The 57671-nt window shown below is 68.8% G+C and carries 42 protein-coding genes and 3 pseudogenes (1 of these 45 running past the window's edge); 23 read left to right on the top strand and 22 right to left on the bottom strand.

Going from position 1 to position 57671, the window contains the following annotated elements; genetic code table 11:
- Positions 1–1637 precede the first annotated feature (1637 nt).
- The 6 genes from mycP to ACWFR4_RS04490 all read left to right on the top strand — a co-directional run bounded on the left by mycP (position 1638) and on the right by ACWFR4_RS04490 (position 5913).
- Positions 1638–2975 (top strand): type VII secretion-associated serine protease mycosin, encoded by a 1338-nt coding sequence (mycP, locus tag ACWFR4_RS04515; RefSeq protein ID WP_453650778.1) that lies wholly within the window; start codon positions 1638–1640, stop codon positions 2973–2975.
- A 30-nt stretch (positions 2976–3005) separates the two neighbouring features.
- Entirely contained in the window at positions 3006–3434 is a 429-nt protein-coding gene (locus ACWFR4_RS04510; protein ID WP_453650776.1) for a hypothetical protein, read from the top strand.
- Positions 3435–3604: 170 nt separating this feature from the next.
- Positions 3605–4798 carry a hypothetical protein gene (locus ACWFR4_RS04505; RefSeq protein WP_453650774.1) on the top strand — a complete coding sequence of 398 codons (1194 nt, stop codon included), beginning with the start codon at positions 3605–3607 and terminating at the stop codon, positions 4796–4798.
- A 28-nt stretch (positions 4799–4826) separates the two neighbouring features.
- Complete coding sequence (locus tag ACWFR4_RS04500) at positions 4827–5324, top strand: hypothetical protein (protein WP_453650772.1); 498 nt, start codon at positions 4827–4829, stop codon at positions 5322–5324.
- 2 nt (positions 5325–5326) lie between these two features.
- On the top strand, positions 5327–5788 hold the full coding sequence (locus ACWFR4_RS04495; RefSeq protein ID WP_453650770.1) for a hypothetical protein: 462 nt from the start codon (positions 5327–5329) through the stop codon (positions 5786–5788).
- Positions 5789–5790: 2 nt separating this feature from the next.
- Complete coding sequence (locus ACWFR4_RS04490) at positions 5791–5913, top strand: hypothetical protein (RefSeq protein WP_453650768.1); 123 nt, start codon at positions 5791–5793, stop codon at positions 5911–5913.
- Between the two features lie 391 nt (positions 5914–6304).
- Here the strand turns inward: ACWFR4_RS04490 and ACWFR4_RS04485 are convergent, their stop codons facing one another.
- Positions 6305–7372, bottom strand: a complete 1068-nt coding sequence (locus ACWFR4_RS04485) for a transposase (protein WP_453650766.1) — start codon at positions 7370–7372, stop codon at positions 6305–6307.
- A gap of 194 nt (positions 7373–7566) precedes the next feature.
- Complete coding sequence (locus ACWFR4_RS04480) at positions 7567–10152, bottom strand: GmrSD restriction endonuclease domain-containing protein (RefSeq protein WP_453650764.1); 2586 nt, start codon at positions 10150–10152, stop codon at positions 7567–7569.
- Positions 10153–10300: 148 nt separating this feature from the next.
- Here ACWFR4_RS04480 and ACWFR4_RS04475 point away from each other — a divergent pair.
- Positions 10301–12451 (top strand): annotated as a pseudogene (locus ACWFR4_RS04475) (UvrD-helicase domain-containing protein).
- A 32-nt stretch (positions 12452–12483) separates the two neighbouring features.
- Here ACWFR4_RS04475 and ACWFR4_RS04470 read toward each other — a convergent pair.
- Positions 12484–13242, bottom strand: coding sequence for a sigma factor-like helix-turn-helix DNA-binding protein (locus tag ACWFR4_RS04470; RefSeq protein ID WP_453650762.1), 759 nt, complete (start codon positions 13240–13242; stop codon positions 12484–12486).
- A gap of 174 nt (positions 13243–13416) precedes the next feature.
- Here ACWFR4_RS04470 and ACWFR4_RS04465 point away from each other — a divergent pair, with 174 nt between their 5' ends.
- Positions 13417–14493: an integrase core domain-containing protein gene (locus ACWFR4_RS04465; RefSeq protein ID WP_453650760.1), complete on the top strand. Its 1077-nt coding sequence runs from the start codon at positions 13417–13419 to the stop codon at positions 14491–14493.
- 762 nt (positions 14494–15255) lie between these two features.
- Here ACWFR4_RS04465 and ACWFR4_RS04460 read toward each other — a convergent pair.
- The 5 genes from ACWFR4_RS04460 to ACWFR4_RS04440 form a co-directional block, all read right to left on the bottom strand.
- Complete coding sequence (locus ACWFR4_RS04460) at positions 15256–16062, bottom strand: pentapeptide repeat-containing protein (protein ID WP_453650758.1); 807 nt, start codon at positions 16060–16062, stop codon at positions 15256–15258.
- Positions 16063–16240: 178 nt separating this feature from the next.
- Entirely contained in the window at positions 16241–16705 is a 465-nt protein-coding gene (locus ACWFR4_RS04455) for an integrase core domain-containing protein (RefSeq protein ID WP_453650756.1), read from the bottom strand.
- 677 nt (positions 16706–17382) lie between these two features.
- Positions 17383–18018 carry an MFS transporter gene (locus tag ACWFR4_RS04450; RefSeq protein ID WP_453650754.1) on the bottom strand — a complete coding sequence of 212 codons (636 nt, stop codon included), beginning with the start codon at positions 18016–18018 and terminating at the stop codon, positions 17383–17385.
- The gene (locus ACWFR4_RS04445; RefSeq protein WP_453650752.1) at positions 17936–18187 is read right to left on the bottom strand and encodes a hypothetical protein; all 252 of its coding nucleotides are present in this window, start codon (positions 18185–18187) and stop codon (positions 17936–17938) included. The genes ACWFR4_RS04450 and ACWFR4_RS04445 overlap by 83 nt, the downstream gene beginning before the upstream one ends.
- Before the next feature lie 32 nt (positions 18188–18219).
- A complete protein-coding gene (locus ACWFR4_RS04440; RefSeq protein ID WP_453650750.1) occupies positions 18220–18486 on the bottom strand; it encodes a hypothetical protein in 267 nt (88 codons plus the stop codon).
- A gap of 145 nt (positions 18487–18631) precedes the next feature.
- On the opposite strand from ACWFR4_RS04440, the gene frc (ACWFR4_RS04435) reads away from it, so the two are divergent.
- The 4 genes from frc (ACWFR4_RS04435) (at position 18632) to ACWFR4_RS04420 (ending at position 24111) form a co-directional block, all read left to right on the top strand.
- Positions 18632–19861 carry a formyl-CoA transferase gene (gene frc, locus ACWFR4_RS04435; RefSeq protein ID WP_453650748.1) on the top strand — a complete coding sequence of 410 codons (1230 nt, stop codon included), beginning with the start codon at positions 18632–18634 and terminating at the stop codon, positions 19859–19861.
- Between the two features lie 1106 nt (positions 19862–20967).
- Positions 20968–22362 (top strand): OFA family MFS transporter, encoded by a 1395-nt coding sequence (locus tag ACWFR4_RS04430; protein ID WP_453650746.1) that lies wholly within the window; start codon positions 20968–20970, stop codon positions 22360–22362.
- Positions 22363–22565: 203 nt separating this feature from the next.
- The gene (locus ACWFR4_RS04425; protein ID WP_266557390.1) at positions 22566–23117 is read left to right on the top strand and encodes a beta-class carbonic anhydrase; all 552 of its coding nucleotides are present in this window, start codon (positions 22566–22568) and stop codon (positions 23115–23117) included.
- Positions 23118–23319: 202 nt separating this feature from the next.
- Complete coding sequence (locus tag ACWFR4_RS04420; protein WP_453650744.1) at positions 23320–24111, top strand: acyl-CoA dehydrogenase family protein; 792 nt, start codon at positions 23320–23322, stop codon at positions 24109–24111.
- Here ACWFR4_RS04420 and ACWFR4_RS04415 read toward each other — a convergent pair.
- The gene (locus ACWFR4_RS04415; protein WP_326710007.1) at positions 24072–24758 is read right to left on the bottom strand and encodes a GntR family transcriptional regulator; all 687 of its coding nucleotides are present in this window, start codon (positions 24756–24758) and stop codon (positions 24072–24074) included. The genes ACWFR4_RS04420 and ACWFR4_RS04415 overlap by 40 nt on opposite strands.
- Before the next feature lie 431 nt (positions 24759–25189).
- Between ACWFR4_RS04415 and ACWFR4_RS04410 the strand changes: the two genes are divergently transcribed.
- The 5 genes from ACWFR4_RS04410 (at position 25190) to ACWFR4_RS04390 (ending at position 32308) form a co-directional block, all read left to right on the top strand.
- Positions 25190–25714 (top strand): formate dehydrogenase subunit gamma, encoded by a 525-nt coding sequence (locus ACWFR4_RS04410; protein ID WP_382473079.1) that lies wholly within the window; start codon positions 25190–25192, stop codon positions 25712–25714.
- Entirely contained in the window at positions 25711–27345 is a 1635-nt protein-coding gene (locus tag ACWFR4_RS04405) for a formate dehydrogenase beta subunit (protein ID WP_453650741.1), read from the top strand. The genes ACWFR4_RS04410 and ACWFR4_RS04405 overlap by 4 nt, the downstream gene beginning before the upstream one ends.
- Positions 27342–30164, top strand: coding sequence for a formate dehydrogenase subunit alpha (gene fdhF / locus ACWFR4_RS04400; RefSeq protein ID WP_453650739.1), 2823 nt, complete (start codon positions 27342–27344; stop codon positions 30162–30164). Before ACWFR4_RS04405 ends, fdhF begins: the two co-directional genes overlap by 4 nt.
- A 4-nt stretch (positions 30165–30168) precedes the next feature.
- Entirely contained in the window at positions 30169–30381 is a 213-nt protein-coding gene (locus ACWFR4_RS04395; RefSeq protein ID WP_382473074.1) for a formate dehydrogenase subunit delta, read from the top strand.
- 508 nt (positions 30382–30889) lie between these two features.
- Positions 30890–32308, top strand: coding sequence for an OFA family MFS transporter (locus tag ACWFR4_RS04390; protein ID WP_326710002.1), 1419 nt, complete (start codon positions 30890–30892; stop codon positions 32306–32308).
- 208 nt (positions 32309–32516) lie between these two features.
- Here ACWFR4_RS04390 and ACWFR4_RS04385 read toward each other — a convergent pair whose 3' ends face one another.
- The 3 genes from ACWFR4_RS04385 to ACWFR4_RS04375 all read right to left on the bottom strand — a co-directional run bounded on the left by ACWFR4_RS04385 (position 32517) and on the right by ACWFR4_RS04375 (position 36427).
- Positions 32517–33215, bottom strand: coding sequence for a GntR family transcriptional regulator (locus tag ACWFR4_RS04385; protein WP_453650736.1), 699 nt, complete (start codon positions 33213–33215; stop codon positions 32517–32519).
- Positions 33216–33403: 188 nt separating this feature from the next.
- The gene (gene pntB, locus ACWFR4_RS04380) at positions 33404–34876 is read right to left on the bottom strand and encodes a Re/Si-specific NAD(P)(+) transhydrogenase subunit beta (RefSeq protein ID WP_453650735.1); all 1473 of its coding nucleotides are present in this window, start codon (positions 34874–34876) and stop codon (positions 33404–33406) included.
- Between the two features lie 6 nt (positions 34877–34882).
- Positions 34883–36427, bottom strand: coding sequence for a Re/Si-specific NAD(P)(+) transhydrogenase subunit alpha (locus ACWFR4_RS04375; RefSeq protein WP_453650733.1), 1545 nt, complete (start codon positions 36425–36427; stop codon positions 34883–34885).
- A gap of 257 nt (positions 36428–36684) precedes the next feature.
- Here ACWFR4_RS04375 and ACWFR4_RS04370 point away from each other — a divergent pair, with 257 nt between their 5' ends.
- Together ACWFR4_RS04370 and ACWFR4_RS04365 are read left to right on the top strand one after the other, a co-directional pair.
- A complete protein-coding gene (locus ACWFR4_RS04370; protein ID WP_266557367.1) occupies positions 36685–37659 on the top strand; it encodes a 2-dehydropantoate 2-reductase in 975 nt (324 codons plus the stop codon).
- A gap of 167 nt (positions 37660–37826) precedes the next feature.
- Entirely contained in the window at positions 37827–38762 is a 936-nt protein-coding gene (locus ACWFR4_RS04365) for a LysR family transcriptional regulator (RefSeq protein WP_266557365.1), read from the top strand.
- Between the two features lie 37 nt (positions 38763–38799).
- Here the strand turns inward: ACWFR4_RS04365 and ACWFR4_RS04360 are convergent, their stop codons facing one another.
- Positions 38800–40371: a FadD7 family fatty acid--CoA ligase gene (locus ACWFR4_RS04360; RefSeq protein ID WP_453650731.1), complete on the bottom strand. Its 1572-nt coding sequence runs from the start codon at positions 40369–40371 to the stop codon at positions 38800–38802.
- Positions 40372–40664: 293 nt separating this feature from the next.
- On the opposite strand from ACWFR4_RS04360, the gene oxc reads away from it, so the two are divergent.
- Both oxc and frc (ACWFR4_RS04350) read left to right on the top strand, forming a co-directional pair.
- Positions 40665–42416, top strand: a complete 1752-nt coding sequence (oxc, locus tag ACWFR4_RS04355) for an oxalyl-CoA decarboxylase (RefSeq protein ID WP_453650729.1) — start codon at positions 40665–40667, stop codon at positions 42414–42416.
- An 88-nt stretch (positions 42417–42504) separates the two neighbouring features.
- On the top strand, positions 42505–43761 hold the full coding sequence (gene frc, locus ACWFR4_RS04350; protein WP_266557359.1) for a formyl-CoA transferase: 1257 nt from the start codon (positions 42505–42507) through the stop codon (positions 43759–43761).
- Positions 43762–43973: 212 nt separating this feature from the next.
- On the opposite strand, the gene ACWFR4_RS04345 is transcribed toward frc (ACWFR4_RS04350), so the two are convergent.
- The 9 genes and pseudogenes from ACWFR4_RS04345 to ACWFR4_RS04305 all read right to left on the bottom strand — a co-directional run bounded on the left by ACWFR4_RS04345 (position 43974) and on the right by ACWFR4_RS04305 (position 54842).
- On the bottom strand, positions 43974–44417 hold the full coding sequence (locus ACWFR4_RS04345; protein ID WP_326709995.1) for a PAS domain-containing protein: 444 nt from the start codon (positions 44415–44417) through the stop codon (positions 43974–43976).
- Positions 44418–44642: 225 nt separating this feature from the next.
- Complete coding sequence (locus ACWFR4_RS04340) at positions 44643–45734, bottom strand: integrase core domain-containing protein (RefSeq protein ID WP_453650727.1); 1092 nt, start codon at positions 45732–45734, stop codon at positions 44643–44645.
- Between the two features lie 127 nt (positions 45735–45861).
- Positions 45862–46285 (bottom strand): annotated as a pseudogene (locus ACWFR4_RS04335) (integrase core domain-containing protein); the annotation flags it as partial.
- A gap of 150 nt (positions 46286–46435) precedes the next feature.
- On the bottom strand, positions 46436–48121 hold the full coding sequence (locus ACWFR4_RS04330; RefSeq protein WP_453650725.1) for a ribonuclease J: 1686 nt from the start codon (positions 48119–48121) through the stop codon (positions 46436–46438).
- Between the two features lie 99 nt (positions 48122–48220).
- Positions 48221–48442, bottom strand: coding sequence for a transposase domain-containing protein (locus ACWFR4_RS04325; protein ID WP_382999207.1), 222 nt, complete (start codon positions 48440–48442; stop codon positions 48221–48223).
- 9 nt (positions 48443–48451) lie between these two features.
- Positions 48452–49546: an integrase core domain-containing protein gene (locus ACWFR4_RS04320; protein WP_453650723.1), complete on the bottom strand. Its 1095-nt coding sequence runs from the start codon at positions 49544–49546 to the stop codon at positions 48452–48454.
- A 68-nt stretch (positions 49547–49614) separates the two neighbouring features.
- Positions 49615–50018: pseudogene (locus ACWFR4_RS04315) on the bottom strand (integrase core domain-containing protein); the annotation flags it as partial.
- 148 nt (positions 50019–50166) lie between these two features.
- A complete protein-coding gene (locus tag ACWFR4_RS04310; RefSeq protein ID WP_453650721.1) occupies positions 50167–53196 on the bottom strand; it encodes an alpha-mannosidase in 3030 nt (1009 codons plus the stop codon).
- A 47-nt stretch (positions 53197–53243) separates the two neighbouring features.
- Positions 53244–54842, bottom strand: coding sequence for a peptide ABC transporter substrate-binding protein (locus ACWFR4_RS04305; RefSeq protein ID WP_389490433.1), 1599 nt, complete (start codon positions 54840–54842; stop codon positions 53244–53246).
- Positions 54843–55134: 292 nt separating this feature from the next.
- On the opposite strand from ACWFR4_RS04305, the gene ACWFR4_RS04300 reads away from it, so the two are divergent.
- Both ACWFR4_RS04300 and ACWFR4_RS04295 read left to right on the top strand, forming a co-directional pair.
- Entirely contained in the window at positions 55135–56733 is a 1599-nt protein-coding gene (locus ACWFR4_RS04300) for a peptide ABC transporter substrate-binding protein (protein WP_453650719.1), read from the top strand.
- 56 nt (positions 56734–56789) lie between these two features.
- Positions 56790–57671, top strand: the 5' portion of a protein-coding gene (locus ACWFR4_RS04295) for an ABC transporter permease (protein ID WP_100597836.1). 45 nt of this gene lie beyond the right edge of the window; 882 of the gene's 927 nt are visible here — the first part of the coding sequence; the start codon lies at positions 56790–56792; its stop codon lies beyond the right edge, outside the window.

Raw genomic sequence — 57671 nt, 5'->3', positions numbered from 1 at the left:
ATGGTCGAGCCGGCGGACGGCTCGAAGCCTGCGGATCTCGGCGTGCTGCTGACGGCGGCGGCCAAGACGATCAAGAGTATCGGCGACGACCTCAAGACGCACAGCACGGCGGTCGAGTGGGACGGAGAGGGCGGCGAGGCGTTCCGCAAGTGGGTCCATCAGGCCGCGCTAGCGACCTTGGGCCTGGGCGACTACAGCGAGTCCGCCGGCAAGTGGATGGCGCATGCGGCGGACACGCTGCACGAGGTCAAGCCGCAGCTGGAGATTCTCAAGAACTCCAGTGCCTCGGCACGCTCGATCCTGGACGCGCACGCGGCCAAGGCGACGGATGTCGGCAACCACGACGGCGGTCCGTCGGAGTCCTCCGTGAAGTCGGCCAAGTCGCAGTACGACAACGACCGTACTGCAGCAGCCCAGTTGATGATCAAGCTGGCACAGTCGTACACGGCGTCGACGGAGCAGATCGATGCGCTGAAGGCCCCGAAGTTCCCGGAACTTCCCAAACAGTTCGTGCCAGAGAGCCGCGACGATCTCACCCACCGCCCCGGCGCGTCTTCCGATGATGTATCGAGCACTGGGACGGCGGCTGTGGCGAGCGGAGTAGGCGTTGCTGCAGTAGGGGCTGCAGCAGTTGGCGAAGCGGCGCGTGGTGCCGCGCTGGCCGCAGGAGACCGCCACGCAAGCACAACTGCCGTTCCGTCGAGAACAGTTCCGGATCTGTCCCCGGGCGGGGCGAACACCGCCCTCGACAGGGTCGGCACGCTCCCGTCTCCCACAGCTCCGACTGCGACACCCTCCGCGTCGCCGCCGTCCGCGTTGCCGGGCGGCACCTCAGGCATCGGGCCCCCGGTCCCGGGTACGTCACCGCCGGCGTTCGGAGGCACAGGCCGATCCGGTGCTCCGCAGCGTGGAGTGAGCGGCGGCCGTGTCTCTGCTGCCAACGGTCTCCGCGGACCGTTGGGCACACCGACGGTCCCACGTGTCCCTGGTACCCCCGGCGCGTCGCGGGCGGTTTCGCCGGGGCGTGGAGTTCCCGGGGTGACGGGGACGCCGAGCGGCTCCGCGTCGCCGGTGCGAGGGCCAGGTGGTGCGAGCCCGGGGCGTCCGTCCAACGGGATTGCAGGTGGTCGTCCGGCTGCACCGCAGACAGGCCGTGCGGCGGGTGCGATTCCGCGGGGCACGGTGGTCGGCGGTTCCCCGACGCAGCAAGCACCAGGAGTCCGCGGTGGTACCCCCGCGGGGGCACGTGCCGGAGCAACACCGAGCCGCGGCGCCGTGCCTGGCTCGGGACGTGAGAGCGGCGTGGCAGGTGCACGGATGCCCGCGCACGCCGATGGTGTCGTCGGTGGACAGCCGCAGCCCTCGAAGACGCGCCGGAACCCGCGGACCACAACCAGGGCAACAGGTCCCGTACGCGGAACGGAGAGCCGTACAGCCCAGGTGCAGAGTGGTGGACCCACTGGAGGCTCCTCGCAGGCGGCACGTAAGGATGGTGCTCGGCCGGCCCTGGAGGAGCGCTTGCGCGACGAGCGGCATGTGGGTGAGGAAGCAGAGGCGGATCAGACCGAGCTACCACAGCCTCCGCTGCGGCTGCCGGGCCTGCCACCGACGACGCGGCGAGACAACGAAGGATGACCATGGGTTCCCGTACCAAGCAGGTACGCAGGCTCCGGCTGGCGTCGGCCCTGTCCGGCGTCGTGCTCGCGGGCGTTGCCGTGACACCCGCACACGCCGAGTCCGTCCGGGACCAGCAGTGGTATCTCGACGCCATGCGAGCCGAGCAGATGTGGAAGACCAGCACCGGCAAGGGCGTCACGGTGGCGGTCATCGACTCGGGCGTCGATCCCGATCTCGCCGACCTGCGAGGCCAGGTACTGCCGGGCAAGGACTACTCCCGGCACCCTGGCGACGAGCACTCGGACTACGACGGGCACGGCACCCGCATGGCCGTCCTGATCGCGGCCACCGGAGCGAAAAGCGGCACGCAGGGCTCGTATGGGCTGGCTCCCGGGGTCAAGATCCTTCCGATCCGGGTACCGGACTTCATCGAGAAGAGCCGCAAGGACGGTAACCCGGACGACTACCCCACCTATATGTCCAAGGCCATCCGGTACGCCGCGGACTCCGAGGCCCAGATCATCAATATCTCGCTGGGCAGTGAGGACCACGCAAAGAAGCTGGACGACGCGGTCGCCTACGCGCTGTCGAAGAACAAGCTGGTCTTCGCGTCCGTGGGCAACACCGGTGCCGGAACGAATCGGGTGGAGTACCCGGCAGGGACACCTGGAGTGGTCGGCGTCGGTGCGATCGACAAGAACGTCAAGGCGACCAGGGAGTCCCAGCACGGCCCGCAGGTCGACCTGGTCGCACCCGGTGCGGACATGGTCGCCGCCTGCAAGGGCGGCAGCGAGCTGTGCGATTCTCACGGTACGAGTGACGCCACCGCGCTCGCTTCCGCCTCCGCGGCGTTGATCTGGTCGAAGCATTCGGACTGGACGAACAACCAGGTCCTGCGGGTCCTGCTGAACACTGCGAGCGGAGCCGTGAGCGGCAAGGAGCGCACCGACTCCATCGGCTACGGCGCCGCGCGCCCCCGGATCGCTCTCACCGACCCCGGGAACCCGGGTCGGGCCGATGAGTACCCGCTGCCGGACTATAAGTCCGGAGGCTCAGCAGCGGCGCAGGGAGGTGCCAGCGCCAAGCCGTCCACGGGCGCGTCGACTTCCCCCGCGGCGGCTTCCGGTGACGAGTCGAGCGCCCCGCCGTGGATCTTGGCGGGCGTGGGTGCGCTCGTACTGATGGGCGCGGGCGGTGGGGCGCTCGCCGTGCGTGGCTACAGGCGCCGCGCGGCCCTAACCGCAGCTGTGCCGCCGACGCCGCAGCACGGATGGGCGCAGCCGCCTCACCCAGGCCCGCAGCCGGGACAGGGGCAGCCGTGGCCGTATCAGGACACCAACCACACGGGTAGGCCGTGACATGACGTGGATCGAGTGGGGGCGGGATTCGTGACGGACTCGAACGGGGAACAGCACACGCCGGACGGTGCGGTCGGGATGCGGCTGAACCAGACTCCCGCCGGTGAAGGGCCCGCCCGCGGCGGACAGCCGGATCTCGCGTCGAGTCCGGCGCAGAAGAAGGCGGCCGCACGGGCTATCGAGGACCACATCCAGCCCGATACCAAGCAGGCGGGCGATGCGGCCGACGAAGAGACGCAAGGCGTCGTGAAGGCCTTCGGGCCGAAGGACGGGCATGGGTGGCTCACGTCCAACGCGATGAGCAAGGCCCACAAGGCGTGGGGGGACCAGGTGCAGCACCTCATGAGCCGGCTGTCCTCCGAGAAGACGGCATTGCGCGGCAGCAACACCACGTTGACCGGAACGGATGTCGGGGTCGGGTCCGGGGTGCGCTCCTCGTCTTCTCTCGACACGTTCTGATCCCAGCCGTTCCGGCGGACAACGCCGCTGCATCATCCAACGGGGAACCCATGCCGACGTACCACGAGATCATGACGACCGACCTGTCCACGCTCACCACGGCCGCCGACCAGTGGGAGCGCATGGCGACCAAGAGGTTCCATGACCTGGAGAGCGCGTACCGCCGTGACGTGCACGGCATTTCCATGGGCAGCACTTGGACGGGGCTCAGCGCGCAGGCAGCCAACGGGCGCTTCGACGTCACTCTCAAGGAGTTCCAGAAAGCTCAGACGGAGGCGAAGGCCGTCGCCTCTCTGCTCCGCGACGCACACACAGGGTTCACGAGCCTGCGCAAGCAACTCGAATCGGTCCGCGACGACGCCATCAAGGCAGGGATGAAGGTCTCCGACCAAGGGGTGGTGTCCTTCGACACGACGGACCTGACCGACGCTGAGCGCAGCGCGATGGTCCACGACCCTGACTACCAGAGCAGCATCCACAAAGCTGTCAGCGCCTGGCAGTTGGTCATTGACCAGTGCGTGAAGGACGCGGACGTGGCCGACAAGGACGTCCAGACCGCCCTGCAGTCGGTGGTGGTGGACGGCGACCCCCTTGACGGCACCGCCAACGGCTTCAACGGCCAGGCCCACGGCGACATCGACCAGTACCTCGGCAAGAAGAAGGATCCCCACACCAAGACTGACGGGTGGCCGCACATGGGGTTCACGGTCACCGGCCCCAAGTACGGCAAGGAAGGCTCACTCAAGGCGTACATCGACGCCTTCCACGAGACCGCCAAGGGCACGCTGGCACAGGGAGACCTGACGCTCTCAGGGGTCGCTGACATCTACGGCGGTGGTCGGGCCACCGCGAACTACGGATTCAACGACAAGGGCGTCGTCGGTAAAGCCGAGGTATCCGCGGGAGTACGCGGATTGACCGAAGGCCGCGCCGAGTACGGCCCCTGGGTCGGCGGGTATGCACGGGGCGAGGGCTTCGTGGGTGCTGAAGCGGGCGTCAACGCCAAGGCCACCAAAGACGAGCTCACTGTTGGAGCGAAGGCATTCGCAGGGGGCAAGGTAACCGGAGCCGGGGGCTTCGAGGTCGCCGGTATCGGCATCGGCGGGACGGCTGAGGGCTGGGCCGGTCCCGGTGCCGAAGCGTGGTGGGGTTACAAGAAGGACGACGACGGCGAGTTCCATCTTGGGGGCAAGGCCGGCGCTTCCCCCATACTCGGCGGGGCGGTCGGGCTTGAGATCACGGTCGATCCGCACAAGTTCAGTGAAACCGCTGGCGATCTTGCCGATGCGGTGGGCGACGGAGCAGAGGCCATCGGCGACGGGGCCAGTTCCCTCAAGGACACCGTCACCGGCTGGATTGACTGATCCATCCCTTTAGGAAGGAGGGCAGGAGATGCCCACACCCTTGCCGATCCCCATCGAATTCCGATTGCCGGAGGGCTGGCTTCCCGCCCGTCCCGAGGCAGCCGCGGCCGAGGAAGCGGCCTTCGCGGCAGTGCATCCGCAGCCGGATGCCGGATTCGCCGCGAACATCACCATCGCCGGCGAGGTGCTCCCAGAGACATCGACGCTGGCGGACATCGCGGACGAGTCGGTCGAGCGCCTGCGCGAGGTCGCTGAGCCGGTGATTGTGGAACACCGCCGCGAGGTGGGACCTGCCGGTGCACCTGCCCTGACTCAGCGGCTGGCCTTCTCCACCACCGTCAACGGCACACATCACGACCTTGTCCAGACACAGGCGTACCTGTCTCTGCCCGACATCGAGAACCCAGCCAACCGCGTAGTGATTCGGCTGGTACTGACCGCCACCGCGGCTCAGCACGACGATGTTGTGGGGGAATTCCAGGACTTCATCCGCACAGTTCACTCCGACACAGGGACGCGAGCATAGCCATGGGCCTTTTGAGTAAATGGACCGGCACAAGGATCCCCGATGGCCTTGTCACCCCGAAGCCTGAGGCAGACCTGCGCGACGCGCTGCTTGCACTGAACAGCCCGGACGTGCCCTACAACGTGCGTGAAGGGCAGCAGGGAGAAAAGGCGGACCTGGTGGCGGAGTGCCACATTAAGAGGGTTGGTGTGAGGCTGAAGACCAGCATGCGCCTGGTCCCGGAGAAGCATGAGGTGCGTGTCATCCACGAACGATGGGAGAACCGCTCCGCTGGCAACGCCAATCAGCAGTACGGACGTGGCCACGCGCCCGCGGTATTCACACAGAAGGAAACGGTGACGGGACCCGACGGCCGTAAACAACGGGTAGAGGCGTTCCGTTTCGACACCCGGGAGGTGACAAACCCCCTGGAGGTCACGGTGCTGCGCGCCGGGTGGACCTGGCGGGGGGTGTTCAGGCTCTGACGTTGGGGGAACCGCCCAAGGAGACACTGGCGCTGACATCCACCACAGAACAGCACCGCGAAGTCCTCGAAGACTTCGAGAACTTCCTGCGCACCGTGCACCCGAGTGCGCAGGAGGAGAACTAGCAGTGGGCCGCGGACGGGAACCAGATACCCGGACGAGGATGTCGAGCCGTTGGCGCGCTCCCACGTAGAGGCAGCCCTGTTCGCGCTCAACGGCCCGAACAAGCCCTACCGCGTGCGCACCGCGCTCGCGGAGGAGAAGGCCGACGTGGTGGCGGAGTGGCACATGCTCGAGCCGGCCTGGGGCAGCGGGATGGGACGCCGACAGGTCGAGCGGACGTTCAAGTTCCGCATGCGGACGGGGCGACCCACGAGGTACAGGTCTGCGCCGACGTGCGGGAAGAGACCCGGGCCGGCGACCCGCCCAAGCGTGTCGTAGCACGCATGAAAGGCAAAGGACCCGTAGCGCTTCAAAATGGCTTCACCAGCTGTGAGCTGGGATTTCGTTGAATAGTCAGCTGGCTCGGTGGTACTGGTTGATGAGGCCCGCGACGGCTTTTCGGTGTTCGATCCGGGCTGCGGGCAGGGGGATGATGTCCGGGTCGTCGTTGGGCGCGAGCTGGTCTCGGCCTTGGTGGGGTCGGTGGCTGTTGAAGTGGTCGGCGTAGTCGTGGAGGATCTTCTCGGCGTGGCCGCGGTCGAACAGCAGGATCCGGTTGGTGCACTCCTCCCGTGCTGAGCGTATGAATCGTTCAGCGTGAGGGTTGCAGTTGGGGCTACGTGGAGGGATCTTGACCACGGTGATGCCTTCGCTGGCGAACAGGGAGTCGAAGGCGGCGGTGAACTTGGCGTCCCGGTCGCGGATGAGGTGGGTGAACTCTCCGGCGCAGTCGCCGAGTTGCCATAGGAATTGCCGGGCCTGCTGGGTGACCCAGGTGGCGGTGGGGTGGGCTGTGACGCCCAGGATGTGCACGGTGCGGGTGCGCACCTCCATGACGAACAGTGCGTAGAGCCGCTGCAGTGCCACGGTGTCGATGTGGAACAGATCTGTGGCGAGCAGGCCGCTGGCCTGGGCCTTGAGGAAGGCGGCCCACTCACCACGCGCCGGCTGGCGGCGTGGAGCCGGGCCGAGGCCGGCAGCGCGCAGCGCCCGTCGGACTGTGGCGGGGCTGACCTGGTGTCCGAGTCGGCGCAGTTCGCCGTGCACGCGCCGGAAGCCCCATTGATGGTTCTCGGCGCCGAGCCGAATGATCAGGTCGCGAATCTCTTCCGGCAGGGGCGGGCGTCCCGGGGAGGGCGGTTGTGTCCACTTCTTCCTCACCAGTCGCTGGTGCCAGGCCAGCAGAGTCCGCGGTGAGACGATCCGGTGCCTGCGCAGGGCTCGGGGGAGCAGTCGGGCCAGGGCGGCGAGTAGCGCCCGGTCTGGCCAGCCGGGCTTGGGCGCGGTGACCTGTCGGCGGAGAACCGCGAGCTCGTGGCGCAGTATCAGTATCTCGGCGTTCTTGGCCGCAGAGGATCGGGACAGCAGGACCAGCCACGCGAAGATCCGCATGGTGATCAGGTAGGCAAGTCGTACCAGCACGAGCACTGATCATGCCGGAGAGATGGTGTGCCACGCGCATTCCCCGAGGTCAGGGCCCGTGAACCCATTCTGGAGCGCTACGGGGACTCTCTCGCCGGCAACGGTCGAGGACATGGTCGAGAGCAGCATGCGCAGTGTGGCCGATCATCTGGGATCCAAGTGTGGGGGCCGAGTTGGACACAGCCGAGAACACCCTATGAGGCGTCGCGGCTCTCCCAGCAACCCCGAAACCACTCCAGCGTCTCGGCGAGCAGCCCCCGGTTGTAGTCTTTCTCCAGGACTGAGAGGTGGAACGAGGGACGTAGTTCCAGTTTGCCCTCGGGGAGGTCGACGCCCTCCAACTGATTGAGACGGGTGAGGAGCTCGGCCCGCAGGGCGCGGTCGGTGAACGGTTCGCGGGCCGCGAGATGCTGGAAGACCACCTCTGCCGTTCCGCCGCGTCCGGTGCCCGGGTAGAGGGTCAGTGGCCAGATGCCGCGGCCCGGCGCGCCCGCCTCGCCGAGCATCAGGAACGCGCTGGTGGTGACGGTGCCGCCGCCGTGCCCGATCCAGCCGCCGAGTTCTTTCCAGCGGGCCAGGACCGCGTGGACCGCCGCCACCGTTTCGGGCGAGTCATCAGCTGTCAGCTGTCGGAAGAAGCGTTCGGCGCCCGTCTCCATGGAGCCCGTCCCGCCGTCGGCCGCGCCGCCTTCGCTGTCCTCGTCGCCCTCTGCGGTGACGAGCGCCGCCAAGTCGTCCGGCGTGAGGCGCTGCGCCGGGTCGGCGGCGCCGGTGACGGTGAACAGCACGCCGTCGGCGGCCAGTCGGGTTCGCACGTCAGGACCCGTATACCCGGCCGGCCACCGGAACCCCTCGGCGATCCGGCCCTCGGAGGTGAGGACCCGATAGGCGTGGATGATGCCGGTGGGCCGGGACAGATGCTGACCGACCGCCTGGGCCGACGAGCCGAGCAGCGCGGCTACGTCACCGTACGAGGTCCAGGTGCCGTGCGGGAGCGCGGCGAGGACCTGGTGGGCCAGGCCCCAGTCGCGGCCCCGCTCGGCCCGGCCGACTCCGCGCAGCGGTGCGGGCCACAACCGGGCGGCGCGGTCGGCGAGTTCGTCGGCGCGGGCCAGGATCTCGCGGGCGCCCCAGCGGTCGGTGGCGGCGATGCGCCGGTTCAGCTCCAGGTGGCTGGCGTCGAGCAGGTCCTGCTTGCGGGTGAACGGGTGGTTCGACAGCTCGGCGTTGTGCGCGGTGAGCGTCAGATTCCCCAGGGTGTGGCGCAAGCGGGCGTGCAGGTTCTCGGCGCTCTCGCCGTCACCGGCCTCCTCGGCCTCCTCGGCGAGGACCCGCAGCCACTCATCACCTGGCGTCTGCGGCAGTACGTGCTCGATGGTGAGCTGCGCTGCCGCGAAGTCGACCGGCTCGCGATGTCCGTAGCTCTCCTCCAGACGCCGGAGCACCAACGCCCGCTGGTTCCACCGCCCGTACTGATAGAACGGCGCCGTGCGGACGCGCTCGCGCAGCTCCTCGTCGTCGGGCCAGAAGCGGTTCTCCGCGGAGAGGACCCGGTGCAGGCCCTCGGTGACGGGCAGGTCCAGGGGGAGTTGGCCGGGCAGGGCCTGGAAGATCCGGTTCAGGTTGTTCGTCGGGATGCGGCAGATCATGCGGCGTACCAGGAAACTCTCCACGTACGAGAGCGCCCGCGCCAGGTCGGCGGAGTCCAGCTCGCCGCGCTCGCGCCGGTCGAGCAGCAGCATCAGGACCGGGTGGGTGACCGCCGCCTGCCACTCGTCGAGGTGGTGCAGTGCCGCGCGGACGGCCGGGTCCGGCTCCTCGTCGGGGTGCAGGATGCGGCGCAGATGGGCGCCGCGGCGGTGCAGTTCCCGTACGTACGCCTCGATCTCGGCCTCACCCGAGGTGCCCTCGCTGTCGAATCGCCGCTGCTGAGCTGCGTACAGGTCCTGGCGGCGCACCCGGTCGTCGCCGTCGAGGAGCAGCTGCAGCCACATCAGCTGCTCCAGCTCGTCGTTTGCCAGGCTGCCTTGGAGGGGTAGCCAGTATGTCTCGTAGACGTGCTCGCCGCGTGTCGGCAGCCGCATGAACAGGTGGTTGCGCAGCAGGTCGGCCTGGCTCAGCTTGAGGCCGGTGTTGTTCAGGGACTCGAAGATCCGGTGCACGTTGTCGCCGCGCTCGGCAGTTACTGACACCAGCGTCAGCCGCGAGGTGATCGCCTGCTCGATGCGGAACACGTCCTGCCCTGTCGCCGGGGCGTCCGCCTCGACGAGCTTGCGGCGGAAGAAGGCGTAGGCCGCGGCCACGCCGCCGACCGCGCCGTCCTGTGTGAGCGGGCCACGGATGTGCGCGGCGAACGCAGGCCGGTCCGCCTGCGTCGGCAGCAGCCGGAAGTGATCGGTCCCGGTCTTGCGCTTGTTGATCAGATACTCCTCGGCGATGCGCTCGGCCTCGTCGGGGTGGCTGTCCGCCACATGGTCGCGTATCGCCGCGAGCGCGAGGGTGAGCGTGGTCAGCCGCTGCTGGCCGTCGACCACCAGATGGCACGGGAACGTCACCTCGTACCGCGGGGACGGCGCGAGCACCACCGAACCGAGGAAGTGCGTGCTCGCGGACTGCGCGGACCCCTCGGGCTCCACGAGCTCGGCCTGTTCGAGGATGTCGCTCCACAACTGCCGCAGCTGCTTCTCCGTCCAGGAGTACGTGCGCTGGTAGAGCGGCACCTGGAACTGCTGTGCCCGCCCCTGCACCAGATCCGCGAACAATGTCTCCTTGGCCTGCATGGCCGTCCCCTCGGGTCGAGCGATGGTCGCTGTGCCAAGGTACTCATGGCTGGCGCTTGGGGACGCCGAGTTTCCTGCGAAGGGCATGGGCTCACGCGCAAACCGAGTCAACAGATCCTTCTGGTAGTGCTGTTGGCGAAGGTGGAGCATGCCGCAGATCGCGATCACCAACACGTTCTGGGAAGGTGTCGACCGGCTCGACAAGCCGGCCCGCGCCCGCGTGCACAAGGCGATGGCGAAGTTCCAGGCGATGACGGTCCCTCAACTCCAAGCGGACAAAGGACTGCATCTTGAGTCTGTCGTCAGCTCCCGTAATCCTCGGATGCGCACGATCAGGGTGGACAACGGTCTGCGGATCGTCCTGCTCGCTCCCGACGACGGCAGCGACCTCTTCGTGTTCGTGCACGTCGTGCCGCACGACAAGGCGTACGCGTGGGCACGGAGGCGCCTGTACACGGTGAACTCCGTGACCCGTTGCCAGGAGGTGCACGATCTGACCGTCATGGAGCAGATCACGCCGATGTTCGAGAAGGAGGCCGCCGCCGCGCCCGCACTCCTGTTCGCCCCGTGGTCCGACACCGTGCTGCGCCACCTCGGCCTCGACGACGTGACGCTGCGCGCGGCCCGCACCGTCACCGGCAAGGGGCAACTGGAGGCGTTCGGCTCGCTGATGCCCGAGGATCAGTTCGAGGCGCTGTGGCTGCTGGCGGAGGGCTACGAACCAGCAGATATTTACCGGGACTTGGTGGCTCCGGGCCAGAAGGGCGCTGTGGACGCCGCGAGCGCCCCGGACGACGACCTCGCCGCGGTCGTCACCCGCACCCGCAGCCGGATCGCCCTCGTCACCGGCCCGGACGAACTCGACGACATCCTCACGAAGCCCTTCGACGCCTGGCGCATCTTCCTGCACCCATCCACCCAGCCCCGCATCGCCTACCGCCCCGGCTACGCGGGCCCCGCCCAGATCACCGGCGGCCCGGGCACCGGCAAGACCGTCGTCGCACTGCACCGGGTCAAGCACCTGCTCGGCCGTGCCCCGGCGACCCGCATCCTGCTCACCACCTACACCGGCGCCCTTTCCCGCTCACTGCGCGCCAGCCTCGCGCTGCTACTCGACCACGACGAGGGCCTGCTCGCCTGCGTCGACGTCACCACCGTGGACGCCGTCGCCCACCGCACCGTGCGCGAGCCGCGCGGTAACCCGGGGCGCGCCCTGACCGGCAAGGACGAGCGCATGCGCTGGGACCGCCTCGCGCGGCGTCGGCAACTCCTCTGGAACGGCACCTTCCTGGCGCAGGAGTACCGGCACGTGATCCTCGCCCAGTACCTGCGCGACGAGGACGCCCACCTGGCGTGCGAGCGACATGGGCGCGGCAACGCGCTGCGCCGCTCCCAGCGTGCCCAGGTGTGGTAGGCCGTGACCGCGTTCGAGGACGAACTGACCGGTGAAAGCGCCCACGCCTGGCTGCAGTTGTGCGCCCAGGCGACCCGGCTGCTGACCGAGAAGGGGGCCCCGGCCGGACACTCGTACGACCATGTCGTCGTCGACGAGCCCCAGGACCTGCACCCCGCCCAATGGCGGCTGCTCCGCGCCCTCGTCCCCGCCGGGCCCGACGACCTGTTCATCACCGGTGACCCGCACCAGCGGATCTACGATGCCCGGGTCAGCCTGCGCTCCCTGGGTATCCCCGTCACCGGCCGCACTGGCCGGCTGCGCATCAACTACCGCTCCACGGAGGAGATTCTGCGCTGGTCGCGCGCCCTGCTCGACGGCGCCCCGGTCACCGACCTGGCCGACGAGCGTGACGACACCCTCGCCGGATACCGGTCGCTGCTGCACGAGGGGCAGCCCGCCTGTACCAGACACGGCAACGAAGCGGCAGAGGCCGATGCCGTCGTCGAGCGGGTACGGGGCTGGCTGGACGCGGGCGTCGCGGCGTCCGACATCGCGGTGTGCGCCCGGTTCAACAACCTTATGGACAAGCTCGCCGAGCGCCTGACCCGCGCCGAGATCCCCGGGGTGCGGGTGCGCGACGGCGAGCAGCAGAGCGCGGCCGGGGTGCGCCTGTCGACACAGCACAGCATGAAGGGCCTGGAGCACCGTTGCGTCGCCGTGGCCGGAGTCACCGCCAACGCCTTTCCCTTCGCGCCCGCCGTCACCGCCGCCGCCGTGGATCACCTCCAGCACACCACAAACCTGGCTGCCGAACGCTGCCTGTTGTACGTGGCCTGCACCCGGGCGCGCGAGGCGCTGTCGGTGACGTATCACGGCGCGCCAAGCGTGTTCCTGGGCCGGTGATGTGGCGCCGGAACCGGAAGTGGTGCCAGACCTCACGCGAGTGTCCCCGCTCCGTAGACCCTTCTTCCCGCCAGGGAGGGGTGACGCCGTGCCGTGGTGACCTGGCGGCCGTCGAGGATGACGCGGTACAGCTCGTCGTCGACAACGACGGAGACGATCTTTCCCCGGAAGGCGGGCCCCAGATCAATCGACTGCGACTCCACCATGATCTGACCTGTGCCGTGGACCGTGCGCCGCACGGTGACGGGCCGGGGGCTTCCCGGCGTCGTCCCGGGCACGGGCCCGTCGACAGGCGGGAGGGTCGGCTGGTGTGCCGCGGACGGTCGCGGACGCGGCGGCGCGGCGGGACGTAGGGGCCGGGGCGCCGGAGTCGGTGCGGTCTGCGGGGGTCTTCGGTGTGCCGGCCGCCGGGTGGCGCGCGCAGCGGCAGCCCCGGCAGGCAGATCCAGGGCGCCACGAGCGACGAGCAAGTCCCGCACCCGCTCCGTCGCCTTCTTCTCGATCTGCCGCACTCGCTCCCTGGTGACGCCGAGACGGCGGCCCACCGCGTCCAAGGTCAGCGGCTCGTCGCCGTCGAGGCCGTGCCGAAGGGTGAACACCAGCATCTCGCGTGGCGTCAGGTCGTCGATGGCTGCGCCGACCTCCTCGGCTACCGCCTCCCGGTAACGATCCGGGTCCGCCGCCCCGTGCGCCGACGTGAGCGCGCAGTCCGCCACCTCCTGCAGCCCCTCGTCCCCGATGGCGTCCAGCAGCGACTGCAGCGACAGTGTCTCCCGAACCCGGCCGAGCATGCTCCGGGCCCGGTCGGTGGTCGTCCCCGCGCGAGACGCGACATCCGCGAGCGCGTCGTGCGGTGCGTCGAGGCCGAGTTCACGTGCCTGTCCCGCGTGAAAACTACGGTTCGACTGGCTGACCTGGACCGTTTCCCTGCGGGGGTGGGGTTGGCGCGAGGATGATCGGAGTCCATGCGGTGGTCGTGGATCTATCTCCTGGCGCGGAGCTCGTTGAAACTCGCGAGTCTGCGGTTGCTGAGCAGCGCGGCGAAGGACGTCGAGTTGCTGGTGTTGCGGCACCAAGTTGCCGTGCTGCAGCGCCAAGTCGGCCGGCCGAAGCTGGAGCCGAGCGACCGGATACTGCTGGCGGCCCTCTCACGGCTGCTGCCCAGACAGCGTTGGAGGAACTTCTTTGTCACCCCTGCCACGTTGCTGCGCTGGCATCGCGAGCTGATCGCCGACAAGTGGACCTACCCCCAGAAGAAGCCCGGCCGGCCACGCATACCGCCAGAGACGCGGGAGTTGATCCTGCGTCTCGCCAGAGACAACCCGCTCTGGGGGCACCGGCGGATACAGGGCGAGCTTGCCCGGTTGGGCATCACCGTAGCGGCGGCCACCGTGCGGGCAGTCCTGCGGCAGAGCAACGTTCCGCCCGCACCCCAACGTGCACGCGATACCTGGGCCTCTTTCTTACGCGCCCAAGCCTCCGGGGTTCTTGCCTGTGACTTCTTCCATGTGGACACCACCTTCTGCCAGCGCCTGTACGTGCTGTTCGTCATGGAAGTCGAGACGCGCCGCGTTCACATCCTCGGCATCACCACCCACCCCAACCGGGACTGGGTGACCCAGCAGGCCCGCAATTTGATGGTGACGCTGGAGGACCGAGTGGACCGCTTCCGGTTCTTCCTACGCGACCGGGACGGCAAGTTCTCCGACAACTTCGACGCCGTCCTCGCCGGCGCGGGTGTGGAAGTCCTGCTCTCCCCACCAAGATCGCCGAAGGCGAATGCCTTCGCGGAACGATGGGTGGGTACCGTCCGACGCGAGTGCACCGACCGCCTGCTCATGTTCAACGAGCGGCACCTGCGCACCGTCCTGGACACGTATACCGACCACTACAACTGGCACAGGCCCCACCAGTCCCTCCAGCAGCGTGCTCCCCAGGCCGTAGAGGCCGGCGAGCAAACTCCGGCGATCGCGCCCGACAGCCGCATCCGCCGCACCCAGCTACTCGGTGGGCTGGTCAACGAGTACAAGCAAGCGGCCTAACGCCGCCCGGGTAAATGGCTTGGCCAAGGGCCCAAATCGGGGTTTTCGCGCCGGACAGGCCTGTGGGTGCGTGCGCGGGCAGGGGTGACGGTGAAGGCCTGGCGTCAGCTCTCGCGCGGGACGAACCGCGAGGGCGGGGCGAGCCAGATCCGGTCTGCGGGCTCGTAGCGGACCCGGGCGATTTCCGGACCAGCGTGGTGACGAGCGATAGCAGCATCGAAGGATAATCCAAGGCGCCGCGGAGGCCGTTGCCGCGCGCGGAGAAGTTGCAAGCCAGACCCGGAATCGTATCTCCGAGCGGGACAGAGGCTGGCTGTCCAAAACCGCCTTACTCGTGACCTCCTCTCCAAACCATCCGGCACGGCCTCCGCACGATCCAGTACCGCGCCCATCTCATCGACGGATGCCTCGCCGGAACTGGGCTATCACTCAAATCCGCGACAATCCGAGTTCAAGCTCAGTAGCCTTTGTTGGTCATTTCACTCGCAGGTGCGAAGAAGGAAACCTGTAGTTTGGACACTTACGGGTGCTCTCTATGCAGCCCCAGCCATGGCTCAGGTTCCTTCATGAACACTCGATGGTCGTCGCATTCTTGAATTCGCTCCAGGATTTGCGGGTCCTCCATAGCCGGAACCGGTAGCGTAGTAGTGGAGCTCAGAAGGGCTTGAAGGAGGGTATCTTTTGAAAAACTGGCAATCCCTCCGAGGGAAGCCCAAGACAACTCTGTTTCGACCATTTGGGCGCTTAGGAGCATCACCCCCTCTAGTCTAGATCCGCGCGGACCAAGTCCGCTCCATTAAGTATCGTGCGACACAGGTTCGCTTGACTCAGGCTGGCCCATTTGAGGTCCGCACGATCGAGCCTGGACCCGGACAGGTCTGCCCCGTCAAGGTAGGCATGCCTCAGATCCAGATCACGAAGATCACAGTCACTTAGGTTCAATTTAGACCGTTCTCGACGTCTTGGCCTATGAATCAACGCCGTCACAGCAGCATGCACGTCGTCGGCCGGGACTGTCCTCCCTTCATCGATTTCCATCAGGTCCGCGGGAGGGGCTACATCCTTTGTGGGGTGCTCCAGTGGAGCGCGCTGACGGATAAATGATGCGAGCACCGAGACCACCGTCTCGTGGGCCTTCTCGGAATCCCGCATGATTCTCTCAAAGGAATGAATACCGCAGAGCCTCTCAGTTGGGTTGTCCGATGCTAGTAGTTTGCTCGCTTCGACGTATCTATCAGTTACCTGGCCCTCGCGTGTGAGCTCAGCTTGCTCGCGGTCTTTCGAGCGCGTGTGTTCGAAGAGTTTCTCGGTGTGCTGGTGGCTGCGGTGGGTGAACCAGAGTCCGGCTGCGGTGAAGACGCCGGCGGCGATGGCGACGAGCATGGTTCGGAACCCGGTGACGATGATCCCTGCGCTGGACACCAGCTCGCAGTTTCTGTCCTTGAGGTGGTGGCCTTCGATCCACCAGGGGCCCCAGATCAGGAGCACGATGAAGGCGGCCGTGCCGGTGATGCCTGCGGGCCAGATCCACCAGGGGCGCCGTCGGGCGGTGGGTTGCTCGTCACTCATGACGGCATCATGCCTGGGCCGCTCGGTCCGCGCGTGCTCAACGGCGTTGCCCAGGGGGGAATTTGAGGATGCGGGTCCTGTGCGTGCGGAAAAATAAATCCGTGCACTTCAGCAGGCGTGCCGGTTGTCCCGCGTGAAAACCCTGGTTCGGACCGATGACCAGGCCGTTTGTCTGCTGTCAGGCTGCTTGCTGGTACTCGTTGATGAGGCCGCTGAGTAGCTGGGTGCGGCGGACGCGGTTGGCGAACGGGATCACCGGGGCTGGTCGCCCGGCCTCTACGGACTGGGGAGGTCGTTGGCCGAGGGATTGGTGGGGGCGGTGCCGGTTGTAGTGGCCGGTGTAGGTGTCCAGGACTGCTCGTAGGTGCCGCTCGTTCATGATGAGCAGGCGGTCGGTGCATTCACGGCGGACGGTGCCGACCCAGCGTTCCGCGAAGGCGTTCGCCTTCGGCGATCTCGGCGATCTCGGCGGTGTGAGGAGGACCTGTACGCCCGCGCCGGCGAGGACAGCGTCGAAGGCGTCGGAGAACTTCCCGTCCCGATCGCGCAGGAAGAACCGGAACCGGTCGACCTGGTCATCGAGGTCCATCATCAGGTTGCGGACCTGCTGGGTCACCCAGCCCCGCTTCGGGTGCTCGGTCACGCCGAGGATGTGCACCCGGCGCGTTGAAACTTCCCATTATGAACAGCACGTACAACCGCCGACAGAACGCGGTGTCGACGTGAAAGAAGTCGCACGCGAGTAGTCCGGAGGCTTGGGCGCGCAGGAAGGTGGACCAGGCGTCGCTTGCCCGTTGGGGCGCGGGCGGGATGTTTCCCTTCCGCAGTACTGACCGGACGGTAGCGGCGGAGACGGTGATGCCCAACCGCGCCAGTTCGCCGCCCTGCACGCGCCGGTGACCCCACAGAGGGTTCTCCCTCGCGAGGCGCAGGATCAACTCCCACGTCTCCTCTGATATCGGTGGCCGACCCGGTTTCTTGTGAGGGTAGGTCCACTTGTCGGCGATCAGCTCCCGGTGCCAACGGAGCAGTGTCGCCGGGGTGACGAAGAAGCTGCTCCAGCACTCTCTGGGCAACAGTCTCGACAGGGCCGCCAGCAGAACCCGATCTCCTGGTTCTAACTTTGGTCGGCCGACTTGACGTTGGAGCACGGCAAGCTGATGCCGCAGCACGAGCAGTTCGACGTCCTTGGCCGCGCTGCCCATCAGCCGTAAGCCTGCCAGCTTCAGTGCCCTTCGTGTCAGCAGGTAGATCCATGACCACCGCGTGGACTCCGATCATCCTCGGTCTGACACCGCTCCCGCAGAAGAATGCTCCAGCTCAGTGGCCCGAACCCGAGTTTTCACGCGGCACACCCTCGCGTCCGATCAGGAGCCAGGCCGCAGACCACGCAAGACCGGCGATCGCCAGGGACCAGAAGGCGGACTTCCAGCCGTGGTGCTCGATCAGGAAGGTGAGCGCCGGCGCGGAGACGGCGATACCGATCGAGGCGCCCACGAAGACCACCGCGCCGGGCAGGGCCCGGCGGGACTCCGGGAACCACTTGTGGATCGCGTGGGTGGCGACCGGCGCCGTGGGTCCCTCGGCGGTGCCGAGCACCAGTCTGCTGAGCAGCAGGGTGGCGAAGGTGGGGAAGAGCAGCAGTGGGCCCAGGGACACCGACCAGGCGATGGCGATGGCCAGGAGCAGCCGGCTGCTGGCGACCCGGCGAGAAAGCCCACGACCACACCCGCGACACCGAACAGCAGGAAGAAGATACTGCCGGCGAGGCCGAACTGACCTGCTGTCAGGCCGAGTTCCCTGGTGAGTGGCTCCGCGGCCAGGCCCAGGGCGCCCTTGTCGGCGAAGTTGAGGACCATGAGCAGGCAGAGCATCACGGCCGCGGCCGGTCGGTGTCGGTGAACGCGGGCCTGCCGACGTGGCGCTGCAGGACCAGCAACTGGTGCCGCAGCACAAGGATCTCGATGTCTTTGTCCCGTTCGCTCATCGTCAGCAGTCGAAGGAGCGTGAAGGTGTTGGTCACGGCGAGGTAGGCCAGGCGCAGCAGCACGACCGATCGTGATGCCGCCCGACCGCCGTTCACGGGGAAGAGCACGGACTGGTGCGGTGGCAGCGGGCCTGTCACCGACGATCAAGTTCCTGACCTGGCCGGATGATTCACCGGCACGCGCAGTGTGACGGGCGAGCCTGGATCGCCAGGGCCAGGGCCAGGGCCGGAAGGCCGACCTGCACCGCGTGCTGTTCCCGCTCGGACAGCTCCTCGATGAGGTGCCGCAGGGACTCGGCGCGCTCGGCGCGCCGCTGCCGGAAGACCTCCAGACCGGCGCCGGTGGCTTCCACAAGGGCGAACCGGCCGTCACTGCGATCGACGTACGGACTCTGGACAACCACTCCCTCTATGGCCATGATGACGAACAACTCCATACGGTATGCAATCTACAGTCTGGAGTTGGCCAGGCGTGATGACTGCCGTCGTCGCGCAGGGTGCGCGTGTTGGGCCTGGTCTCCGTGCCAGCGCGTTTTCAGCCCGAACCCGACGTCACGACGTATCAGTGAGGTGAGGACGGTCATGGCAAAGGCACTAGAAGGCATCCGAGTTCTGGACATGACGCACGTGCAGTCCGGGCCCTCCGCCACCCAGCTCCTCGCCTGGCTCGGCGCGGACGTCATCAAGGTGGAGGCGCCTACCGGCGACATCACGCGTAAGCAGCTGCGCGACCTGCCCGACGTCGACTCGCTCTACTTCACGATGCTCAACTGCAACAAGCGGAGCATCACCCTCAACACCAAGACCGAGCGTGGCAAGGAGCTCCTCACCGAGCTGATCCGGCGCTCCGACGTCATGGTCGAGAACTTCGGGCCGGGCGCCGTCGATCGGATGGGGTTCACCTGGGAACGTATTCGGGAGATCAACCCGAAAATCGTCTATGCGTCCATCAAGGGCTTCGGTGAAGGGCCGTACACCAACTTCAAGGCGTACGAGGTGGTCGCGCAGGCCATGGGTGGGTCGATGGCGACCACCGGGTTCGAGGACGGTCCGCCGCTGGCCACCGGCGCGCAGATCGGCGACTCGGGAACGGGCATCCATGCCGTCGCCGGCATCCTGGCTGCCCTCTTCCAGCGCGAGAATACCGGGCAGGGGCAGCGCGTGAACGTGGCCATGCAGCACGCCGTGCTCAACCTGTGCCGGGTGAAGCTTCGGGATCAACAGCGGCTCGCGCACGGCCCGTTGGCCGAGTACCCGAACGAGGACTTCGGAAACGAGGTGCCGCGCTCCGGGAACGCCTCCGGCGGCGGGCAGCCCGGCTGGGCCGTGAGGTGCGCTCCGGGTGGGCCCAACGACTACGTGTACGTGATCGTGCAGCCGGTCGGCTGGCAGCCGCTGAGCGAGCTGATCGGGCGGCCCGAACTGGCCGACGACCCCGAGTGGGCGACCCCCGAGGCGCGGCTCCCCAAGCTCGGCAAGATGTTCCAGCTCATCGAGGAGTGGACCTCGACGCTCCCCAAGTGGAACGTTCTGGAGAAGCTCAACGCCCACAACATCCCGTGCGGCCCGATCCTGTCCACCAAGGAGATCATCGAGGACGCCTCGCTCGTCGCCAACGACATGGTCGTCGAGGTGCCGCACCCCCAGCGCGGCTCGTTCACCACCGTCGGATCCCCGCTCAAGCTCTCCGACTCTCCGGTCCACATCACCAGCTCGCCGTTGCTCGGTGAGCACAACGAAGAGGTCTTTGTCGGTGAACTGGGCCTGGACAGTGAAGAGTTGGCCGTGCTGCGGACCGGTGGGGTGATCTGATGCCGCTCGGACCGGACGGCAGCGTTTTCGTGCGGACGTGCTGTCGCCACGGTCACCGCCCCAGCCGCGCCGGCGCGCCTCGGTCACGTGCCGTGCACCGCGTTGTCTCCCGGATCCACGGGTATCCGCACTGCGCCGCCCATACCACCCGTACCGCCCGTACGACCTCACACTGAGCGTCGGCCCTCATCGTGCCCGCGGTGGCTGACCCCGTCCGCCGCCGCGGCGCGGGTGCGAGGCCGGATGGTGTTCTCAGGCGCCCCCTGGCACCGTCCGGCCCGCCCACCCCTGCCTCGTTCCATCGCGCAACGGCACGATGGAACGGCCGCGCAAAGCCATGAGCGCCACCGTGAGCGCCGTCGGCGACCCGTCGCGCCCGACCGCATCCGCTGGCAGGCCCACCCTCCGTGAAGCCGTCAACTCGCCTACGCTGCACGGAAATGCCACATTCGTAGGCCTGGAGTCGGGGTGCGCCCCGTGGGCGTCCACAGCGACCGCATGACGGCGTGCCGCGGCTCCTCTCGACGCGCTCGGCGCGGAATTCGGCTTCACGCCCGCGGTGCCTGCACGCTCTCGACTCCGTGGATGCGATCCCGTCCCTGCGCTACGGGGAGGCCAAGGTTCTCCCTCGGGGCGATGTGCCGCAGGTCGGCAGCGCAGGACACGGCCCCCGCGGACATCTTCGTCAGAGACTTGCGCGGCACTCCAACACCTGTACGCCCCAAGGGGATCGTGGTCCGACGGGCACCCGCCGAGGTCCGACGCGGCGTACGTGGACGTCCGTATGACCCGCATGACATTCGCGCGAGAAGGACGGAGTGCAGCCCCTAGACAGAGAGGCGACCCCTCTACAGAATACGGGCTACTCCATATCGTATGCAAAGTTGCGGCGTGTGGAGTGGATCACTGTTCCCGTCGTCGCGGAAGGGGTCGCACATGTGGTGACGCGAGGTCAGGACTCGTGAGCGCACGCGCGCTCCGGGCCGCGTCGGGGCGCAGGGAGCTCCGGCCGGCCGTGGGGGCGATCGCGGGGCGGAGGGTCCTGACGGCACGTGAGAACCGGACAGGGGGCGCTGGCCAGGGTTCTGCGACGTAGGGGTAATGGCATGACGACAACTGACATACCGTCACACGTTCCGTACAGGGAGGTGACGGACGGAAACGGACGCACCTACCGGATCGGCGAGTCCGACCGGGACATCATGGGACGCCCGCGATGGACCATGGTGCTCTTTCCCTGGATGGGCATGCTGGGCATCAGCTCCTCGGAGTACGCGTTCACATCCGCCGAGGACACGCTGCACGAAGCTCATCTGTGGAACAGCGGGCACATCTTCTGGCTCATGGGCGTCTGGGTGTTCTTCCAGGCGGCTGTGGCCCTTCCGGCCGGACAGCTGCGCGAAAGCGGCAGGCTGCCGGCGCGCAACGCCATGATGCTCGGTGCCCTCGGCACCGTCCTCGGCTATCTGTCGCTCGCGTACGCGCCGAATGTGTTCGTGGCCTATCTCGGTTTCGGCATGTGCAGCGGCATCGGCGCGGGTCTCGTCTACGCGACCTGCGTCAACATGGTCGGCAAGTGGTACCCGGAGCGCAAGGGCGGCAAGACCGGCCTGGTCAACGGCGGTTTCGCCTATGGCTCGGTGCCCTTCGTGTTCCTGTTCACGTCCTACATGGACCTCAGCAACTACGAGACCGTCCTCGTCATGGTCGGCCTGATCTGCTGCACCGTGGTCGCGGTCGCGGGCTGGTTCTTCAAGGACCCGCCCAAGAGCTGGTGGCCCGAGCACGTCGACCCACTGAAGGTCTCCGACGATCCGCGAATCGTGCGCGCGCTGGAGAAGAACCCGCCGGCCGTGAAGCAGTACACGACGAAGGAAGCCGCGCGGACCCCTGTGCTTTGGATGATGTGGTTCTGCCTGCTGTGCACAGCGGGGATCAATATCTTCGGCATCGCCTTTCAGGTCCCGTTCGGCAAGGACATGGGATTCGCCGGCGGCATCGTGGCGACCGCCATGTCGCTGAAGGCGATCGTGAACGGTACGGGCCGCGGGGTCATCGGTTGGATCTCCGACAAGTACGGCCGTCGCAACACGCTCATCCTGGTCTGTCTGGTCCTGGGATCGGCGCAGTTCGGGGTGCTGGTGTCCGGATCGATGGGCAGCATGCCGTTCTTCCTCTTCTGCTCCATGGTCTCCGGTTTCGGCGGCGGCGCGATCTTCCCCCTGTTCGCCGCGATGACCGCGGACTACTTCGGTGAGAACAACAACGCCTCCAACTACGGTCTGGTCTACAGCTCCAAGCTCATCTCCGGGCTTGTCGGCTCCGGCATGGGCGCCGTCGTGGTCGGCGCGTGGGACTACGAGGGGGCGTTCGTCCTCGCCGGTTCCATCGGCCTTTGCTCTGCGGTGCTCGCGGTGTTCCTGCGGGCGCCGGGCCGGCCGAAGAAGGACGGTGTCCGCACCGCCTCGGCCACGGGCGCGGTCGCAGGGGAGGCGCTCTGAGCGGGAGGTGAGGGTTCGGCCCCGCCCAGTGCGGGGCCGAACCGGCCTGTCCCCGCAATGCGGCCCGCCGCACCGGGCCGCCTACGCTCCTGACGTCAACGACCACTCCTGGTCTCCCTTCTGTCGCCCCGGTTCGCCGGGCGACAGCGTTCTGCCCGGCTCCGTTCTGGCCGGGCATCGATCCGTCTGAGAGGTGACCGAGCATGCTGACATCGACATCTTCCGGTGCGCGCCCGTCCACCGGTTCCCCCGGCCAGGAATCGGTCATCGAGTCTCTGGTGCAAGCCAACCGCGCCTACGCCGACGTGTTTCGCGACCCCGGAATGGATGCCCGTCCCGTCCTCGGAGTGGCGGTCGTGGCCTGCATGGATGCCCGGCTCGACCTGCACGCTGCGCTCGGCCTGGAGCTGGGGGACTGCCACACCATCCGCAATGCCGGTGGCGTGGTCACCGACGACACCATCCGCTCCCTCACCATCAGCCAGCGCGCCCTGAACACCCGAAGCGTCGTCCTCATCCACCACACGGGGTGCGGCCTGCAGACACTGACCGAGGAGTTCCGGTACGACCTGGAGCGGGAGGTCGGGCAGCGCCCGGCATGGGCGGTGGAGTCGTTCCGGGACGCCGACCAGGACGTGCGGCAGTCGATGCGGCGGGTGCGTACGTCCCCGTTCCTGCCCCACACCGACGATGTGAGGGGCTTTGTCTTCGACGTGGCGTCGGGGCTGCTGAGGGAGATCCCGGACCTCGGCTGAGCCCCCTTGCGTCCTCGCGAATCTGCGTCGTTCGAGGGGGAGTTGGATGGTCGCAACCCTCGGATACGTAGCGCCACCGCGGGCACCAATGGCATACTGTATGCAATACAGGTCGATGCCTCGCTGATCCGCGATCCGCGGCCGAGGTCATCGGGACCGCCCGCCCGGGGCGGATCGGACATCGCACCCAAGGGGGCGCCCCGTGTCGTATCCCAGCGCACTGCACGACGTCATCGCTCTGACCGCCCAACTGGCGTGCCAGGAAGGGAAGTTCCCGCGCACGGCGGTCACGGCCCTCGGCCGGGCCGGGCTCCTCGGGCTGACTTGCCCGGCCGAACCCGCCGGTGGTGGCGCCGACTTGGCGCTGGCCGCCAAGGTGGTCGCCCGGGTCGTGCCCGTGTGCCCGGCCACGGCCGCGGTGCTCCAGTCCCACTACGCTGCGGCCGCGGTGGTCGGGGCGTACGGCGGGCGGTGGCTGCGGGGTGAGGTCGCGGCCGGCCGTCACCTGTGCAGCCTCGCGGTGGTGGAGGACGGTGCCGGGGGAACTGTGCGCTCGACCGTGCGGCGCAGGGGAGGTGTGGTGACGCTGCGGGCGCGCAAGCGCGACGTGGTCGCCGCGGGTGAGGCGGACAGTTATATCTGGTCGTCGCCGGCTGTCGCGGACTCCGGCGGCCTGACGCTCTGGGGCGTCCCGGCTCACGCACCCGGCCTGTTCGTTCCGGCGCGCGCCACCGGGGCGCCGCTCGCCAGTGCCACGTCCACGGTGGTCGCCGACCCGGTGCGCGTCCCGGCCGAGGCGATGCTGGGGGCGGACGGCGAGGGGTTCGGGATGCTGCTCGGCGCCGTGCTGCCGTGGCTGCTCGAGCTGTGCGCCGTCGTCGGGTCCGATGCGGTGCACCCCTCGCTGGGTGCGCTGGCGCGGTCCGCTTCGGGGGCCGCGCGCTCTGGAGACGGTCAGGCGCTGGCGGCCTCCGCTTCGATGGCTTTGCGGTAGGTGCGGGTGCGCTCGGTGTGCTTGCGCATGATCTCGCCGGCCCGCTCAGGGTCACCCTTGGCGATGGCCTCGATGAGGCGGGCGTGCTCGTTCCAGGAGCCCTTGGAGCGGGAGTTGGCGATCGGGGTGTAGTACCAGCGCACCTTGCGCCCCACCTGTGTGATCAGCTCGGCGAGTACGTCGTTGCCGCCCACAGAGGTGATGTAGGTGTGCAGGGCCGTGTTCGCGGCGACCAGGCGGTGGGTCGCACTCTCGGCCAGCGCGTCCACGCCCTCCTGCTGGAGCTGCCACAGGCGCTCGACGTGCTCGGGCTTGGCGTGCTGCGCCGCAAGTTGTGCGGAGTAGGTCTCCAACACCGTACGGACGCCGAGGAGTTGGGTCGCCTCTTCCTGCGTGGGGACATGTACGAATGCGCCCTGGGCGGGCCTGAGGTCGACCCAGCCGTCCGTGTGCAGGCGCTGCAGCGCCTCGCGCACGGGTTGCCTGCTGACCCCCAGCTGCTCGGCGAGATCCGCTTCCACCAGGTGCTGGCCCGGTTCCAGGGTGCCGCTGATGATCAGCTCTGCCAGGGCGTCGGACACCGCCTGGCGCAGCGGGGTAGGGCGGGCGACGCGTCGAGCGGAGGCAGCCGTCAGGCCTTGGCGCATGGTTCTCCTGTTCCGCCCCCGATCTCACCGAGTCGGCGGCTGTGCCGGCCGTTGCCCCCGGGCGGACCGCGCGGCGGCCGATTCAGGATACAGGTTTTCGTATGCAGAGTGATGTCCCCGTGACGGCCTTGCGTGATGTCCCGCCTGGACGACGGGCGGTCGGGGACCGGATCAACTCAACGCCTCCTGCAGCGGATTGACGGGACATCGCGGTGAATGCGTCGATGCAGTTCTGTTTGGGATTCTGTATGCAGGAGCTTGTATGCATGCCAGTTTGCTGCTTCGCTAGGACTGTTTCGCCCCTTGCGCCGTCCGTGCGCGCGAGGTGAGGTCGAGGTGCCTCTGTGACCGCGAACCGTGGTGCTCGGACCGGACCCCCAGGTGCCCGTGCCCGTACCTCTCCCACGGCCCTGACGAAAGGCCGCACGATCATGAAGATCCGGACCAGTGATCCGACGGTGGAGCAGGTGGTGAGGACGGTCGCCGCCGCCCATCGCGAGCAGCGTGGCGCGCTGCTGCCGATCCTCCACGCCGTGCAGGCCGAACTGGGCCATGTGCCCAAGGAGGCCGTCCCCGTCCTCGCCGACGAGCTCAACCTCTCGCGGGCCGACGTTCACGGAGTGGTGAGCTTCTACCACGACTTCCGCGCCGAACCCGCGGGCCGCCGCACCGTCCGCGTCTGCCGCGCGGAGGCCTGCCAGGCGCAGGGCGCCGGGCGGCTCGTGGAGTACGTGGAGCAGAGCGGGCTCGCCCTCGGGCAGACCGCACAGGACGGCTCGGTCACCGTCGAACAGGTCTTCTGCCTCGGCAACTGCGCCCTCGGACCCGCTGTCGAGGTGGACGGGCGCCTGTACGGCCGGGTGGACACGGAGCGGCTCGGCGCGCTGCTCCACGGAACCGACCGGACGCGGCGCGACGGCGCCACGCACGACGGAAGTGAGGTACCCCGGTCATGACCCGGCATCCCGCGCAGCCTCCTGTGCGGATCTACGTCCCCCGCGATTCGGCCGCTCGGTCAGTGGGCGCCGACGAGGTCGCCGCAGCACTCCAACAGGCCGTCGACGGCGCAGACATGGCCCTCGATCTCGTACGCACCGGATCGCGCGGCATGCTCTGGCTCGAACCGCTCGTTGAGGTCGCCACCGAGCACGGGCGCATCGGGTACGGTCCGGTGGCCCCCGACGACGTTCCCGCGCTACTCGCCGCCGGCCTGCTCGACGGCGGCGAACACCCCCTGCGCCTCGGCCTGGTGGACGAACTTCCGTGGCTGGCACGGCAGAACAGGGTCACGTTCGGACGCGTCGGCGTCATCGATCCGCTCGACGCCGACGACTATCTGCGCCACGGCGGACTCACCGGTCTGCGCACCGCGCTCAAGCTCACGTCCGCCGACGTGGTCGCCGAAGTGACCGACTCGGGCCTGCGAGGGCGCGGCGGGGCGGGCTTCCCCGCGGGCATCAAGTGGAAGACTGTCCTCGACTGCCCGGGCGAACTCAAGTTCATCTGCTGCAATGCCGACGAGGGCGACAGCGGGACCTTCGCCGACCGCATGCTCATGGAGGGCGACCCGTTCCTGCTCATTGAGGGCATGACGATCGCCGCGCACGCCGTCGGCGCCCGCGAGGGCTACCTCTACATCCGCTCCGAGTACCCGGACGCGGTGGTCACGATGCGCGCCGCCATCGAGATCGCCCGCGAGCGCGGCTGGCTCGGCACCTCGGTCCTCGGCACGCCGCTCGCCTTCGACCTGCACGTGCGGGTCGGTGCGGGCGCGTACATCTGCGGCGAGGAGACCTCCATGCTGGAGAGCCTGGAGGGCAAGCGCGGCATGGTCCGCGCCAAACCGCCGATCCCCGCCATCGAGGGCCTGTTCAGCAAGCCGACCGTCGTCAACAACGTCCTCACCCTCGCCACCGTCCCCGTCGTGCTCGCCCAGGGCGCCAAGGCGTACCAGGAGCTCGGCGTGGAGCGCTCGCGCGGCACCCAGGTGTTCCAGCTCGGCGGCAACATCGCCCGCGGCGGCATCGTCGAGACCGCCTTCGGCATCACGCTGCGTGAACTCATCGAGGAGTACGGCGGCGGCACGCGGTCGGGCCGGCCGGTGCGCACCGCCCAGGTCGGCGGGCCGCTTGGCGCCTACCTGCCGCCCTCCTCGTTCGACCTGCCCATGGACTACGAGGCGTTCGCGGCGGCCGGGGCGATGGTCGGGCACGGCGGCATCGTGGTCTTCGACGACACCGTCGACATGGCCGCCCAGGCGCGCTTCGCCATGGAGTTCTGCGCGGCCGAGTCCTGCGGCAAGTGCACCCCGTGCCGGGTCGGTTCGGTACGGGGCGTGGAGACCATCGACCGGATCGTCGCGGACGAGAACCGGGACGAGAACCTGGCGGTCCTGGACGACCTGTGCGAGCTGATGACGGACGGCTCGCTGTGTGCGATGGGCGGCCTGACCCCGCTGCCCGTGCGCAGCGCGCTCACCCACTTCCCGGACGACTTCACCGGGCCGGCCCGTTCCCTCAGCGGGGCGCGGACGGTCGACATCCCAATCCCGCGCGTTCCAGGTGCGAGGACGGAGGGCACAGCATGACGCTTCTGAAGGAACCCGACTTCGGCACCCCGGAGCGGCCCGGACCGGCCACCGTGTCGGTCGAGGTCGACGGCATACCGGTGAGCGTGCCCGAGGGCACCTCGGTGATGCGGGCGGCGGCCGAGGCCGGCGTCGACATCCCCAAGCTCTGCGCCACCGACTCCCTGGAGGCCTTCGGCTCCTGCCGCCTGTGCGTCGTCGAGATTGACGGCCGGCGCGGCACGCCCGCCTCCTGTACCACGCCGTGTGCCGACGGCATGCAGGTGCGCACCCAGACCCCCAAGGTCGAGAAGCTCCGCCAGGGCGTCATGGAGCTGTACATCTCCGACCACCCGCTGGACTGTCTCACCTGCCCTGCCAACGGAGACTGCGAACTACAGGACATGGCGGGCGTGGTGGGCCTCAGGCAGGTCCGCTTCGGTCAGGACGGGGCCAACCACCTGGACGCGCCCAAGGACACCTCCAACCCGTACTTCGACTTCGACGCCTCCAAGTGCATCGCCTGCTCCCGCTGTGTGCGCGCCTGCGGCGAGATCCAGGGCACCTTCGCCCTGACCATCGAGGGACGCGGCTTTGACTCCAAGGTGGCGGCGGGCGCGGGAGAGTCCTTCATGGACTCCGAGTGCGTCTCCTGCGGCGCCTGCGTGCAGGCCTGCCCGACGTCCACGCTCCAGGAGAAGTCGGTCGTCGACCTCGGGATGCCGACCCGTTCGGTGATCACCACCTGCGCGTACTGCGGTGTCGGCTGCTCCTTCAAGGCCGAACTGCGCGGCGACGAACTCGTGCGCATGGTGCCGTACAAGGACGGCGGCGCCAACGAGGGACACGCGTGCGTCAAGGGCCGCTTCGCCTTCGGTTACGCAACGCACCCCGACCGTGTCCTCAAGCCCATGGTGCGCGAGAAGATCACGGACCCGTGGCGCGAGGTCGAGTGGGACGAGGCCGTCACCACCGTCGCGCGCCGGATGCGGGACCTGCAGGAGATGTACGGGACGGGCGCGGTCGGCGCGATCACCTCGTCGCGGTGCACGAATGAGGAGGTGTACGTCGTCCAGAAGATGGTCCGTGCCGCCTTCGGCAACAACAACGTCGACACGTGTGCGCGCGTCTGCCACTCGCCCACCGGATACGGGCTCAAGCAGACCTTCGGTGAATCCGCGGGGACGCAGGACTTCCGCTCGGTCGCCGAGGCCGACGTCATCGTGGTGATAGGCGCCAACCCCACCGACGGACACCCGGTGTTCGCCTCCCGGATGAAGCGCCGGCTGCGCGAGGGGGCCCGGCTCATCGTGGTCGACCCGCGCCGCATCGACCTCGTACGCTCGCCGCACATCGAGGCCGACCACCATCTGCAGCTGCGGCCGAGCACCAACGTGGCCGTGATCAATGCCATGGCGCATGTCGTGGTCACCGAGAACCTCGTCGACAAGAACTTCGTGGCCGAGCGGTGCGAGGGCTATGAGGAGTGGGCCGCGTTCGTGGCCCGCCCCGAGAACAGCCCCGAGGCCGTCGAGCCGGTCACCGGGGTCCCGGCCGGCGAATTGCGCGCGGCCGCCCGGCTTTACGCGGGGGCGCCCAATGGGGCGATCTACTACGGCCTTGGCGTCACCGAGCACAGCCAGGGCTCGACCATGGTGATGGGGATGGCCAACCTCGCGATGGCGTGCGGGAACATCGGGCGCGACGGTGTGGGCGTCAATCCGCTGCGGGGCCAGAACAATGTCCAGGGCTCCTGCGATATGGGCTCCTTCCCGCACGAACTGCCTGGCTACCGGCATGTCTCCGACGACGCGGTGCGCACCGTGTTCGAGGACCTGTGGGGCGCCACCTTGCTGTCCGAGCCGGGGCTTCGCATCCCCAACATGTTCGACGCGGCCATCGACGGCTCCTTCCGCGGGCTGTTCGTCCACGGCGAGGACATCGCGCAGTCCGACCCGAACCTCAAGCACGTCACCGCGGCCCTGGAGGCGATGGAACTCGTCGTCGTCCAGGATCTGTTCCTCAACGAGACCGCCAAGTTTGCCCACGTGTTCCTGCCCGGGGCGTCGTTCCTGGAGAAGGACGGCACGTTCACCAACGCGGAGCGCCGGGTCAACCGGGTGCGCGCGGTGATGGCGCCGAAGTCGGGCAAGCACGAGTGGCAGATCGTCACTGAGATCGCCACCGCCATGGGGTACCCGATGGCGTACGAGCACCCGAGCCAGATCATGGACGAGATCGCCTCGGTCACTCCGACGTTCGGGGGTGTCTCCTTCGAGCTGCTCGACAAGGTGGGCAGCGTCCAGTGGCCGTGCAACGCCGAGGCGCCTGAGGGTACGCCCGTCATGCACATCGACGAGTTCGTACGCGGCAAGGGCAAGTTCGTCGTCACGTCCTACGTGCCGACCAGCGAGCGCTCCACCCGCCGCTTCCCGCTGGTGCTCACCACCGGGCGCATCCTCAGCCAGTACAACGTCGGGGCGCAGACGCGCCGCACCGGCAATGTCGCTTGGCATGCCGAGGACGTCCTGGAGCTGCATCCGCACGACGCGGAGGACCGCGGGATCGCCGACGGCGACCTGGTCACCCTGGCCAGCCGGGTCGGCCGCACCACGCTGCGCGCGATGGTCTCCGACCGGATGCCGACCGGCGTCGTCTACACGACCTTCCACCACCCGGTCACCGGCGCCAACGTGGTGACCACGGAGAACTCCGACTGGGCGACGAACTGCCCCGAGTACAAGGTGACGGCCGTCCAGGTCGCCCTGGCGCCGAAGGGGCAGGAAGGGGCGCCCACGGCCGCCGAGGCCCCCGTGGGCGCCCTGACGGCGGGGGACTGACACCATGGCCGCCACCGAGCCGTCTGAGCGCCGCATGGCCAACGACATCGCCGTGAACCTCGCCCATCTGCCCGCGGGACGGGCCGCCGCCGAACTGGCCGGACACATCGGCAGGTTCTGGGATCCGCGGATGCGCACCAGGCTGTGCGCGCTGGCGGACGGCGACGCGCCGGGCATGCACCCCTTGGTCATCGAGGCGGTGAAGTTGCTGCGCTGACATTGGAGTTGAAGGCACAGCCCGCTGCGGAGTGACGTAGCGGGCTGTGTGTCGTGCAGCCCCGCGGGCAGAGCCCACGGGGCCCTTCGGCCTGCCCGGAACCGGTCTCATTGCTCGCTGCGGCCTGTAACCACACGGCTCCCAAAGGTAGTTGGGTAATGCACTGGTCAAGCTTCATGCCGCCCCACTGGACACGAGAATTCCGCACTCCATACCGTATGCAATCTGCAGTCAGGCTCCCTGCGCCTGATCGGCAGGTCAGTTGTCTGCCATACCTCGCCGCGGACTTGAACCCGCCGCCCCGAGGACGAACCACCAGGTCACCGCCTGCGCGCCGGCGGATTCCGGGATGCCGCCCCGGATTCGTGACGAGCCGACGGCGTACCCCCCACCGCGCCCGGCCCCAGCCCGGGCGCGCATAGCCGGAGGGGAGTCGCTTTCACCACTGCACGAAGAGCAAGGCCCCAGGGGGCGCACGCCAGGCTCTTTTCAGCAAGGGAAGGCACACATGTCAGTAACACCGCAGGCGACTTCCACCTCGTACCGGGAAGTCACCGACGCCAACGGGCGCGTCTACCGCGTCGGCGAGACCGACCGCTCCATCCTGGGCAGGCCCCGGGCATGGATGGTCTGGCTCCCGTGGATCGCGATGATGGGTGTCAGCGTTTATGAGTACGGATACAGCTCGGCGGAGTCGACGCTCGAGCACGCCCACGGCTGGACCCTCACCGAGGCCTTCTGGATCGCCAGTATCTGGGCGGTCTTCCAGGCGGGCGTAGCCTTCCCCGCGGGCAGGCTGCGGGAGACCGGAAAGCTCTCCGCGAAGACGGGCATGCTCCTCGGAGCCGCACTGTCCGGACTCGGCTTCATCGCCATCTCACACGTCTCGAACACGATCGTCGTGATCCTCGGCTACTCGGTGCTCGGCGGCGCCGGTTCCGGACTCGTCTACGCGACCTGCATCAACATGGTCGGCAAGTGGTATCCGGACAACAAGGGCGCACGGACCGGCTTCGTCAACGGCGGATTCGCGTACGGCACCTTGCCGTTGATCTTCGTCTTCAGCTATTGGTTCCACCCCGGCAACTACCAACTGGTCCTCGACCTGATCGGCCTGGGCATGGTGCTCCTCGTGGGTGCCTGCGGTTTCTTCTTCCGCGACCCGCCCAAGAGCTGGTGGCCGCACGACGTCGACCCGCTCAATCGCGGTGGCGGCGAGGACGCCGATCGCGTGGCGCGCAGGCTGCGCAAGAACCCGCCCGCCAAAGGGCAGTTCACCCCGATGCAGGCGATCAAGACCGGGCAGCTGCCGCTGATGTGGTTCGCCCTCGTCTGCATCGGCGGCGTCTCCCTCTTCGGCATCAACTTCCAGGTCCCCTTCGCCAAGAGCCTCGGCTTCGGGCCGCTGATCGCCGCCTCGTCGGCGGGTGTGCTCGCCGTGGTCAACGGGGTGGGCCGGGCCGCCGTGGGCTGGCTGTCGGACACGCTGGGCCGCCGGCAGACTCTGACGCTCGTCCTTGTGATCGCGGGCGTCGCGCAGTTCGGCGTGCTGTGGTCGGGGCAGGCCCACAACGAGCCGATGTTCCTGATCTTCGCCTTCGTCAACGGCTTCGGCGGCGGCGCCTTCTACCCGCTGTTCGCGGCACTGGTCCCGGACTACTTCGGGGAGAACAACAACGCCACCAACTACGGCCTCGTCTACAGCGCCAAGCTGGTCGGCGGTGTCGGTGGTGGCGGCCTGGCCGCTTCGGTGATCAGCGCCTGGGGCTACTCGGGCGGCTACTACCTGGCAGGGGGCATCGCCTTCCTGTCGGCCCTGATCACCCTGCTGCTGCGCCAGCCCGGCCGCCCCGCGGACCAGGAGCTGCCCGGTGTGCAGCCCGCCTCCGGCAGCGACAGTCGAGGGCTGACCAGCGCGGCGAACTGAGCGGAGACCCGGGCGCGTCCTCGCGCCCGGGACCGCAGACCGTGCGCGGATGCGGACACAGCGCTGGACGGCGGCGGCAGTCGTCCGGCGGGCACCCGTGGCACAGGCCGGGGCCGGACGGTGGGGTGCGCTCCCTGCTCCGTCCGGCTCCGGCCAATTGGCGTGTCAGGTACGGAAGTTGGGGTGAGGCCGTCCGGTGTCGCCGCCCTTACGCCCCGGCTCGGGGCACGGCACTGAGCTGCCGGCAGTAGAAGTCGGTGGTCGTCCGGGTGTGCTGGTGCATCAGGGCCTCGGCCCGGTCGGCGTCGCCGGCCGCGATGCGGTCGATGATCTCGGCGTGCTCGTTCCACGCGTCCTTGCCGCGTGGTCGCGCGATGGGCATGTAGTACCAGCGCACGCGGCGGTCGACCTGCCGGATCAGCTCGGCGAGGATGGGGTTGCGTGCCAGCTCGGTGATGAATCCGTGCAGCACCGCGTTCGCCTCGACTATGCCGCGGGCGTCGTCCGCGGAGAGCGCGGCTATTCCGGCGGCCTGCAGTTCCCACAGGCGCGCGATGTCAGCACCGGTCGCGTACTGTGCGGCGCCGTGCGCCGCGTGGGTCTCCAGGACGGCGCGGACGCCGAGGAGCTGGGCGGCTTCCTCGACGGTCGGGCTGTGCACGAACGCGCCCTGCGCGGGGCGCAGTTCCACCCATCCATCCGACTGTAGGCGCAGGAGCGCCTCGCGCACCGGCTGGCGGCTCACGCCCAGGTCCACGGCGAGTTCGGCCTCGATCAGATGCTGGCCCGGCTGGAGTACGCCCCCCACGATCAGCTCGATCAAGACGTCGTACACGGCTTGGCGCAGAGGTGCCGGCCTGGCGACCGGTGTCGTCGCGGTGCCTGGGAAAGTGCGTGGCTCGCGCATGGGCTCCCTCGGGGTGGCGGGCTGCGGGGAGGTGCTGGTGGTGGAGGGCTCCCGTGCAGCATATAGGATTCTGTATGCAATCTGACTCTGTTGTGCAGATCCCGGAACTGGCCAAGCGCGACGCGCGGCGACCGGGAGAGCATCCCGGCCGCCGCGCGTCGTATCGGCGGTGTACGTCTACTTGACGGTCAGGCAGGTGCGGGCTGCTCCGCCGGCCTGGGGCCGGAACCCGCCGCCGGGCCCGGGTCGCTCACTGCCAGCTCGCGCAGGATCGCCTCCACGCTCTGCTTGGCGTCGCCGAACAGCATGCTGCTGTTCTCCCGGAAGAACAGCGGGTTCTGCACGCCTGCGTACCCGGAGGCCAGGGACCGCTTGAACACGACGACGTGCTCCGCCTCCCACACCCGCAGTACCGGCATCCCCGCGATGGGGCTGGCCGGATCGTCCATCGCCGCCGGATTGACCGTGTCGTTGGCGCCGATGACCAGGACCACCGAGGTGCCGGCGAAGTCGTCGTTGATCTCGTCCATCTCCAGGACGACGTCGTACGGGACGCGGGCCTCGGCCAGGAGGACGTTCATGTGCCCAGGCAGCCGCCCGGCCACGGGGTGCACGCCGAAGCGGACGGTCACGCCGCGCTCGCGCAGGCGGCGCGTCAGCTCAGCCACCGGGTGCTGGGCCTGGGCGACCGCCATGCCGTACCCCGGCGTGATGATCACTTGTGTGGCGTTGAGCAGTGCGTTCGCGGTGTCCTCGGCGCTGATCTCCCGGTGCTCGCCCTGCTCCTCCTCGCCGCTGGGTGCGGCCTCGACGCCGAAGCCGCCCGCGATGACGGAGAGGAAGGACCGGTTCATGGCCCGGCACATGATGTAGGACAGGTAAGCGCCGGAGGAGCCGACCAGGGCCCCGGTCACGATGAGCAGGTTGTTGTCCAGGAGGAAGCCGGCCGCGGCTGCGGCCCAGCCCGAGTAGCTGTTGAGCATCGACACCACGACGGGCATGTCGCCGCCGCCGATGGAGGCGACCAGATGCCAGCCGAGCGCGAGCGCGAGCACGGTGACGGCGATCATCAGCGCGAGGTTCGGGCTGACGGTGAACCAGACGGTCAGGCCCACGAAGCCGGCCAGAGCGCCGACGTTGAGGAGGTTCTTCCCGGGCAGGGTCAGCGGCCGGGACTTGATGCGCGCCGACAGCTTCAGGAACGCGATCACGGAACCCGTGAAGGTGACCGCGCCGATGAAGATGCCGATGAACACCTCGGCGTGGTGGATCCGCAGCAGCGAACCGGCCAGCTCGGTGGAGCCCGGGTGCTGCGCCTCGACCTCCAGGTAGCTGTTCCACCCGATCAGTACGGCGGCGAGCCCGACGAGGCTGTGCAGCACGGCGATCAGCTCGGGCATCTGGGTCATCTCGACGCGGCGGGCCCGCCACAGGCCGATCGCGCCACCGATCGCGCCCGCGATTGCGATCAGCGCGATCGACCCGCCGGAGACGGAGCGCCCGGCGACGACGACGGTGGCGACGAGCGCGAGGGCCATGCCCGCCACGCCGTAGGCGACCCCCGCCCGGGCGGTGTGGTGCTGGGAGAGTCCCGCCAGGCTGAGGACGAACAGCAGGGCGGCGACGATGTCGGCGGCCTGGGCCGCCGTGGTTGCGTTCATCGAACCTCAGCCTTTCGAGAACATGCCGAGCATGCGACGGGTGACGGCGAACCCACCGAAGATGTTCACGGTGGTGAGCAGGATGGCCAGGAACGCCAACACGCTGATGGCCAGGGGCGGGTGGCCGATCTGGAGCAGCGCCCCGACCACCACGATCCCCGAGATCGCGTTGGTGACCGACATCAGTGGGGTGTGCAGCGCGTGGTGGACCTTGCCGATCACGTAGTAGCCGATGACCACGGCTAGCGCGAACACCGTGAAGTTGGAGGCGAGTTGGGCGGGGGAGACGGCGACGATCGCGAACAGGGCGAGCATCCCGAGCGCGATAAGGCCGTAGCGGCCCGCCGGTGACAGGCGCCGCGGCGGCGTCGGATCGACCGGTGACGCCGGCGCGGCCGGGGCCTTCGCGGGCGCCGCCGAGACCGCGACGGGGGGCGGCGGCCACAGCGTCTCGCCGTCGTGCACCACAGTCACCGCGCGCTGTACGACGTCCTTGAGGTCGAGGGTCAGCTGCCCGTCCCGTTCCGGGGTGAGCAGCTTCAGCAGGTTCACCAGGTTCGTGCCGTACAGCTGTGAGGCTTGGGCGGGCAGGCGGCCCGCGAGGTCGGTGTAGCCGATGACGGTGACGCCGTTCTCGGTGACGATCGCCCGGCCGGTCACCGTCCCCTCGACGTTCCCGCCCTGCGCCGCCGCCATGTCGACGATGACGCTGCCCGGTTTCATCGAGGCCACCTGCACGGCCGTGATCAGCCGTGGCGCGGGGCGCCCCGGGATGAGGGCCGTCGTGATGATGATGTCGACGTCCCTGGCCTGCTCGGAGTAGATCTCGGCGGCGCGCCGGTCGTAGGCCTCGGAGGTGGCCCGCGCGTATCCGTCGCCGGCCGACTCCTGTTCGACCTCTACGGGCAGGAACTCGCCGCCGAGCGAGCGCACTTGATCGGCGACCTCGCTGCGCGGATCCGTGGCCCGCACCACCGCGCCGAGGCTCCCCGCGGCTCCGATGGCTGCCAGGCCGGCCACTCCGGCGCCGACCACCAGCACCTTCGCGGGAGGCACTTTGCCGGCCGCGGTGACCTGTCCGGTGAAGAAGCGTCCGAAGGCGTGGGCCGCCTCGATGACCGCGCGATAGCCGGCGATGTTGGCCATCGAGCTGAGCACGTCCAGGGACTGGGCCCGCGAGATGCGGGGCACGGCGTCCATCGACAATGCGGTCAGGGGTCTGTTCGCGAGCTGGGTGAGGAGTTCGGAGTGTTGGGCGGGGGCGAGCAGGCCGACGATCGTCGCCCCGTCCCGCAGCCGCCGCACCTCGTCGTGGGACGGCGCGTTGACCTTGAGGACGACATCGGCCGGCCAGGCGTCGTCGAGGCGCGCTCCCGCCTCGACGTACGACACGTCGGAGAAGCCCGATGCGGCTCCGGCCCCGGTCTCGACGACGATCTCGTAGCCGAGCTCGATCAGGCGGCGGACGGTGTCGGGGGTGGCCGCCACTCTGGTTTCCCCGGAGGTCGACTCGGCGACCACGCCGATGCGTTGTGGTGGTGAAGCGGGCATTGCTCTCCTTCTCTCAGGGGCCTTACGGGTCCGTCGGTGCGTCGGGAGCGTCGGGAGCGTAGCAAGAGGGGCACGGGGCAGGAGCAGTGCAGCATATTGTATGCAGTTTGCTGAGTGTCGGGGGTGGGCCCCGGCGGCCGGGCAGTTGGGGATATCGCGGCCGTATCGGTTCGGGCGCGACGGGTGTACAGCGGAGAGTCCGACTGCATACAGTATCCAATCACAATCGCTCACCCTTCCTCCCGAGAGGAGTTGCCGTGAAGATTGCTGTCCTCGGAGCCGGCGCGATCGGAGCCTTCGTAGGAGCGGCCCTGCACCGGGGTGGTGCCGATGTCCACCTGATCGCCCGCGGTCCGCACCTGCAGGCCATCCGCGAGCGCGGGGTCAGGGTCATCAGCCCGCGCGGAGACTTCGTCGCCCACCCGCACGCCACCGACGACCCCACCGAGATCGGACCCGTGGACTTCGTGTTCCTCGGGCTCAAAGCACACTCCTACCCGTCCAGCGGCCCGCTGATCGAACCGCTCCTCGGCGAGTACACCGCCGTCGTCGCCGGGCAGAACGGCATCCCGTGGTGGTACTTCCACCGGCTCGCGGGACCCTACGAGGGCCGCCGGATCGAGGCGGTGGACCCGGGCGGTGCGACCAGCAAGGTCCTCGCGCCGGAACGGGCCGTGGGCTGCGTGGTCTACCCCGCCACCGTCATCGACGCCCCCGGCGTGATCCGCCACCTCGAAGGCACCCGCTTCTCCATCGGTGAACCCGGTGGCGGGATTTCGGCGCGGTGCACCGCGCTGAGCGAGGCGATGGTCGCGGGCGGGCTCAAGTGCCCCGTGGAGCCGAACCTGCGCGACGATATCTGGATCAAGCTGATGGGCAACGTCGCCTTCAACCCGATCAGCGCCCTCACCCGGGCCACGATGGTGGAGATCTGCCAACATCCGCCGACACGACGCCTGGTGGCCCAGCTCATGGAGGAGACGCTGGACATTGCCGCCCGGGTCGGCAGCAACCCGGACATCTCCATCGAGAAGCGCCTGCGGGGCGCGGAGGGCGTCGGCGACCACAAGACGTCGATGCTCCAGGACCTGGAAGCGGGCAAGCAGCTGGAACTCGACGCCATCGTGACCGCGGTGGTGGAGATGGCCGACATCACGGGTGCCGAGGCACCCAGGCTCCGAGCGGTGCACGCGGCCACCGACCTGCTGGCACGCCGCACCGGCACGGGATGAAGCGCGGCCCTGCTCCCCCAATGACCTTGGGGGAGCAGGGCCTTCGGATCGGGCATGGCGCCGCCGAGACCGCCGGGTAAGCTCGGGCAGCGCGCCACCGCAGGTGTGTTCGACCTGGTCGGGGGCGGGGACGTATGGGATGCGGGGGACGAAGCAGGAGGCGGGGCATGCTCTTCCGGCAGCTGGAGTACTTCGTGGCGGTGGCCCGGGAGAGGCACTTCGCGCGCGCCGCGGAAGCCTGCTTCGTCTCGCAGCCCGCACTCTCCGTGTCGATCGCCAAACTGGAGCGCGAACTCAACGTCACACTGATCAACCGCGGCCACAACTACCAGGGCCTGACGCCCGAAGGCGAGCGCCTGGTCGTCTGGGCCAAGCGGATCCTCGCCGAGCAGGAGGCGTTCAAGGCCGAGGTGGCCGCCGTCCAGTCGGGCATCACCGGGACGCTGCGCCTCGGCGCGGAGCCCACCGCCTCGACGACGCTCGCGCTGCCGGTGATGGCGTTCTGCACCGCGCACCCGCTGGCCAAGGTCCAAGTGCGCTCCCGCCTGTCCACCACGGAACTCATCCGGCAGCTGCGCGCCTTCGAGCTCGACGCGGCCATCGCCCACTTCGGCCCCGAGGACCGGGACGGACTCCAGGTGACACCGCTGTACGAGGAGCGGTACATGCTGCTTGCCGCGGCCGATCAACTGCTGCCCCAGTCCGACACCCTCACCTGGGCCGAGGCGTCCCAGCTGCCGCTCGCGCTGCTCACCCCCGACATGCGGATCCGTCAGGTCATTGACGCCGCGTTCACCCGCAGCGGAGTCACTGTCACCCCGCAGGTGGAGACCGACTCGGTGGCGACCCTGTACGCGAACGTGGGCGCGGGCGCCTGTACCAGCATCGTGCCCCACACCTGGCTGAGGGCCCTGCCGGTCACCGGCCGGATGCGCGCGCTGCGCCTCGTCGAACCGGACGCGCGAGCGCTCATCTCGGTCGCGATCCACGACGCGACGCCGGGCTCGCTCGCGGCCCGCGCGTTCATGACGGCGGCGGCCTCACTGCGCCTGGACGACTTCTTCGACCAGCCGCTGCCCGTGGCCGAACCCCTGGTCCGCTGAAGCGGGGCGGGTCCGGCGGGCCCGCCCGGCCGCTACGTCACCGGGCGAAACGGAGCTGGACCGCCTGCCGGTCCAGCGCTCCCTTGGCCGTGTGCGGCAGCGCCTCGACGACCCGGATCCGCTCGGGCACCTCGAAAGCGGCCAGCCGGCCCCGGCAGTACCTGACGATCTCGGAGGGCTCCGCGTCCTCCCCCTCGCGCAGCACCACGGCCGCGCCCACCCGATGCCCGTGCCGCTCGTCCGGCACCCCGAACACGGCGGCCTCGGCGATAGCGGGACAACCGCACAACACGTCCTCGACGTACTCGGGACTGACCTGATCGCCCGCCAGCGTGATCAGATTCCTGATCCGGCCGGTGAGGAACAGAGCGCCGTCGGCGTCCAGATGCCCCAGGTCCCCGGTGCGCAGCCAGCCTCCGCCGAAACCGTGCGCCGTCGCCGCCGGATCGACGAGATAGCCCCTGGTCACGCTGGGGCCGCGCACCCAGACCTCGCCCTGCACACCGGGCGGGCACGCCTGCCCCGACGCGTCGACGACCTGAATCCGCGTCCCGGTCGGCCGGCCCACGGATCCGTGCTTGGACGTACCGGTCGGCGGCAGGGGTTCGCTGCTCGCCTGATGGGCGGCCTCCGTCATGCCGTACGCCGACAGCAGCGGCACCCCGAGCGTGCGCTCAAGAGCCCGCTGGGTCGCGGTGTTGAGCGGAGCGCTGGAACTGCGGGCGAAGCGCAGCGGCGGCACGAGCGGCGCGAGATGTTCGACCGCCGAGCGGTCGAGGAGGATCTCGTGGATGGCGGGCACCGCGGTGAACCAGGTGGCCCCCACCGCCCGCATGTCATCCCAGAACGTGTCCGCCGAGAAACGCCCCCCGGCCGGGAGCAGCACACACCCGCCGCCGGCGAGCGTGGCGAGCAGCGCCGCGATCAGCCCGTGCGTGTGGAACAGCGGCATGACCGCCACCGTCGCGTCCCGCGGCCCCAGTTCGTACGTCGCGCACAGCGCACGCACCGCCGCGGCCACGTTCCCGTGGGTCAGCGGCACCAGGCGGGCCCGGTCCGTGGTGCCCGCCGTCGACAGGATCAGGGCGTCGTCCGGGGCGAGGCCCGGTGCGGGTGTCCCGTACAGGCCGAGCGGCGCGCGCGTCGTATCGAGCGTGACCATGCAGGGGGCGCCGGACGCGACGCTTACCCGCACGGGCCAGGCCGGTACGCCCGCGGGCGCCTCGGGCCCGCACAGCACCACCCGCGCCCCGAACATCTTGAGCCGCCCGGCCAGTTGACCGGCAGTCAGAGCCGGATCCAGCGGGGCGACGACCGCGCCGGCCCGGGCCGCACCCAAGAGGGACACGACGTACTCGACGGTGTTCGCGGCGACCAGCCCCACCGGGTCCCCGGGCCGTACCCCGGCGGCCGTCAGCCGGCGGGCCAGGTTGTCGGCGAGCGAGGCGAGAGCGGCATACGACAGTTCGACGCGCTCCGCACCGACGACGAGGGCCCGCGCATGCGGACGCGCCCGCACGGGCCGCGACAGCAGATCGACGAGACCGGTGAGCGCGGGGGCGTGGTAGCGGTCCGGTTCACGCACGGACGCCGTGGCCACTGTGGCCATCACCGCACCTCCTTGCGCCGGTTGAGGCGAACCAGCCGACACAGCCGAAACGGTCGACAGAGCTGAAACGCTCGACTGCGAGCCTGGGGGCCGTGGCCCGTCAGCGTCCAATGCGCAACGGTGAACGGCTGATAGTGGCCGACTATCACCGCAGGTACCCGGGCCCGTTCCGGCCGTTGATAAATACTGGTTATTGGCTGGTCGTCGTCAGGTCTTGGACGGGGCGAGGGTGCAGTGCGGAAGGTGGATCCACAAGCCGCACAGCATCACTTGCCCAAGGAGGACCTCGGACCATGACCGCCCCCTCACCACAGGAGACAGCGGCGAACGCCGACGCACAGGCCGAGCTCACCGACGGGTACCACCTGGTCGTCGACGCTCTGAAGCTGAACGACGTCGAGACCATCTACGGCGTGGTCGGCATCCCGATCACGGATCTGGCCCGGCTCGCCCAGGCCGAGGGCATCCGCTACATCGGCTTCCGCCACGAGTCCAACGCGGCCCACGCCGCGGCCGCGGCCGGCTACCTCACCAAGAAGCCGGGCATCGCTCTCACGGTGTCCGCGCCGGGGTTCCTGAACGGACTCGTCGGCCTGGCCAACGCCACCACCAACTGCTTCCCGATGGTGCAGATCTCGGGGTCCAGCGAGCGCCACCTCGTCGACCTCAAGCAGGGCGACTACGAGGAGATGGACCAGCTCGCCGCCGCGCAGCCGTTCTGCAAGGCCGCGTACCGCATCAGCCGGGTCGAGGACATCGGCCGGGGCATCGCCCGCGCGCTGCGCACCGCCGTCTCCGGCCGGCCGGGCGGCGTCTACCTCGACATCCCGGCCGCCGTACTCGGCTCCATCATGGACAAGGCGGAGGGCGCCAAGACCCTCAGCCGGCTGGTCGACCCGGCTCCGCGACAGCTGCCCGCGCCCGAGGCGGTGGATCGCGCCATCGAACTCCTCGCCGGCGCCGAGCGGCCGCTGGTGGTGCTCGGCAAGGGCGCCGCCTACGCCCAGGCCGACGACAGGATCCGGGAGTTCGTCGAGTCGACCGGCATCCCGTACGTACCGATGTCGATGGCCAAGGGCCTGCTGCCCGACGACCACCCGCAGTCGGTGGCGACCGCCCGCTCCCTCGCGCTGCGCAAGGCCGACGTCGTGATGCTCGTCGGAGCCCGCCTCAACTGGCTGCTCGGGCACGGCGAGGCGCCGCAGTGGAACCCCGACGCGAAGTTCATCCAGGTCGACATCGAGCCCAGGGAGCTGGACAGCAACCAGCCGATCGCGGCCCCCCTCGTCGGTGACGTCGAGTCCGTGCTGGAGGCGCTGGCCGAGCGCGCCAAGCCGGGACAGATCTCCGCGCCCGCCGCCTGGCGCGAGGAGCTCGCGGCGCGCTCCGCGCAGAACGTCGAGAAGATGGCCGGGCGCCTGGCGGCCGACCCGCACCCGATGCAGTTCATGGGCGCGCTGCGCGCCGTACGCGACGTGCTGCGCGACAACCAGCACGCCTACCTCGTCAATGAGGGTGCCAACGCCCTCGACGTGGCGCGCAACGTCATCGACATGCACGTCCCGCGCCACCGCCTGGACGTCGGCACCTGGGGTGTGATGGGGATCGGCATGGGCTACGCGATCGCCGCCGCCGTGGAGACCGGCCAGCCGGTGATCGCCGTCGAGGGCGACAGCGCCTTCGGGTTCAGCGGCATGGAACTGGAAACGATCTGCCGCTACCAGCTCCCCGTCACCACCGTGATCATGAACAACGGCGGTGTGTATCGCGGCAACGACGTCAACCCGCGCGACGACGCCCCGTCGCCCACCACCCTGACGCTGTCCGCCCGGCACGACCTCATGATCGAGGCGTTCGGTGGCAAGGGCTACCGCGCCACCACGCCCGCCGAGGTCACCGCGGCCCTCACCGAGTCGCTCGCCGCGGGCGGACCCGCCCTGATCGACTGCGCCATCGACCCCGGCGCGGGTACGGAGAGCGGTCACATCTCGCACCTCAACCCCAAGGGCATCACCGTCGGCAACATCGTGCCGTCGAAGAAGTGACCGCCCGCACTGTTTGGCAAGCCATCTCTCAACTTGCGTACGCACAACCACTGTTCGCCGCGCAACCCATCACGAGAAGGACTCAGACATGAATGAACAGCCGCTCGCGGGCATTAAGGTGATCGACTTCACCGGGGTCCAGGCGGGCCCTGCTTGTACGCAGATGCTCGCCTGGTTCGGTGCCGACGTCATCAAGGTCGAGCGCATCAATGGCGGCGACGTGACCCGCCAGCAGCTGCGCGACATCCCGGACCTCGACGCCCTGTACTTCACCATGCTCAACTCCAACAAGCGTTCCCTGGCCATCAACACCAAGACGGCCGAGGGCAAGGAGGTCATGGAGAAGCTGATCCGCGAGGCCGACATCCTTGTCGAGAACTTCGCGCCCGGCGCCATGGACCGGATGGGCCTCGGCTGGGACCACATACACGAGCTCAACCCGCGCCTCATTTTCGGCTCGGTCAAGGGCTTCAACGAGCAGTCCAAGTGGAACGACCTGAAGACCTACGAGAACGTCGCCCAGGCCGCCGGCGGCGCTGCCTCCACCACCGGCTTCTGGGACGGCCCGCCCACCATCTCGGGCGCCGCCCTCGGCGACTCCAACACCGGGATGCACCTGATGATCGGGCTGCTCACGGCCATCATCCAGCGCAACCAGACGGGCCTCGGCCAGAAGGTCTCCGTCTCCATGCAGGACGCTTGCCTCAACCTCACCCGCGTCAAGCTCCGCGACCAGCAGCGCCTGGAGAAGATCGGCTACCTGGAGGAGTACCCGCAGTACCCGCACGGCGAGTTCGGCGATGCCGTGCCGCGCGGCGGCAACGCGGGAGGCGGCGGCCAGCCCGGCTGGATCCTCAAGTGCAAGGGCTGGGAGACCGACCCCAACGCCTACATCTACTTCACCGTCCAGGAGCAGAACTGGAAGCGCACGGCCGAGGCCATCGGCCGCCCGGAGTGGGCCGACGACCCGGAGTACAGCACTGCCCGCGCCCGCCAGCCACACATCATGGACATCTTCGGCGAGATCGAGAAGTGGCTCGCCGACAAGACCAAGTACGAGGCCGTCGACATCCTGCGCGAGTGGGAGGTGCCGTGCGCACCGGTCCTGTCGATGAAGGAGCTCGCCGAGGATCCCGACATGCGTAAGAGCGGAACCATCGTCGAGGTGGAGCAGAAGGAGCGCGGTACCTATCTGACGGTGGGCAGCCCGGTGAAGTTCTCCGCGTTCCAGCCGGACATCAAGGGCGCGCCGCTGCTCGGTGAGCACACCGACGAAGTCCTCGCGGACCTGGGCTACGACGCGGACGCCATCCGCAAGCTGCACGAGGGTTCCGTCGTCGCCTGACGCCTGTCCGCCTGGCGGCAGGGGTCAGGCGGCAGGCGGGGCAGGAGTCAGAGGACAAGGGGGTGCCCCGTGCGCGACGAGCGTGCGGGGCACCCGCGTGTGCGGACCCGGAGACGTGTGCAGTCCCAGACGTGCGCGGTCCCGGAGAACGCAGAACAGCGAGGAGGGCAGGGAACCCGGGGTTCCCTGCCCTCCTCGCCATGACCCGCGTTTCACAGGGTCGTGGCGCCGGCGTTCGCGTCGGCGAGGCGGCGGCGCAGCTCCTTCTCCTGAGCGCGGCGCGCGGTGACGTCACGGATGACCGCGCCGACATGTCCGGTGCCGCCCCGCGGATCCGGCAGGAGGCACACGCTGAACTCGATCGACAGGCTCGACCCGTCGGCCTTGAGCGCGGGCACGGTCAGCAGGTCGCTCGCACCGTAGTGGGTGGAGCCCTTGGCCATCGCCGCGTGGAAGCCCTTCCAGTGCGGGCGCCGGTGCCGCTCGGGGATGATCAGGTCGAGGCTCTGTCCGAGCACCTCGCTCTCCTTCCATCCGAAGATCCGCTCCGAGCCGCTGTTCCAGAACTCGATGAGCCCCTCGCTGTCGACGATGACGATGCCGTCGGGCGCGTGGATGGTCATGTGCGCGAGCAGTTCGGGGTGCGGGACTGCCATGGCTCCTCCGGGTGGCGCGATGCGGGTGTAAGGCCGGTTGTAAGCATACTGAATACAATCGACCAGATCGATGGGTGAGTCGAGATTGAACTCAGAGTCGATGCCTGGGAGTTGACGAGCCCGACCTGAGTCGTGAGCTGGGCCTCCCACCGCTCGCGCACGGCGAGCGGTGCCGCGAGCCCGCACCACCCGCCGCTGCGGGTGCCGATTAATTATCCGGCCTGGTCAAGCAGCATGTTGGTACTCGTGCAGGTTTCCACCGAGTCGGTCTTGTCGGTGGACCTCCAGGTGCCGGAGCTGCGCTGGCACGCTGATCGGTTCGGGTAGTGGGCGGAGTGGAGCCGCTTGCCGAAGGGCTCGGTGTGGGCGGTGCCCGTTGTAGAACGCCTCGAATTCGCGCAGTGCGTGCAGGAGGTGACTCTGGTTCCAGATCAACGTGTGGTCCAGGAGCTCGCGCCGGCAGGTCTGTATCCAGCGCTCCATGATGGAGTTCATTCGCGGCATCCGAACACCGCTGGTGACGACCTCCAGCCCGGCGTCGGCCAGCAGGGCGTCGAAGGCGGCCGTGAACTTCGAGTCGCGGTCGCGGATCAGGAATCGGGTCCGGCTGCTCGCGTCCTCCAGATCCATGAGGAGATTGCGTCCGAGCTGCACTACCCAGTCCGCGGTGGGGTGCGCGGTGGCGCCGAGGATCCGGATGCGCCTGGTGGCGTGCTCGATGACGGCGAAGACGTACAGGCGTGCCCCGGTCAGGGTGCGGGTCTCGAAGAAGTCGCACGCCACCAGCGCGTCCGCCTGGTTGCGCAGGAAGGCGGCCCAGGTGGTGCTCTCGCGTTCGGGGGCGGGCGGGATGCCGTGCTCCTTGAGGATTTCCCAGACGGTGGAGGCGGCGACCTTGATGCCCAACGCCGCCAGCTCACCGTGGATGCGCCGATACCCCCAGGAACTATTCTCGAGGGCGAGGCGCAGGACCAGGGTGCGGATCGAGCGAACGGTGGGCGGGCGTCCGCGTCGCCTCGGCACACAGGTCGCGGCATGGCGCCGTTTGAGCAGGTCGCGGTGCCACCGCAAGATCGTGTCGGGGCGTACCAGCAGCGGGAGGTGCCGCAGCTGGGCCATTGGGAGGTGGTGGAGAAGGCTCGCGAGCAGCGCGCGGTCGGTGTCGGTGAACGCGGGCTTGCCTACCTGGCGCTGCAGTACCAACAGCTGGTGTCGCAGCGTGAGGATCTCGATGTCTTTGTCCCGGTCGCTCATCGGCAGCAGCCGTAGGAGCGCGAAGGTGTTGGTCACGGCGAGGTAGGCCAGGCGCAGCAGCACGACAGATCATGATGCCGCCCGACCGCCGTCCATGTGAAACAACATCGGCGCGGCCAACTCTGCAGCTGAGGGACTTGTCATCGACGATCAAGTCCTGACCTGGCCGGATGATCTATCGGCACACGCAGTGTCCGGGCCGGACGAGTTCTTCTTGGATCCGTCGGCAGCCCCAGCGCGGTTTCTCCTTGGCGAGCTGCAGCACCGGAGTCTTCACCGCACTCGCGGCGACGGTCGGCCGGGTCTGCTCCGGCGCTTGTTGTAGTCCCACCTCAGGGCGAGCAGCCTGCGGTGCCACGCCAGCAGCGTCGTGGGTGCCACCGGGAACACCTGTGCCCACCGGCGCCGGGGGACTGGACCAGCGAGGACAGCCCTGCGAACTACAGCCGATCCGCCGGCTCGTAGCGAACCGGCTTCGTGAGCTGCCTGCGCAGCACCGCGTTCTCGTGCCGCAGCACCAGCAGTTCCGCGTCCTTGGCCACCTCTCCACGTAGCAGCACCGCCGGAACCGCGAGCAGTTTCCGCGCCACCTGGTACACCAGTGAAACGATCACCCGGCCAGGGTTCCAGCAGACAGTGATGCCGCGCCAGACCACCTCCGAGCAGTAGCGATGAGTTTCCGAACGGCACAGGATGCTGACTTCCGTGCCCGACCTCGATGCTCGCGGGGCCGCGACCGGAACCGGGGACCGTGCTGCTGGGGCTCAGGCGTCGATGATGACGGGGATGATGAGGGGCTTGCGGCGGTGGGTGCGGAACGCCCAGTTCGCCACAGCGCGGGCGAGGAGCTGTTCGAGTTGGCGCGCGTCCCCGACGCCTTCCTCAGCCGCGGTGGACAGGGTCTTCTCGATGACGGGGACGACCGGCTCGAAGGTGGTGTCGTCGTGGACGAAGCCGCGGGCCAGGAAGTCGGGGGCCTCGGCGAGGGCGCCGGTGTCTGCGTCGACGATCGCCACCACCGTGACCACGCCTTCGGCGGCGAGGGTGAGGCGGTCCTTGAGGGACGCTTCGGTGGCGCCGCCGACTTCCATGCCGTCCACGTAGACGTTGCCGGCGGGGACCTTGCCGGTGATGGACGCGCGCCCGTCGACGAGGTCGACGACGACGCCGTCCTCGGCGATGACGACCCGGTCTGGGTTGACACCGGTACGGATGGCGAGGTCGCCGTTGGCCCGCAGGTGGCGCCATTCGCCGTGCACGGGCAGGACATTGCGGGGTTTGACGATGTTGTAGCAGTAGACGAGTTCGCCGGCGCTGGCGTGCCCGGAGACGTGGACCTTGGCGTTGCCCTTGTGGACCACGTGGGCGCCCCACCGGGTAAGTCCGTTGATGACGCGGTAGATGGCGCTCTCGTTGCCGGGGATGAGGGAGCTGGCGAGCAGGACCGTGTCGCCCTTGCCAATGCGGATCTGGTGGTCGCGGTTGGCCATCCGTGACAGCGCGGCCATCGGTTCGCCCTGGGAGCCGGTGCACACCAGAGTGATCTTGTGGTCCGGGAGCTTCTCCAGCTCCTTCGTGCTCACGATCAGACCGGACGGGACCTTCAAATAGCCCAGTTCACGGGCGATGCCCATGTTGCGGACCATCGACCGGCCGACGAAGGCGACCTTGCGGCCGTGCTGGTGGGCGGCGTCCAGGACCTGTTGGATGCGGTGCACATGGCTGGCGAAGCTGGAGACGATGACCCGGCGCGGCGCGGTGCGCATCACCTGCTCGATCGCCGGGTTCAGCTCACGCTCGGAGGTGGTGAAGCCGGGTACTTCGGCGTTGGTGGAGTCGGTGAGGAACAGGTCCACGCCCTCCTCGCCGAGGCGGGCGAAGGCGCGCAGATCGGTGATGCGGTCGTCGAGAGGGAACTGGTCCATCTTGAAGTCGCCGGTGTGCAGCACCATCCCGGCGCCGGTGCGGATCGCGACCGCGAGGCTGTCCGGGATGGAGTGGTTGACCGCCACGAACTCGCAGTCGAAGGGCCCGAAGCTGCGCCGGTCGCCCTCCTGCACCCGCACCGTGCGCGGCCGGATGCCGTGTTCCTTGAGCTTGGCCTCCAGGAACGCCAGCGTCAGCTTGGAGCCGACGACGGGAATGTCGGACCGCTCGCGCAGCAGGTACGGCACGCCGCCGATGTGGTCCTCGTGGCCGTGGGTGAGTACCACGGCCACGATGTCGTCCAGCCGGTCCCGGATCGAGGTGAAGTCCGGCAGGATTACGTCCACGCCGGGCTGGGTCTCCTCGGGAAACAGCACGCCGCAGTCGACGATGAGCAGCTTGTCGGCGTGCTCGAAGACGGTCATGTTGCGGCCGATCTCACCTAGGCCGCCCAGGGCGATGACCCGCAGCCCTCCTTCGGGAAGGGGCGGGGCGGCTTTCAGCTCGGGGTGCGGATGACTCATACCTTGACGTTACCCGGGGGCGGGGTGATCCACTGCCTGTGTGATCTCTTCTTCCCGACGGAGCGGGGCACCCGCAGCGGCCGCCGCGGGTCAATCGGATTACGCCGGCGGATGGTACAGGGAGTGGTGAAGGCGCAGCTTGCCCCACACCAGCCCGGCGCCCAGATGCTCGAACAGCCCGAGCGCGAGCACGAAGTTCACCCCGACGGGAGAGGGGAGGCTCCGCAATCGTTGCTCACGTGCCCCGGTCTCCTCCAATACGGCATCTAGCAACTCTGGCGGGACGACCTGCGTTAACTCTGCGCCTGGCGAAGAGTCCATCCATGCTGTTCAGGCGGCATGTAGGTATTCGTGGAGGACTCCGCCGAGGCGGTCTCTTCGGTGCACGTCGAGGTGGGAGATCTGTGCAGGGGGGAGCGGTTCGGGGCCGGCACGCAGGGGTGTTGCCTGATGCATCGCTTGGTGAGGCCGGTGGAGGTTGTAGTGCAACACGAACTGGCGGAGCGCGTGGCGCAGGTGGTACTCGTTCCAGATGAGGGTGCGGTCCAGGAGTTCGTGGCGGCAAATCTGGACCCAGCGTTCCATGATGACGTTCATGCGTGGTATCCGGACGCCGGTGAGCACGACCCGGATGCCGACGTCGCTCAGTGTCTCGTCGAAGAGGGCTGGGTACTCCGCGTCCCGGTCCCGGATCAGGTACGTGACGGTGGCGTTAGTGTCAGTCAGGTCCGTGGCCAGGTTGCGGGCGGCCTGAGTCAACCAGGCCGCGGTGGGGTGCGCGGTGGTGTCGAGGATTCGGACGCGGCGGGTGGCGTGCTCGATGACCGCGAGGTTGTACTGGCGTCTGCCGGTTAGGGTGACGGTCTTGATGAAGTCGCAGGCCAGGAGGGCGTCGGCCTGTGAGCGAAGGAAGTCGGCCCAGGTGGTGCCGGCCCGGTCGGGTGCGGGGGCGATGCCCTCGGCCGTGAGGATCTCCCAGACGGTGGAGGCGGCGACTTGGATGCCGAGGGTGGTGGGTTCGCCGTGCACCCTGCGGTAGCCCCACGATGGGTTCTCCCGGACCAGGCGGAGGATCAGCGCGCGAATTGAGCGGACCGTGGGCGGTCGGCCCGGCCTTTTCGGCCGGCACGTGCGGGCATGGCGCCGCTTCATCAGATCGCGGTGCCAGCGCAGCACGGTGTCAGGTCGTACCAGTAGCCGTAACCGGCGTAGGACCTGACGGGGCAGCGGCACTAGCAGAGCGGCAAGCAACGCCCGGTCCCGCGGAGCGCGTCTCACCCGGTCCGTACCGAGCTGTCGCTCAAGGGCGGTGAGCTGGTGGCGCAGGGCGAGGATCTCCGCGTCCTTGTCGCGGTCGCTCATCGGCAGCAACCGCAGCGCGGCGAACAGGTTGGTGACGGTTAAATAGGCGAGAGAAAGCAGCACGAGTGCTTATCTTGCCGCACCGTCGAAGACGCGTCTGAGCTGCATGGACGACATTTTCGGCAGGCGCAGAGTTCCCCTTGGATCCGTCGGCAGCCCCAGCGCGGATTCTCCTTGGCGAGCTGCAGCACCAGAGCCTTCACCACAGGCCCGGTCGAAGGTCGACTGGGCCTGTTCCGGCGCTTGTTGTAGTCCCACCTCAGGGCGAGCAGCCTGCGGTGCCACGCCAGCAGCGTCGTGGGCGCCACCGGGAACCCTGCGCCCACTGGCGCCGGGGGATCAGCGAGGACAGCCCTGCGAACTACAGCCGATCCGCCGGCTCGTAGCGAACCGGCTTCGTGAGCTGCCTGCGCAGCACCGCGTTCTCGTGCCGCGGCACCAGCAATTTCGCGTCCTTCGCCACGTCCCGGCGTAGCAGCACCGCCGGAACCGCGGGCCGTTTCCGCGCCACCTGGTACTCCAGTGAAGCGATCACCCGGCCAGGGTTCCAGCAGACAGTGGTGCCGCGCCAGACCGCCTCCGAGCAGTAGCGATGAGTTTCCGAACGGCACACGATAGCCACCTGAGCGGTTCGCCGGTTCACGCCGACGACCAGGTGCGGGGCGCCACGGCGCCCCGCACGCTCAGGACTCCGTGAGGGCCGCCCGTGCCAGCCGCAGCGTGACCAGCTGGAAGGGACGCAGCGCGAACGACAGATCCGCGACGTCCGGCTCCGCCGGGGCCACCGGACGCTCCAGCAGATCGCAGCGGACCGCACCGGCCGCGTCGAACCCGGGAGTGAGGCGCACGGTCGCCCGGCCGCCCCGCGTCTCGTAGAAGCGGACGACGACATCGCCCGAGCCGTCGTCGGCCAGCTTGACCGCACTGAGTACGACGGACTCGTGGTCGACGTGTACCAGCGGCGCGACCTCGGCGCGGGCCGTGCCCGTCACCTCCCGCTCCGGCAGCGACAGCGCCGCGCCCTCGCGGACCGCGTCCCCGACGGCCGCGCCCGGCACCAGGGCGTGCCGGAAGCGATGGGTTCCCTGGTCCGTCTCCGGGTCGGGGAAGCGCGGTGCCCGCAGCAGCGAGGCGCGCACGGTCGTGGTCGTCCCGCGGTCCTCACGCACCGTACGGGTCACGTCGTGGCCGTACGTCGAAGCGGTCACCAGTGCGACACCCCAGCCGGGCTCCGCGAGGTGCACGAACCGGTGGTTGCAGGCCTCGAAGCGCGCCGCCTCCCAGCTCGTGTTGGTGTGCGTGGGCCGGTACACATGCCCGAACTGGGTCTCCGACGCGTACCGTTCCGCGTGCACGTCGAGCGGGAACGCCAGCTTCAGGAACTTCTCGGTCTCGTGCCACTCCACCTCCGTCGCGACGTCGAGGCGCCCGGAGCCGGGGGAGAGGGTGAAGGTCTGCGCGGCGACGGACTTGCCGAAGGAGCGGGTGACCCGCACCCCGTCGGCGGTCGCGGTCAGCGCGTCCACGTCCGTTAGGTCGGTGCCGGTGTTGCGGTAGAACTTGTCGACGTCCCACGCGTCCCACTTGTTCGGCAGATCCGGGTGGAGCTGGAGCAGGCCCGCCGCACGGCCCGGGGCCAGCGTCTCGCGGCCGCTCGCCAGGTGCACCAGCGAGACGACCAGGCCGCGGCCGTCGATCTCGGCCCGCAGGATCGTGTTGTCGAGGACGAAGCCGCCGCCGTCGCGCTCACGGACCGTCGTCGCCGCGAGGTCTGCAGGCTGGGGGCCCGCAGCGCCGAGCGCGGGTACTGAACTACGCCCGTGCGGCGCTGAGTTGAAGCGCAGGACACCCGTGCCGCGGCCGGCCAGGGCGCGCTGCGCGACGTCGACGATCTCCTCGAGTTCGGTCGTGACCCGTGCGTACGTCGCGCGGGCCTCGCGGTGCACCCAGGCGATCGACGAGCCCGGCAGGATGTCGTGGAACTGGTGCAGCAGCACCGTCTTCCAGAGTCGGTCCAACTCCTCGTACGGGTAGGGGAATTCGCACTGGACGGCTGCCGTCGCCGCCCACAGCTCCGCCTCCTGGAGGAGGTGCTCGCAGCGCCGGTTGCCCTGCTTGGTCTGCGCCTGGCTCGTCAGCGTCGCCCGGTGCAGCTCCAGATACAACTCGCCGACCCACACCGCGGGATCGGTGTACTCGGCCTCGGCCTTCTCGAAGAACGCCGCCGGGGCCTCCCACTCCACGGTGGGGGAGCCGTCGAGCGACCGCAGCCGCCTGGCCCGCGCCACCATCTCGCGCGTCGTTCCGCCCCCGCCGTCACCGAAACCGGTCGGTGCGAGCGAACGGCTCGCCCGCCCCTTGTCCTTGAAGTTCCGTTCCGCGTGCGCGAGTTCACGTCCCTCCATGGCGCAGTTGTACGTGTCCACGGGCGGGAAGTGGGTGAGGACCCGGGAGCCGTCGATGCCCTCCCAGTTGAACGTGTGATGCGGGAAGGTGTTCGTCTGCGACCAGGAGATCTTCTGCGTCAGCAGCCACTTGGAGCCGGCCTCGCGGATGATCTGCGGCAGCCCGGCCGCGAAACCGAAGGTGTCCGGCAGCCACACCTCCTCGTTCTCGATGCCGAACTCGTCGAGGAAGAACCGCTTGCCGTGCACGAACTGACGGGCCATCGCCTCCGAGCCCGGCATGTTCGTGTCCGACTCCACCCACATGCCGCCCGTCGGCACGAACCGCCCCTCGGCCACGGCCTTCTTGACCTTCGCGTACACCTCGGGCCGGTGCTCCTTGATCCAGGCCAGTTGCTGCGCCTGTGACATGGTGAAGACGAAGTCCGGTTCGGAGTCGAGGAGTTGCGTCATGTTCGATGCGGTCCGCGCCACCTTGCGCACCGTCTCGCGCAGCGGCCACAGCCACGCCGAGTCGATGTGCGCGTGCCCGACCGCGCTGATCCGGTGCGCCGACGGTCCCGCGGGGGTGTCGAGGACCGGTGCCAGCACGTCGCGGGCCGCCTGCGCGGTGCCGTTCACCTCGCCGAGGTCCACCACGTCCAGGGCCGCCCCCACCGCGTGCAGGATCTCCCAGCGGCGGGCGCGGTCCAGCGGCAGCTCGGCCATCAGCTGGCCCAGCACCTCCAGGTCGTGCAGCAGCTCCCACACCGTCTCGTCGAAGACGGCCAGCTCGACACGGCCCAGCGTGTAGAGCGGATCGTGACCCGCGGTGTCCGTGTCACCGAGCCATGTGGGCTTGAACGCACGGGAGTTGAAGAACCCGGGGTTCGACGCCGCCTCCACGCGCAGCTCCACCTGCTCCCCGCCCGCTGCCGGAGCCCCGACGCGCACCCAGTGATTGCGTGGGTGCAGGCCCTTCACCGGTGTCCCGTCCGGCTCGTAGACCAGGCCCTCGCACTGGAAGCCGGGACCGCCGTGCCCGTCGAAGCCGAGGTCGATCAGCGCCTCGGCGGTCCGCCCCGCCCACTGCTGGGGAACCGTGCCGGTCACCGTGAACCAGCTGGTGCCCCACGGTCGCCCCCACCGGGCGCCCTCCCCGATGGACAGCGCGGGCGCCGCGAGCCCCTCCGCGACCGGCACGGGCTCGTCCGGCGCGTGCCACACCCGCACGTCCAGCGGCACGGTCTCCGGGTACACGGCGGGCCTGATGCGCTCCTCGAGCACACGTCGCAGCCGGTCTTCGATGAGCGAACGGTCGTCATGCATGGGCGTTGAGTCTCCTGGAGTACGGAAGGCGGGGCGGGCGGCCCGGTTCAGCGGTCGATCGTCGAGCGCACGGGATTGATGTCCGCGTACCGGGAGTCCAGCGGGTGGACGTCGGTCGCGTGCAGATAGATCGTGCGCGTGTGGAACAGCGGCACGACCGGCATGTCCCGGGCGATCAGGTCCTCGATGCCCTGGTAGGCGCGCGTGGCCTTCGCGGGGTCGGCGATCTTGTTCGCCTGCTCCAGACGGCTGTCGACCTCGGGGTTGCGGTAGCCGTTGGAGTTGAAATCGCCGTACGAGGCGAAGATCGGCGTGAGGTAGTCCTCGAGCGACGGATAGTCGTGCCCCCAGCCCGAGGACCGCACGCCGTCCAGCGCGCCCTTGGACGCCATCGCGCTCAGGTCGCTGCCGGGCTTGCCCACGTACTGGATCTTCAGGCCGAGGTTCTGCCGCCACATGTTGCCGAGCGCCTCGGCGAAGACCTGGTCTCCCGGGTTGTCACTCGCGTAGTACATCTTGAGGCGCCCGGAGAAACCGCCGGCCTCGCGCAGCAGCTTCTTCGCCCCGGCCACGTCCAGCGTGCAGGCGGTGCAGGTGTTCTCGCGGTGCCCGTCGAGGGTCGAGGCGGTGAAGGACGTGGCGGGGAACGCGCCCGGCTTCAGCTTGACGAGGGCCTTGCGGTCCAGGGCGAGGGAGAGCGCGCGCCGCACCTTCGGATCCTTGAACCCCGGTGTGTTGACGGGGAGTTCGAGGTAGCTGAGGTTCGGTGCGGACTTGCCCTGGCTCCACTTGCCGGGAGCGTCCGTCTTGTACGCGTCGATCTTCGAGGACGGCAGCGTCGCGTAGTCGAGGTTGCCGGCCAGGAACTCGTTGTAGGCGGTCTCCGGGTTGGAGAAGAAGCGGTAGACGAGGCGGTCGGCCTGCGGGGCGTCCTTGCCGGCATAGCCCTTGTTGCGCGTGAGGCGCACGGGCTGTCCGGCCTTCCACGCGCCGTCCAGCTTGTAGGGGCCGTAGCCGATCGGCTTGTGGCTGTACGCGTCCGGGTCCTTCAGCGTCTCCGCGGACAGGGCGGCGAGTCCGTAGTAGCTGAGCGTCGACGGGTACGGTGAGAAGGGCGCCTTGAGGGTCACGGTGAAGGTGAGGTCGTCGACCACCTTCAGCCCGGACAGCGTGGTCGCCTTCGGCTTGCCCTTGGCCGGGTTGAGGTCCTCGTAGCCCTGAACCCGCTGGAAGAAGCCGTTGCTGAGGTACCCGTGCGGTCCGTACGCGGTGTAGTTCCACGTGTCCACGAACGACTTGGCGGTGAGCTTCTCACCGTTGGTGAACTTCCAGCCGGGCTTGATCTTGATCGTCCACGTCTTCGCGTCCTTCGACGTGACCGAATCGGCGACGACGTTCACCAGCTTGCCGCTCTTCGGGTCCACCCGGGTCAGCGGCGCCCACATGGCGAAGGCCAGCTGGATGTTGGCGGAGCTGTTGTCCTTCTCCGGGTTGATCGCCGCGATCTCCGCGCCGGTCGCCACCGTCACCGTGCGGCCGGCGGCACCGGAGCCCTTGCCGTCCGAGCCGCCGCCGCTGCATCCGGTCGCCGCGAGGGCGAGCGCGGCAATCGCCGCCACCGCGGCGGCTCTTCGTGTTCGCACCATGTGGACTCCCGTGCGTCCGGCCGGAATCGGGGACCCGGCGTTGCCTGACTGTCGGGCGGTGACGCTAGGAACGCGGCGTTCCTGCGTGCAAGTTCCCCCTGCTGAACGTCCATTCAGCGCCCATTCAGCGGGTGCGAGGGATGCGGAATGGACGTCGGATGGACGCCGAAGGGCATCCGCCTTGACGCCCACCTGGGCCGTTCCTACTGTCGCGGCCCAACCGACCGGCGCGTCCGGGCTGGTCACGGCGGTGCCCGCCGCGACCGGTCCGGCCAGGACTGCGGGAGAACTCATGGCCCGGACACGAAGAATCGTCAAAGCGGCGACCGGCACCGCGCTGGCGGTGCTGCTCGCCGGATGCAGTGGCGCCGGGAGCGGGGACGGCGCGGGAAAGGACGACGGCCACTCCATGGCGATCGCCACCGCGGCCGAGGTGCCCTATCTGAACCCGTCGAACGACAACGGCACCACGGGCATCCAGATCGAGTCCGCGCTGTGGGCGCCGCTGACCCGGGTGGACGCGAAGACCGGCAAGCTGGTGAATGTCGTCGCCGATTCGGTCACGTCGAAGGACGCGAAGACGTGGACGATCAAGATCAAGCCCGGCTGGAAGTTCACCAACGGTGAGAAGCTCACCGCCAAGTCGTTCGTGGACACGTGGAACTACACCGCGTACGCCTCGCACGCCTTCGCGAACAACGGCGCCTTTCAGCGGGTCGAGGGCTACGAGGACCTGAACCCGGCCAAGGGCAAGCCGAAGGCGACCACGCTGTCCGGGCTGAAGGTGGTCGACGATCTCACCTTCACCGTCACCCTGAAGGGGGCGTTCTCGCCGTATCCGACGACGCTCAGCTACCTCGGCGTCGCCGCGCTGTCCGCCGAGACGCTGAAGGACCCGGACCAGTTCAAGCACAAGCCGATCGGCTACGGCGCCTACCAGCTGGACGGCGGATGGAAGGCGGGGCAGCCGGTGCGCCTCATGCGCAACAAGGACTACGCCGGCAAGGACGCCCCGCAGGCCGACCACATCACGTTCCGGTTCTTCTCCAACCCGGAGACCGCGTACAACGAGTTCCTCGCCGGCAACGTCGACTACGTCGCCGTACCGTCGTCGAAGATCGACTCGTACAAGACGGACGCACCCGGCAAGTGGAGCCAGGCCAAGGCCGCCGCCGGCATCAACTACCTCAACCTTCCGGTGACGCTGAAGCCGTACACCGACACCCGCGTCCGCCGGGCGCTCTCGCTCGCCCTGGACCGCGACTCCCTGGCCAAGCTCAAGCCCGGCAACTTCCCCGCCACCTCGTTCACCGCGCCCAGCGTCGACGGCCACCGCGAGAACACCTGCAGTGACTGCAGGCTTGACGTGGCCCGGGCCAAGAAGCTGCTGCGGGAAGCCGGCGGGTTCCCGGGCAAGCTGCGGCTCTTCTTCGCCAGCGACAACCCCGGCGAGCAGGTGTACGCCGAGGCGCTGGGCAACATGTGGCGGCAGAAACTGGGGCTGAAGATCCAGTATGTCGGCAAGCCAGGCGCCGAGATCGGTCCGCTCGCCAACGCGGGCAAGCTCGACGGCATCCGCATCATGGGCTGGGGGCACGACTACCCGGCGCTCGAGGACTACCTCACCCCGATGTTCGCGTCCTACGGCGACGTCAATACCGGCCGCTACCGCGACGCGAAGGTCGACCGGATGCTCGGCGAGGCCAACGCCCAGGTCGACCAGGCCCAGGCGACGCGCGACTACCAGGCGATCGAGGACCGCATCGCCGAGCAGATGCCGGTGCTCCCGCTGTCGCACTCACGGGACGTCTATCTGCATGCCGAGGGCGTCGAACCCCTCAACGCCCCTTTCGCGAACGTGGATCCCGTCCGGTCGACCTTCGCCGACTGACCCCGCCCGCCCCCCAATCCCGTAACTCCTCTCCGTAACTCCCAAAGGAGGACACGGTGTTGCGTTTCGCGCTCCGCCGCCTCCTGATCATGATCCCGATCGCGGTCATCGTGACGTTCCTCGTCTACGCGATGGTCTTTGCCCTCCCCGGCGACCCGATCAGGGCCCTGTCAGGACAGAAACCCCTGGCCGAATCCGTCATCGCGGCCAAACGCGCCTACTACCACCTGAACGATCCCCTGTTCGTCCAGTACCTGCACTTCATGGGCAACCTGCTCAAGGGCGACCTCGGGCAGACCTTCGACGGGCAGGACATCGGCGAACAACTCGCGCTGCGCTGGCCGGTGACCCTCCAGCTCGGACTCACCGCCCTCGCCATCCAGCTCGTCCTCGGGCTCGTCAGCGGTGTGTACGCGGGATGGCGGCGCGACGGCCTGGTGGACCGGGCGCTCCTCGGCGCCACGCTCGGGGTGCTCGCCGTGCCCGGTCTGGTCGCCATGTTCTTCGCGCAGTCCTTCTTCGCGGTCGAACTCAGCTGGTTCCCGGTCTCCGGCGCCACCGACGGCTGGCCCGGCAGCTATCTGCTGCCCGCCACCGTGCTAGGCGTCCTCGGCTTCGCCGGACTCGCCCGCGTCACCCGCACCAGCATCGCCGAGGTCGCGAGCGCCGACTTCGTCCGCACCGCACGCGCCAAGGGGCTCGCCCCGAACCGCATCCTGTGGGGGCACGTGCTGCGCAACGCCATGCTGCCCGTGATCACGTACATCGGGCTCGACCTGGCCGGCATTCTCGGCGGCGCGATCATCACCGAGGGCATCTACAACCTGAACGGCATCGGCCAGTTCATGTTCCGCTCCATCGCCATGAAGGAAGGCGGAGTGGTCGTCACCCTCTCCACGGTGCTGCTGCTCGGCTACATGCTCGTCAACCTGGTCGTC

The sequence above is a fragment of the Streptomyces sp. NPDC055140 genome, assembly GCF_053607285.1.
This window is presented reverse-complemented; position numbering and strand designations above follow the sequence as displayed.

Coding starts and splice junctions, on each gene's coding strand:
- ACWFR4_RS04460 (WP_453650758.1), bottom strand. CDS start 16,062: ATGAGTGACGAGCAACCCACCGCCCGACGGCGCCCCTGGTGGATCTGG.
- pntB (WP_453650735.1), bottom strand. CDS start 34,876: ATGAACGCAACCACGGCGGCCCAGGCCGCCGACATCGTCGCCGCCCTG.
- ACWFR4_RS04385 (WP_453650736.1), bottom strand. CDS start 33,215: ATGCGCGAGCCACGCACTTTCCCAGGCACCGCGACGACACCGGTCGCC.
- mycP (WP_453650778.1), top strand. CDS start 1,638: ATGGGTTCCCGTACCAAGCAGGTACGCAGGCTCCGGCTGGCGTCGGCC.
- ACWFR4_RS04365 (WP_266557365.1), top strand. CDS start 37,827: ATGCTCTTCCGGCAGCTGGAGTACTTCGTGGCGGTGGCCCGGGAGAGG.
- ACWFR4_RS04330 (WP_453650725.1), bottom strand. CDS start 48,121: ATGAGTCATCCGCACCCCGAGCTGAAAGCCGCCCCGCCCCTTCCCGAA.
- ACWFR4_RS04395 (WP_382473074.1), top strand. CDS start 30,169: ATGGCCGCCACCGAGCCGTCTGAGCGCCGCATGGCCAACGACATCGCC.
- ACWFR4_RS04310 (WP_453650721.1), bottom strand. CDS start 53,196: ATGCATGACGACCGTTCGCTCATCGAAGACCGGCTGCGACGTGTGCTC.
- ACWFR4_RS04375 (WP_453650733.1), bottom strand. CDS start 36,427: ATGCCCGCTTCACCACCACAACGCATCGGCGTGGTCGCCGAGTCGACC.
- ACWFR4_RS04300 (WP_453650719.1), top strand. CDS start 55,135: ATGGCCCGGACACGAAGAATCGTCAAAGCGGCGACCGGCACCGCGCTG.
- ACWFR4_RS04500 (WP_453650772.1), top strand. CDS start 4,827: ATGCCCACACCCTTGCCGATCCCCATCGAATTCCGATTGCCGGAGGGC.
- ACWFR4_RS04360 (WP_453650731.1), bottom strand. CDS start 40,371: ATGGCCACAGTGGCCACGGCGTCCGTGCGTGAACCGGACCGCTACCAC.
- ACWFR4_RS04430 (WP_453650746.1), top strand. CDS start 20,968: ATGACGACAACTGACATACCGTCACACGTTCCGTACAGGGAGGTGACG.
- ACWFR4_RS04470 (WP_453650762.1), bottom strand. CDS start 13,242: ATGCTCGGCCGGGTTCGGGAGACACTGTCGCTGCAGTCGCTGCTGGAC.
- ACWFR4_RS04425 (WP_266557390.1), top strand. CDS start 22,566: ATGCTGACATCGACATCTTCCGGTGCGCGCCCGTCCACCGGTTCCCCC.
- ACWFR4_RS04305 (WP_389490433.1), bottom strand. CDS start 54,842: ATGGTGCGAACACGAAGAGCCGCCGCGGTGGCGGCGATTGCCGCGCTC.
- ACWFR4_RS04495 (WP_453650770.1), top strand. CDS start 5,327: ATGGGCCTTTTGAGTAAATGGACCGGCACAAGGATCCCCGATGGCCTT.
- ACWFR4_RS04440 (WP_453650750.1), bottom strand. CDS start 18,486: ATGGAGTTGTTCGTCATCATGGCCATAGAGGGAGTGGTTGTCCAGAGT.
- oxc (WP_453650729.1), top strand. CDS start 40,665: ATGACCGCCCCCTCACCACAGGAGACAGCGGCGAACGCCGACGCACAG.
- ACWFR4_RS04480 (WP_453650764.1), bottom strand. CDS start 10,152: ATGCAGGCCAAGGAGACATTGTTCGCGGATCTGGTGCAGGGGCGGGCA.
- frc (WP_453650748.1), top strand. CDS start 18,632: ATGGCAAAGGCACTAGAAGGCATCCGAGTTCTGGACATGACGCACGTG.
- ACWFR4_RS04325 (WP_382999207.1), bottom strand. CDS start 48,442: ATGGACTCTTCGCCAGGCGCAGAGTTAACGCAGGTCGTCCCGCCAGAG.
- ACWFR4_RS04415 (WP_326710007.1), bottom strand. CDS start 24,758: ATGCGCCAAGGCCTGACGGCTGCCTCCGCTCGACGCGTCGCCCGCCCT.
- ACWFR4_RS04410 (WP_382473079.1), top strand. CDS start 25,190: ATGAAGATCCGGACCAGTGATCCGACGGTGGAGCAGGTGGTGAGGACG.
- ACWFR4_RS04405 (WP_453650741.1), top strand. CDS start 25,711: ATGACCCGGCATCCCGCGCAGCCTCCTGTGCGGATCTACGTCCCCCGC.
- ACWFR4_RS04390 (WP_326710002.1), top strand. CDS start 30,890: ATGTCAGTAACACCGCAGGCGACTTCCACCTCGTACCGGGAAGTCACC.
- ACWFR4_RS04345 (WP_326709995.1), bottom strand. CDS start 44,417: ATGGCAGTCCCGCACCCCGAACTGCTCGCGCACATGACCATCCACGCG.
- fdhF (WP_453650739.1), top strand. CDS start 27,342: ATGACGCTTCTGAAGGAACCCGACTTCGGCACCCCGGAGCGGCCCGGA.
- frc (WP_266557359.1), top strand. CDS start 42,505: ATGAATGAACAGCCGCTCGCGGGCATTAAGGTGATCGACTTCACCGGG.
- ACWFR4_RS04465 (WP_453650760.1), top strand. CDS start 13,417: ATGCGGTGGTCGTGGATCTATCTCCTGGCGCGGAGCTCGTTGAAACTC.